Source organism: Streptomyces sp. NPDC035033 (assembly GCF_040636735.1).
In the GTDB taxonomy this organism is placed as follows: Bacteria; Actinomycetota; Actinomycetes; order Streptomycetales; family Streptomycetaceae; genus Streptomyces.
In genome coordinates, this window is sequence record NZ_JBEZUZ010000016.1 from 1 (window position 1) to 57,671 (window position 57,671).

Sequence of the window (57,671 nt, forward strand, 5' to 3'; positions counted from 1 at the left end):
CGCGGACGCGGGCGGTGAGGAAATGGAGATACGCGCTGGACAGGTCCGGTCCGGACGGGTGGACAAGCACGTCGAGCCTCTGGCGACGCGGGTGCCCTGCGGGAGCGCTCGGCCCTCTCCGTGCGGACCACGGCGTCGGGCCTCACCGCCGTCCTCCCGCCCGGCACGCGCGGCACGGCGGTCGTCGCCGCCCCCGCGATCGCCGGCTGGACCTGTCAGGGCCGGGAGCCGGAGTCGTACGCGGGCCTGCTCGCCGTCCCCGTCACCGGCCCGGCCGTGTCCTGCTCCTTCCGCCCGCCGGGCCTGACCGCCGGCCTGGCCGCCGGGGCCGCGGCCCTGCTCTGCCTCGCGTCGCGCCCGTGGTGGGGGCGGCCGCGCCGCCGGTCATGAGCCGCCGGCGGCCGGGACGCGGAGGTCCTGGACCGGGGGGACCGTCCAGCGGGTGGGGTCGGGGATCCGGTGGGCGGCGCCGGAGGCGGAGAGGAGGCCCCAGACGGGGGCCACGGCGGCCAGCAGGCCGAGCCAGGCGCTCGCCGCGCCGGAGACCAGGCCGAGGAGGAGCGGGACGAGGGCCGCCGCCGCCACCGCGAGGCCCGCGTACAGGCGCCCGTGGACGGGCGCGTGGAAGCGGGGGCGGGGGCGGAGCGGGCGGGCCGCCAGGCCGGGGACGGTGGGGCGCAGGTTCGACCGGTCGGTGAGGTAGCGGTCGGTGTACTCGATCGCCGCGTTGCCCCAGACCATCTCGCCGGTCTCGGAGACCACGGCCACGGGGTACGCGTACGGGTGCTGCCGGCGGGCGACCGCGAGGACCGGCTCCCAGCGCTCCGGCCACAGGACCCAGACGTGCTCGCCCTTGAACCTCGCGGCGAAGCGGGAGAGCCGGCCGACGGGGCTCCGGCCGTAGAGGCCGGGGAGCAGGCCCTGGGGACCGTAGTACGCGCCGTGCTCGTCGCGGAGCCTGAGGGCCCGGACGTGCTCGGGATCGGGGTCGAGGACCTTCCGGTTGTCCTCGTCGATGATCCGTATCCATTCGCCGGTCTCCAGCGTGAAGCGGACGGCGACGACCCGGCCGGCCCGCGCGTCCCGGGCGAGGAGCCGGTGGAACTCGGGGAGCGGGCGGGTCAGCGCCTTCCACAGCGCCGGGAGGAGGGCCAGGGCCAGGAGCACCAGCGGGAAGGCGCCGAGTCCGAGGTACCGGTCGGCCACCTCGCCCCGGGCGCCGAAGCGGAAGGCCGCGAAGGGCGCCACCGTCACGAGCAGCAGGCCCGCGACGCCGTACCAGTCCACCGGGTCCCGGGGCAGGACGGACGGCAGCCCCTCGAACTCCCGCGGGGCGGGCGGCGGGACGGCCTCCCGGCGGGTCGCGAGGGCCCACGCCCCGGCGCACGCCGCGCCGGCGGCGAGGGCGGCCAGGGCGTCCCAGCGGGGCCCGTCGGCCCGGTCGTGGACCAGGCAGAGGACGACGACGAGGGCGGCGCAGCCCAGCGCGGCGGCGCGCAGGGCTTCGGTGACGGTACGGCTCACGGGGCGGGTCTCCGGTCGGTCCGGCGGGGCGGGCGGGGCGGGTACGGCGAACGGGATCGTACGGCCGTCCGGCATGCCGGACCCGCGCCGTGACCGGAAGGTTGTACGGGCTCCGGGACACGGGCTCCGGGGCGCCGGTCCCGCGTCCGGGCGGTCAGCCGCTCAGGCCGAGTTGGCGGCGGTGGTCGAGGGCGCGGCGCAGTTCCGCCGTCAGGGGGTGGTAGGGGCCGTAGAGGCGCTCCGCGTCGAGGAGGAGCCGGTCGAGTTCGGCCCTGCCCTCCTCGTGGCGGCCGGTCGCGGTCAGCAGCAGGGCGGCGCGGCGGCGGATGTCGAAGGCCCGGCCGGGGTCCCGCGCGGGGCCCTGCTCGAAGGCGGGGAGGGCGGCGCGGAACTCCGCGAGGGCCTCGGCCGTCTCGCCGAGCTGCTCCAGGCAGAGCGCGATGTCGTAGCGGAACTGGGCGTTGCCGGGGTCGTCGGCCGCGAGCCGGCGCAGCTCGGGCAGGGCGCGCCGGTACCGGCCGTCGTCCATCAGCGTGGAGGCGTACTGCTTGCGCAGGATCCGGACCACCGGGGAGTCCTCGCCGTGTTCGGCGGCGGCGGTCGGCAGGATCCCGCCGAGCATGTCCACGGCCTGGGTGAGGGCGCCCTCGCCGAGGAGCCGCTTCACCTCCTCCACCGTGCCCGCCACGTCCGCGCCCCGGGGGGCGGGTGCGGGTGCGGGCGCGGGGGGCTGGGCGGGGACGGCGATCCGGGGGTCCGCGACGGCCGGGCGGTCGGCCGGGGCCGGGATCGGGGCCGGGGCCGGGGCGGCCGGCCGGGGCGTGGCCGGCCAGGGGGCGTGCGGGCGCAGGAACGGGCGGGTGGGGTCCAGGGGGCCCGCCGGGGCGCCGCGCGCGGGCAGCAGCGGCAGCAGCGCCTCGTACACCTCGTGCGCGCCGGAGGGGCGGGCGGCCGGGTCCTTGGCGAGGAGGCGCAGCACGAGGGACTCCAGGGCCTCGGGGACCTCGGGGCGCACCTGGCGGAGCGGGAGGGGCGGCTCGTAGAGGTGGCGGTGGAGGACGCCGAGGGCGGTGGAGCCGGCGAACGGCACGTTCCCGGAGAGGAGTTCGTGGAGGAGGACGCCGAGCGCGTACAGGTCGGTCCGCGGGCCGACGGCGCCGCCCATGGCCTGTTCGGGCGCCATGTAGGCGGGGCTTCCGATGGGTTCGCCGGTGTGGGTGAGGCGGGTGGTGTCGGAGTCGAGGACGGAGGCGACGCCGAGGTCGAGGACGGTGACGGTGCCGTCGGGGCGGACCATCACGTTCCGCGGTTTGAGGTCGCGGTGGACGATCGGCACCGCGTGGACGGCGGCGAGCACCGCGCACAGCTGGGCGGCGACGCAGACCGCCCACTTCCAGGGGTACGGGTCGTGCTCGGCGAGGTGGTCGGCGAGGTCGGCGCCGTCGACGTACTGCATGACCAGGTACAGGTCGTCGCCGTCGCTGCCGGCGTCGTGGACGGTGACCAGGCCGGGGTGGTCGACGTGGGCGGTGACCCGGCACTCGCGGACGAAGCGGCGGCGCAGTTCCTCGGCGGCGGTGGCGGGGCCGGTGAGGGCGGCGGGGCTGAGGAGCTTCACGGCGACCCGGCGGTCGAGCCGGGTGTCGTACGCGGTCCACACCTGGCCCATGCCGCCCTGGCCGATGACGGTGGCGAGCTCGTACCGCCCGCCGACGACCCGGCCGTTCACTTCTCGCCCTCCTTGCGGAGGAGGTCGCTCAGCTCGTCCAGTTCGGCGCGGACCTGGTCGATCCGGGGGGACGGCGGGGGCGCGGGGACGGCGGCGGGGGGCACGGGCGCGTACGGGCGCGGATCCGGGTGCGGGGGCTGCTGCGCGTACGGGTTCGGGACGGTGACCGCGGTCGCCGGATGCGCGGGCGGGTACCCGTACGCGGGCGCGTGCGGGGGCGGCGGGGCCGGGAGGAGGACCGGGGCGGGCGTGTGGTGGTGGCGGGTGTCGACGATGAGGTAGTAGCAGACCACCGCGACCATCTGGACGAGCAGCACGATCATGCCCGCGGTGTTCATCCAGGTGTCGGCGAAGCGCTGTTCCAGCGGCACCACGCACCCGATGTTCAGGGCGAGGTGGGCCCAGAAGACGGCCCAGTCGCGGCCGGTCCTGCGCATGATCGCGATCCGGAGCGTCGCGACCCAGGCGAGCAGGCCGAGGGAGACGACGACGAGGACGGTGAGGAGCACGCGGACGGCGACGGCCCCGGCGGACGATCCGCCCGGTCTCGGCGCGGGAGCGGGCGTCGGTCCGTACATGCGTGTCCCCCCGGGAAGCTGATCAGGCTTCGAGGGTAACGGCCCGGCGGGGGGCCGTCACTCGGCCCGCACGCTCCCGTCGGCGAGGCCGTCGTACAGGCCCTGGACGAGCTGTTCGCCCAGGCGCGCGGCGAGCCGCAGGGCCTCCTCGAACTCGGCGAGGGAGCGGTACTGGTCGCCGTGCCGCCGCTGGTCCGCGAGCGGGAGCCGGGGCAGCTGGAGGCGGCGGACGTCGAGCCGGGTGGCGGTCGAGGCGAAGCTGCTGGCCTGCCGGTTGTTGGCGGTGCCGCGCAGGAAGCCGGCGAGGAACCAGGGGTCGAGGGCGGCCGGGTCGGGGCGCAGCAGCTGGAGGTTGCGGCCCAGGGCGGCGCCGGCGGTGGCGGCGTCGACGACCCGGGCGGACGGTCCGCCGCCGAGGACGGGCACGACGACGTCGCCCTCGGCGACGAGGACGGGCTCCTCGGGGTGGCCGTCGGCGGCCTCGGGGAGGGTGCCGGAGGGCGCGGCGCCGGCGAGCACGTCGTGCTCGGTGAGGACGGGGACCTCGCGGCCGGCGGGGGCGGTGCCCTGGCCGCCGGTGCGGAGCTGGAGGGCGCCGGTGCGGGCCAGTTCGCCGACGGTGGTGAGGGGGCGGGGCGCGGGGCGGGCGGGGACGGGCCGGGGCGCGGCGCCCAGGGTGCGGCGCAGGGTCTCGTCGAGCCGGTCGCGGACGGCGGCGAGTTCGGGGGCGGAGCCGCCCGCGTCGGGGGCGGCGAGGTAGCGGGCGGGGGCCAGGTCGACCTCGTCGTCGAGGAGGTCGATGACGGGGACGGCGCGGGCGACGGACTCGTCGGCGGCGCGGCCCGCCCAGGCGTCGAGCACCGTGTTCTGCAGGGCGGTCCAGGGCAGCTTGTCGCGGCCCGCGTCGGGGACGAGCCCGGCGGTGTCGACGAAGAGGGCCTCGGCCGGGGGGCGGCGGTCGGCGGCGGGGCGGACCAGGACCCACAGGTGGAGCGGGATGCCGTACGGGGGCGCGGCGCCGGCCGGGAGGGCGATGACGGCCCGCAGGGCGCCCCGGCGGAGCAGGTCGGCGCGGACGCGGCGGCCGGAGCGGCGGGAGGCGACGGCCGGGGGCATGAGGAGGACGGCGGTGCCGCCGTCGCGGAGCCGGGCGAGGGCGTGCTGGACCCAGGCGAGCTCGGACTCGGTGCGGGCCGGGAAGCCGTACTCCCAGCGGGGGTCGTAGGCGAGTTCGTCGTGGCCCCAGGCGCGTTCGTTGAACGGCGGGTGGGTGAGGACGGTGTCGGCGCGGAGGTCGGGGAAGGCGTCGGCGCGGAGGGTGTCGCCGGCGGCGGAGCGGACGGCGGCGTCGCCGTGGAGGGCGAGGCGGAGCGCGGAGAGCGCGGCGAGCTCGGGGTCGGCGTCCTGGACGGCGAGTTCGGCCGGGTGGGCGGCGGCGCGGAGCAGGCCGCCGGTGCCGGAGGCCGGGTCGAGGAGGACGGTCGCGGGCGGGTCGCCGGCGCTCGCGGTCGCGGCGGCGGCGAGGGCGGCCATGAGTTCGGCGAGCGGCGGCGGGGTGAGCGTGTACTGGCGGGGGTTGGCGTCCAGGTGGCGGCCGAGGAGGAACTCGAAGCCCTGGCGGGGGCCGCCCAGTTCGCCGGCGAGTTCGACGGCGGCGCGCAGCAGCGGCACGGCGGGGGCGAGGTCGCCGGCGGTGGGGGTGGGGACGGCCCGGGGGATGCCGAAGCGGACGGTGAGGACCTCTTCGAGGGCGCCGGGCAGGGCCTCGGCGAGGCGCGCGTCGGGCAGCGCCGTCAGGGCGGCGAGGGCGGGGCCGCGCTCGCGCAGGAGCAGCAGGACGCAGCCGGTCTGGACGAGGCCCGCGACGGTGCCGGCGGGGTGTCCGGAGAGCTGCTGCCAGACGCGCTCGCGGAGCGGGACCTCGGCGAGCTTGCCCTGGTCGCGGAGCCAGCGTTCGACCTCGTCGAGGGAGAAGGAGGGGCTGGTGTCGGTGCCGCCCACCGGCTTGGGGAAGTCGGCGTGCCGGCGGCGCCAGTTGCTGACGGCGGCCCGGCCGACGCCCGCGAGCCGGGCGATGCCGGCGGCGGTGACCTCTGTAGCGCTGTCCTCGGGCACCTGCACCCTCCGTCTCCCTGCGTCCGCGTGTGAACACCGAGCATACCGACGAACCCGGTTCACGGCGTGAGTCGAGGCAAAACTTGTGAACTCGGTTGACTCGGTTCACAAGCTCTGCTGTGATTACGCCATCGAAACACGGAGTCCCGAACGATCCACCGACACCCGGAAGGTGTTCACAGCCATGTCGAAGTCCTCGCAGTCCTCGTCCCAGCGCTCCTGGTTCGCCCGCCACAAGCTCCTCACCGCCGCCGGCGCGGTCGTGGTCGTCGTCGCCGTCGGCGCGGCCCTGGGCGGAGGCGGCGAGGAGGGCGCGAAGACCCCCGAGGCGAAGTCCTCCGCGCCGGCCGCCTCCGGCGACAAGGCCCCGGAGTCCAAGGCCCCGGAGAAGCCGAAGGCGGCCACCGTCGGCGGCGACGGCGACTTCGAGGTCGGCTCCGACGTGAAGCCCGGCCTCTACCGCTCGACGGGCAACAAGGACGCCGAGTGCTACTGGGAGCGCGCCAAGGACGCGACCGGCGAGGTCGACTCGATCCTGGCCAACGACAACGTGACGGGCACCGCCTACGTCGAGATCAAGGCGTCCGACAAGCTCTTCACGTCCACGAGCTGCGGCACCTGGGAGGCCGTCGACCCCAAGGCGGCCGGCACCCCCTCCGGCACCACCCTCAAGGGCTCCGGCGGCATGTTCAAGGTCGGCGTCGACGTGGCCCCCGGCACCTACAAGTCCACCGGCAACCAGGACGCCGAGTGCTACTGGGAGCGCACGAAGGACGCGAGCCACAGCACGGACTCGATCCTCGCCAACGACAACGTGACGGGCACGGCCGTCGTCAAGATCACCGCGAAGGACGGCTACTTCAAGACGGCGGGCTGCGGCGACTGGGTGAAGACGGGCTGACGCGCCACGGCGCCGCCGGACGGACCGGGAACGACGACGGGCGGGCGGGAACGGCACCACGCCGTCCCGCCCGCCCGTCCGTCGGCCCGTCGAACCCTAGGCGGAGGCCCGGAGCCAGCGCTTCAGCGCGTTGCGGTACTCCATGGACGACTCGCCCGCGGCGAACCGCACGTCGTATGAGCCTGCGGCGGACAGGTCCGCGTCCGCGGCCAGCAGACGGGCGGCGAGCTCCGACTGCCCCCCGCACTCGAACGCGACCCAGCTGGTCCACTCCTCGGGCGGCTCGACCCCGTGCCGGTCGAACTGGAGGGCGACGTCGATCGCCGCCGCCATGACGTCCGCGATCCCCGCCTCTCCCGACTCGTGCCAGGAGGCCAGCCCCGCGGCGGCCCGGACCGCCGCCCCGACCGCCGGAGCGGCCGGGTGCGCCACCGACGAGACCTTCTGCCGCACGGCCTCCACCAGCGGCACGGATTCGAGCTGGAATTCCCGCTCGTCCCCCGCCCCGCTCTCCTCGCGCCAGCCGGACTCCACCATCTGCGTGACGGTGAAGGATTCCTCCTGGGCGCCGAATTTCTCGCAGAAGGGCGAGACGACCGAACTCACCCGGGTCGCCACCGCCAGGGCGAGCCGGCGCTCTCCCCGGCGCCCGGGCCCCGCCCCTACTTCTTCAGACATCGCGAGCAAGCCTCTCGAAGACAGAGAAAGACGGGGGTGCACCGCAAAGGCGCACCCCCGTCCCGATGACAAGACTACCGAGAATCTACTTCCACTTGGCCATTCTCGGGCTCACGATCTTACCACCCGTTCTTTCGATCAACGGGGCGCAGAATTCATCGCAGAAGTCATTGCTGGCGATGAGGAGTTTCGGAGTGACTCCGAGATTTATCGCCTCTGTCAGCAACTTGCCCTCCGCGTGGTTCCGTCCCACGGTGAGCGGATCCTTGGTCTTGGACGGCAGCCTCGGATAGACCCGGAACGCCTCGTCGAGGTCATCCATGTCACCCATCTGTCGCCCGGTGATCTCACTGCGCGCGCCCACGGCGAACAGGTCGAGACCGCCGCCCTCCGGCACGTGCAGACCGCCGACGGTCTTCCAGCGCACACCGGCCCCGAGCCGCTTCGTCATGGCGTCGACCCGGGCCTGGAGATGGGCCGGGTCGGCGACGGACGAGCCGTTGCAGTTGTGCACCAGCACCGCGTCACCGGGATCGGCCGCACGGACCTGGTCGCCCGCGAGGACGAAGTAGGTGTGCAGGCCCTCGACGCTCAGGTCGTACGTGGTCCGCTGGGCCTCGTAGGACGTGACCCCGACGATCGCCGTGGGGGCGCCCTCGCCGTTCTGGAGCTTCTGGCCGACCCGGAGGTCGCCCGCCTGCGTCCAGGAGTCGCGGGTGGACTCGTAGAACTGGTGGTGCTCGGTGGTCTGGATCGTCTTCCGGCCGGCCTTCGTCTCGATGGTGACGTCGACGTAGTGGCGGTCGGTCTTGGTGACGATCACCTGCTTGACCTCGTGGACCTCCTTGGTCTTCTTGCCGGGCTCGGCCGTGAGGACCTTGTCCCCGGCCTTGACCTTGGAGATCTCCTTGGTCGTGCCGTCCGCCATCAGCACCGGCGTCTTGCCCGTGAAGCTGTGCGGAGTGCCGCCGCGGCGGATCGGGCAGCCGGGGGCGCCCCCGCCGTCCGGGTCCGGGGACGACTTCGCCTTCGGGCCGTTGCCCTTGCCCGTCGCACCGAAGGCGCCGCCCATGACCGCGCCGATCGTCGCCGCCTTCGCGGCTCCGGCGACCGAGCAGCCCTCCTCGCTGTTCACACAGGAGGTGCCGTACTCGACCGCACCGGTCGCGGCCTCCTCGCCGGCGTTCCCGGCGACGTTCGACACGACCTTGCCGGCCGTGCCGGAGAGCAGCTTGCCCGCGGCGCCCGCCGCGAGACGGCCGCCGACGCCGCCGGCCGCACCGGTCACGGCGCCGATGGCGACCGCGCCGAGGAAGCCGCCGACCGACTTCGGACCGTCGCTCATCATGTAGCCGACGCCGTTGGCCGCCGCGCCCGCGAGGGCGGCGCAGCCGACGGCGCCCACACCGGCCGTGATCGCGGTGCAGCCCGCGAAGACGGCGATGCCGGTGGCCACCGAGGCGATGGTCGAGGCGTGCTGCTTGACGAAGTTGGCTGTCGCCTTCGCCGCCTTCTTGACGGCCCGGCCGACCTTCCTGGCTGCCTTCACCACCTTCTTGGCGACGTGCTTGACGGCCCTCGCGACCTTGCGGACGGCCTTCTTGACGTGCTTGACGACCTTGTGGGCGACACGCTTCACGCGCTTGTAGACGCGTTTGACGTATCTCTTGACCTTTCTGACGCTGTCGGCGACGTACCGGACCGCCTTCCTGACGGCCCTCTTCGCCCGCTTCACCGCCTTCTTGACGGCGCGCTTGACCTTCTTGGCGGCCTTCTTGACGACCTTGGCGACCTTCTTGACCGCCTTCTTCGCCTTCTTGTAGACCGACTTGGCGGCCTTCTTGACCTTCTTGGTGACCTTCTTGAAGGCCTTCTTGATGGAGTCGAACCAGTGGCCCGTCGGGTCGACACCCGTCATCGGGTTGCCGTTCGCGTACGCGTACCGGTTGGCGTTCACCGAGTCGGGCAGCGGCGAGTTGCTCACCGTGTCCCGGCTGTTGAACTGGCCGGTCTGCGGCGAGTACCAGCGGGCGGCCATGTTGACCTTGGCCGTGGCCGGGTCGGTCCACCCCGACTGGTAGCCCAGCGCGCCGAGCATCGTCGAGGACTGGACCACCTTGCCGAACGGCGAGTACGTCGTCGACCCGGTCAGCGCCTCACCGGTCGCGGTGAACTGCGCCACCACGTCCGTGTGCAGGTCCGTCAGGGCCAGCACCGCCGTGGCGCCCGCCTTGACGCCGACGAGCGAGCCGTCCGCGTCGCGGCTGTACGCCGACACGCCGTCCGAGGCGACGTCGTTGCCGATGCCGCTGTACTGGAAGGAGTGGATCGACGCGCCGTCCTCCTGGGCGCCCAGCACCCGGTCGAGACCGTCGTAGGCGTAGGTGCGGTCGCCCTCCTGGATCACCCGGTTGAAGGCGTCCGCCTTCATCGTCGTGACGAGGCTGGCCTCGTCCGTCACCGAGCTCAGCGTGCCGCGCGCGGTGTACGTGTACGTGCTGTGGCCGTCCGACGTCAGGCGGTTCCGGGCGTCGTAGGTGTAGGTGTCGCCACCCACCCGGGTCCGGTTGCCGGACGCGTCGTAGCCGTAGACCTCCGTCGTCGTCCCGTTGTTCCAGGACGACAGGCGGTCGGCCCAGTCGTACGTGTACGTGTTGACGGAGGCGCCGGTGACGCCCGTGGTCGTCTTCGACGTCATGTTGTCGTTCTCGTCCCACCCGTAGGTGAAGGACGCGAGCGTCTTGCCCGTCGGGGACGTCAGCGTGTCGCTGGTGAGGCGCTGCAGCTTGTCGTATCCGAAGGAACGCTTCGCCTTGCCCGTCCCGTAGTCGACCGACCGGACGTTGTTGTTGACGTCGTAGTCGTACGTCGCCGTCGTGCCGGTGAGACCGTCGGTGGTCGTCTTCAGACGGCCGGCGGTGTCGTAGCCGAAGGTCGACGTGCCCGAGGCGTCCGTCCGCCGGGTCATCGCCCCGTCGCCGTTCCAGGCGAAGGACGAGGAGCCCGAGGGGCCGGTCGCGGACAGCAGCAGACCGCGGTCGTCGTAGGAGAAGGTGTTCTTCTCCGTGCCGAGGCCCGCGACCGCCGTGATCCGGTCGTCGGCGTCGTAGTCGTAGGTGTGGTCGACCGTGGCGGCCTCCGCACCCGTGCCCGACTGGCGCACCAGACGGCTCTTCACGTCGTACTCGTAGGAGACGGTCACGCCACCCGGCGAGCGCGCCTCCTTCAGCCGTCCGGCCTGGTCGTAGACCGCGGTGAACGTGCGGTCGGCCAGGCTCGGGTGCGTGGGCGTCGACGGCTCGATCGACGACTCCGGCAGACCCCAGGTGTTGTACGTGGTGATGAAGGGGTTGCCGCGGCCGTCGGTGAACCGCGTCTGGTTGCCCGCCGCGTCGTAGCCGAAGGTCGAGGTGATCGACTCGGTCGCGGAGACCGGCTCGACCGCCTTCGTGATCAGGCCCGAGGCGTCGTACGTGAAGGTCTTCGTGTGCTGACGGTAGTCCGTCACGGAGACCGGGTTGCCCATGCGGTCGTACGAGGTGCGGGCCGTCCGGAGCACGGCGCCCGTCGCGTCCAGGTCCTCCGTCTTCACCAGCTGGCCGAAGCCGTCGTACGTGTTGCGGGTGCTGGTGCCGTCGGGGTCGGTGGACAGCAGCGGCCGGCCGTCCATGTCGTACGTGAAGCGGGAGACGTTCCCGGCGGCGTCGGTGACCTCCGTCATCTCGCCCAGCGCGTTGTACTTGTACGACTCGGTCACGCCGTTCGGCGAGACCACGCGGGACAGCTCGCCGCCCGGCGCGTCGTACTCGTTGATCGCGGTGTAGGCGCGCTCCGTGGGCTGGCGCACGATGTCCGTGCTGGTCAGCTCACGGCCGAGGTAGTCGTAGGTGCTCTCCTGCCGGGCGCCGTTCGGCCGGGTGGCCGAGAGCTGGTCGCCGTTGGTGTCGTAGGTGTACTTGGTGGTGCCGCCGCCGGGCTCGGTGACCGAGGCCAGGTCGCCCAGCTGCGTGTAGGTGTACGTGGTGCGGTTGCCGAGCGGGTCGACCTCGGCGGTGACCTGCCCGAGCTCGTTGTACTCGTTGTAGGACGTGGCCCTGACCGGCGTCGTGGCGCCCGGCGCCAGGTACTCCGGCGTGGTGACCGAGGCCTCCTGGCCCTCGGCGTCGTACGCCGTCGTCGTGACGTTGCCGAGCGGGTCCGCCACCTCGGTGGCCTCGCCGAAGGTGTTGTACCCGGTCATCGTGACGGGCCGGACGGAGACCGGGGTCCCGCCGTTCTGCTCCGTCATCACGGCCGGCTCGGTGATCGACGTCTGCTGGCCGATCTCGTCGTACCCGTAGTCGGTGACGTTGCCCGCGGTGTCCGTCTGGGACACCGGCAGACCGCGCTGGTCCAGCTTCCAGGACGTCGTGCGGACGCTGCTGCCCGCGGCCGGGAGCGTGCCGCCCTTGACCGCGGCGACCTGGGCCGCCGTGAGCGCCTCGGAGTAGACCTGGACGTCGTCCAGGCCGCCGAGGTGGTTCTCCGCGTAGGCGCCCTTGTACCAGCGGCGGCCGAGCTGGAGCGGGCCGGTGGCCTCCCACGGCGTGCCGAAGGTGGCGGCCGTGCCGCTCTCGGTGCCGTTCACGTACAGGCGCAGCTTGGCGGTCGCCTGGTCGTACACGCCGACCAGGTGCGTCCACGTGTTGACCGCGACCGCGGCCGTGCCCGAGGACACCCGCACGATCGCCGGGTCGTACGTGTCGGTCGCGTGCCGGTTGAACGTCCAGCCGTAGGCCGTCGAGTAGTACAGCTGGAAGCCGGAGGCCTCCTCGCCGTCCTGCGCGACGAAGGTCCGGTTGGCCGCCGTCGACGACAGCTTGACCCAGGCGGAGACGGTGAAGCTGCCCGCGGTGTTCACCACGGGGCCGGTCGTCTGCGCCCACGAATTGGCGTCACCGTCGAAGGCGGCGCTGCCGCTCCGGTCGGTGTTCCAGTGCATGCCGGTGCCGTGGCTGCCGGTGTTGTTCGCGCCGGAGGAGTCCGCGAGGCCGTAGCCCGTGGTCTCGTCCAGCTTGTAACGGGCCACCGGGGCCGTGGTGCCGTCGTGCGTGGTGCTGCCCGTGATGTTGCCCAGGGCGTCGTACCGGGTGTCCGTGGTGGACACGTCGCCCGTCGCCGGGTCCCGGTCCGTCTCCGTCACCACGTTGTCGTCGGGGTCGTAGGAGACCGTCGTCGTCCGGCCGAGGCCGTTCGGGTCGAGGATCTCCGAGACCGTGCGGTCGGCCGCGTCCACCGTGAAGGCGGTGCGCGTCTGGCCGTCGTTGGTGACCTGCTCGATCAGGTTGCCGGCGGCGTCGTAGGTGTTCGCCTGCTCCGTGAAGGACGCGCCGGTCTTCGGGTCCTTGCGGACCACGGTGGCCGACAGGCCGTCGTCGGTGTAGGTGTACGCCGTCTGCCAGCCCATCGAGTCGGTGATCGACGCGAGGCGGCCGGCCGGGTCGTAGGCCCGGGACTCCTGGACGAGGGTCGTCGGGGCCGACGGGGCGAACGGGTCGCCGGTGTGGTTCAGCAGGCTGGTGACGAGGGGCCGGCCCTCGCCGTCGAAGGTGTAGGTGTTGACGTTCCCCGCGGGGTCGGTCTCCTTCACCTTGTTGCCGTAGGCGTCGTACTCGAACGACGTGGTGTCGCCGCCCGGGTCCGTCCTGGTCGCCAGCAGGTTGTTCGCGTTGTACGTCATGGACGTGACGCGGGCCGTGTCGCCGCCGGTGAGGTCGGTGACCGTCTGGGACAGGATGTTGCCGTCCGGGTCGTACGCCGTGGTGGTCTTCGCCTGGTGCTTCGCGCCCGTCACCCGGTTGGTGACGGCCGGCGTCGTCTCGGTGAGGACCTGGTCGTTCTTGTCGTACGTCTGGGTCGTGACGAGACCGGCCGGGTTGGCGTCCGAGATCTCCTTCCTGCTGATCTCACGACCGAGGTTGTCGTACGTGTACTGCACCTTGGCGCCGTTGGCGTCGGTGACCTGGGCCAGGTCGCCGTTGGCGTAGTAGTGGTACGAGGTCTTCCGGCCGCCCGGCGTGGTGACCGTGGCCACCAGGCCCGCCGGCGTCACCGCCGTGCCGCCCTCGAACGCCGGGGTGGTGGCGGTCGTGTACGTCGTGGTCGCCGTCCGGCCGTTCGGGTGACCGGCCACCGGGGGCGTGGTCACCGACAGCAGGTTGCCGGCCGTGTCGTACGCGTAGCTCGTCAGGTACGCGTTGTCCGCCGGGCCCGAGGAACGGCCGTCGCGCTCGGTGAGCAGCAGGTCGTTGCGCAGGTCCATCGGCGGGAACGCCGTGGTCGCGTCCGGGTAGTACGTGAAGTACTCCGTCGAGCACTTGCCGGCGGCCGTGTTCTGGCAGGTGGTCTGGGAGACCGCGTTGCCGCGCACGTCGTGGCCGGTGATCGAGCGGTTGCCGTTGGCGTCCGTGATGGTGTGCAGGAAGCCGCCGGTGTCGTACCCGTAGGTGGTGCGGGCGCCCTCGGTGTCGATCGCGGCGAGCAGGCGGTTGCCCATCTCCGCGTCGTACACGTAGGTGAGGGTGCGGTCCGTCGGGTCGGTCAGCTTCACCGTCTTGACCGGGGCGATGCCGGAGGACGCCTTGTAGGCCGACCAGTGCGCCGCCACGTCCGCCTCGGTCAGGCCCTTGGAGTGGACCGCGACCTCGGCGAGGGAGCCGGTGAAGTAGGAGACGTCGCCCGGGGAGCTGTACCACTTGGAGAAGCCCGCGCCGAGGAACGTCCGGGACGTCGTCTGGTCGTTCGGGGCGCCGGTGCAGGTGCCCTGCTTCACTCCGTCCAGGTACAGCGTCTGCGTGGTGCCGGTGGCCGACAGGACGGCGTGGTGCCACGTGTCGTCCGTCACCGTGCCGGTGGAGCCGAGCGTGGCGGTGCCGTTGCAGGTGCTGCTCCACCAGTGGCCGTGCAGCTTGTTGTCGGCGCCGACGTAGAGCAGGTCGCTCCAGCTTCCGGTGACGCCGCCGGGGTTGTTCGGGGCGACGCTCTGGTCGCTCATGATCACGCCCGGCTCGGCCGTCTTGAACCACAGCTCGACCGAGCGGTCGGGCTTGGCGTGCAACGGGCCGTACGGGATCTCCACGAAGGAGGTGGACCCGTCGAAGGTCGCCGCGCTCACGTCGTCCGGGCCGAAGGGGCCCTCGGTGCCCTGGACGACGTTGTTGTACGTGCCGAAGCCCGTGTTGACCTGGTTCGCGGCCTGCGCCGCGCCCTGGGTGTCGTCCAGCCGCCAGTAGCCGGCCGGGGCGGAGCCCATGACGGCGGAGCGGTAGACCTGGGACGAGCCGGTGATGGTCGGCGGGTTCAGCTTCCAGGTGCCGCCGTTGCCGTCGGTGGCCTGGAGGACGCGGTCGTCGGTGGTGTCGTAGACGACCGACGCCTGGGTCTTCAGCCCCGGCGTGGTGATCTTGTTCAGCAGTCCGGCGGACCGCTTGGCGGTGTCGTACTGGTTCTTGATCACGTCGGCCGCGAGCGGCTCGGAGTAGATCGCGACCTCGGCCATCTGGCCGTTGAAGTGCCCGAGCTGGTCGTTCGGGTTCATCGCCGGCCAGCCCTGCGTGTTCACGCCGGCGCCGAGGGAGATGTACGGCTGCGCCCAGTCGTTGATGGTGCCCGACAGGGAGCCGACGGCGGCGCCGTCGAGGTACAGCGTCTGGCTGTTGGCGACACCGGTCAGGACGGCGTTGTGCCACTGCCCGTCGGTGACGGTCGGGGTGGACGTGATCGTCGTCATGCAGCCGGGCGACATCGCCAGGCAGCCGCGCAGCTTGCCGTCCGTGCCGACGTAGACCGCGGGGGTGTTCTTCTTCGTGTTGGCGACCGGGTTCGGGTCGCTGAGCGGCTTGTCGCCGTAGTAGAAGAGGACGCCGCCGGCGGTGGTCGTCCTGAACCACAGGGAGACGGTCGTGTACGAGGGCGTGGCGCCCGGCGCGGCCGGCATCTCGACGTACGAGGTGGTGCCGTTGAACGTGGCCGCCTTCTGGGTGGAGCCGGCGAGGGGGCCCGTGCCGCCGAGCGTCACGTTCTTGTACGTGCCGTTGTACTGGCCCTGGTTGGCGTCGATGGCGTCCTTCGCCACCGTGCCGGAGGTCTCGCCGAGCCGCCAGTACGCGAACGGGTCGGCGTCCAGGACCGTGGTGCGGTAATGGTTGCCGGTCGCGTAGGTGTACGTGGTGCACTTCGACCAGTCGGCCGGCGGGCACACCTTGGCCAGCTGGTCGCCGGTGTAGGTGTACTGCCAGGTCTGGACCGTGTTCGGGTCCCCGGCGGTGGCCGGGTCGGTGAAGACGGTCTGGACGTGCCAGGCGGAGGCGGTGGCGGGCTGGTACCAGGTGAAGCCCAGGTTCCGCTTGGACGTGACGTTGGTGATCCTCGTCAGACGCTTGTTGGCGTCGTAGGTGAAGGTCTCCGTCCGGCCGGCGTAGTCCTTGATGGCGGTCAGCGCGTAGGTGCCGGCCTTCGTGGTCGCCTGCTTGAAGGCGTACTCCGTGAAGTCCTTGTCCGTGAGCGTGTATCCGCCGGTGACGGCGGCCAGGCGCGCGTAACGGCCCAGCGGGGGCACGAAGGTGCCGTCCGTGTTGCGGCCGAAGGCGACCTGCTCGCCACCCGGATAGGTGATGATCACGCTGGTGACGGTGCCGGCGGCGTCCTTGACCTCGACGGCCTTCATGTCGACGATCGTCGACCAGCCGGCGCCGAACGCGGAGTCCACGCGCGGGTCGAGGCTGTTGTAGGACCGGTCGATCTCCAGGGACGGGCCGATGACCGGCACGTCGGCGTCGGTGTCCTCGGTGGTGTAGTTGCCGTCCGAGGGGTCGAACTCGTGGCCGTCGGTGTTCATCGACAGGCCGGAGGTGACGGGCGGCTGCGGCACGGCCGTGGTGAAGCCGCTGCTCTCCACGACGGCGGAGGTGCCGTCGCTCGCCTCCACGTACCAGGTGTAGTTCTCCGACCACTTCAGCTTGCCCGCGGGCACCTTCCAGCTGCCCTTGGTGAGGGCCGCGGAGGCGGCCACCAGGGCGTTGGTGTCGGCGTCGTAGACCTCGAAGGTGTACGAGAGCGGGTTCGGGCCGTTGTCGGCGTCGCTCGCGTAGGCGAGGAGCTCCGGCTGGAGGGTGTTGGCCTGGAAGTTCTGCGGCGGGTACTGGGCGTTGATCTGCGGCGCCGTGTTCGGCGTGTAGGTCAGCACCAGGGCCGGGCGGTAGCCGGCGGTCGCCGAGTTGTCCGAGTGGAACTTCTTCCAGTGCAGGTTGTCACCGGTCGGCGCGGTGAGGGCGAGGCCGTGGTTGGCCGCGCCGGCGGCGACGTTGTTGAACCACGTCGTGCCGAGCGTGACCGGCATCTTGACGCCGACGCTCGCCGAGCCGGAGCTGTTCGAGCAGGAGGCGCCGGGGGCCGGGGAGGCCGAGCCGATCGCCGCGCCGAAGGCCGGGCCGGGGTAGGAGGTGACGCCGGAGGGCGTCCACGCCTGGGTGACCGGGTGGACCGAGAACGACTGCGCCGAGCAGGTCGAGGACCACAGGGCGTAGACGTTCAGGGTGGCGGCCGTGACCCGCTGCCCGGCGAGCGCGGTGCCCAGCGAGCTGAACTGCAGGAACGAGTTGGTCTTGTTGGTGCCCGCGTCGTACGAGCCGACCTTGATCTGCGTCTCGGTGGAGTGGTCCCCGCCGATGGTGTTCTGCGTGTACGTCGAGTTCGACGCGGTGACGGTCGGGTCGACGGTCACCGGGTAGACGCGGGCCGGGTCGTCGAGCCAGGCGCGGTCGGCGGTCATCCGCAGGGCGGGCTCGCCGTCGACGGTGACGAGCTCGTAGGAGACGTTCCGCGACTGGGCGGCGTCACCGGAGCGCGGGTCGACCTTGGAGTCCTCCATGTACGCGTGCGGGATGGTCGCGGCGACCTTCCCGTCGGCGTCGGTGAACTCGACGTCGCCGTCCGCGGCGATCCGGGGGGTGAGCCCCTTCACGGCCAGGGGGAAGGTCCAGGAGTTCGCGGCCCGCGGGGAGCGCAGGACGACGTTCTCCTTGAAGCCCTCGGCGAGCGGGACGAGCTGGACGTCGGTCTCGGGCAGCACGCCCGCGTAGGTGACGGTGCCGTTCGCGTCGACGACCGGCTCCGTCCCGGCCGCGCCGAGCAGGGCGTAGGCCAGGGAGCGGCCCTTGCCGAAGTCGACGGAGGCGAGCGCCTCGTCGGCGGCGGTCGGCGCGAACTCGACGTCGAGGGAGTTGGCCGTCTGCTGGAGGCGTCCGTCCTTGTCCTCGGTCAGGCGCGTGTCGATCGGCTTCCAGGTGCCGTCGGCCGCCTTGTAGTTGGTCCGGCCGGTGTAGTGGCGGACGCTGATGGAGCCGTCGGCGTTGACGTAGTGGTCGGAGGTCGCCGTGGACTTCTTCGCGTCGCGCTTGCTGGTGCGCTCGTCGAAGCTCTTGGCGTTGCCCGGCGCCTTGCCGGTGCGGACCTCCTCCGGGGTGACGGTCTTCCGTGCGAAGGGCGCGAGTTCGCCCTTGCCCTTGCCCGGCTTGCGGCCGGCGCCGCCCTCGGCGCTGGTGGCCTCGGCGCTCGCCTTGTGGCTCTTGCCGCGGGCGGTTCCGCCCTGCTGGTCGGGGGTGTCGAGGGGATCGTCGCTCTTCAGCCACTTCCACAGGCCCGAGAGGGACATCTCGGGCATGCGGACCGGTTCGAGGACGGCTCCGGTGGCCATCGCCGTCTCGGTGGTGAGCATCAGGAAGAACGCGATGAGTGTGGAAAGAGCCGTAGCCCTCAGCCTGCGTCTACCGGTTTTGCCCGGTGGGAAGAGGCGAGGGCTACGGACCCGGCGTATCTGCATGGGTCAGCCTTTGCTTATGCGTCGCTTACGAAGCTCCGCGAGCTTTCCCGATGACCGTTCGCCCGTTCGCACCAGGGGTGGTGTTTTTACTTTTCCTTTAGAAACCGGAGGGAACCCGTCCGGCAACGGGCGCCTCTGTCGGCATCCGCGGCTTCCCTGCCCGGACGGGCGATACGTCCTGGCGCCCCGTCAGTCCTCCCGCGCGAACCGCTCCACGGCGGCCGCGACCTCGTCACCGGCCTTCGCCCCGGCCGCGATCCGCGTCACGTTCTCCGGCGCGTCACCGGAACCGGAACCGGAACCCGGGCCGCCGTCCCCGACGACCACGAACCGGACGTCGGGGTGCCGCGGGGCGGCCTCCGCCGCCACGGCCGCCTGGGCCGGGCCGGAGGCCACGACGACCTCGCAGTCGCGCTGCACCAGGCCGTTGAGGAACGGCCGCGCGTTCGCCGCCGTCTGCTCCCCCGTCACCGGCACGTACGTCACCCGCGTCCGCCCGTCCCCGGAGGCGCGCTGCATGCCCTCCCACAGGGGCGCGGCGGGCGCGCCCGACACGATGCCCTTCTCGTCCGTCAGGAGGCAGGCGTCCCGGTCCTCGTAGATCCGGGCCCGGGCGTCCGGCGGCGTGCCCTTCTCCCCGCCGGTGCCGGCGAACAGCCAGGCGGCGAGGAGGCCGACCGCCACGACCAGCACCGAGCCGACCGCCCAGCCGGCCCGGCCGCGCAGCGCCCCGGCCGCCGCCGCGAGCACGTCGGGCACGGTGGAGCGGGGCGCGGTCTTCCGGGCGCGGGTGCGCCACGTACGCCTGGTCTTCACTCGCCCCGCCCCTTCCCGGCGCCGCGCGCGAGCAGGACGTGCCCGGCCGCGCCGACCGTGGAGAGGGCGAGGAGCGTCAGGTCCAGGAGGAAGGCGCCGCCGGTGGTCTCGACCGGGGTCAGCGCGATCTGGAAGCACCAGGCGACCGAGACGGCGGTGAGGAGGAGCGCCGCCAGCCAGTCCGCGCGGGTCCCCCGGTACAGGGCGAGCACCAGCGCCGGCACGCAGCCGAGGACGCCGAGGCTGAGCACCGGCACGGCGGCCAGCAGCATCCGGGCGGGCAGCCGGGGCACCCCTTCGCGGCGCGGGACGGCGCCCTTCTCCAGGACGACGGACTGGTTCACGGTCGGGGCCTTTCGGGGTGACGGGTGCGACCGGGGTTGCACATGCGTACGACAGGGGACGCCGTACGGTACAGCCCCCGGCCCGAAGATCGCCCCGCGGGTCCGCGGAACCGCGGCCCGGACCGGCCGGCGCCCGGTCAGGAGACCCGGTGGCGCACCCACACGTTGGGCTCGACGTACACCGCGTACCCGCGCGCGGCCTCGCAGTGGACGGGCACCAGGGCGCCGGGGACCTCGACCGCCCCGTCGGCGTCGAAGGGCAGCCCGGTCCACCGCCGCCACTGCTCCAGGGAGCCGGAGACCGTCATCGACGCGGGTGCGACCCGCTCGATCCGGCCGCCCGCGCGGACGTGCACGCGCAGCCACGGGTCGTGCGGCAGCCCGTCGGACTCCCGGGTCCGGAAGGCGTACTCGTGGATGGAGGCGCCGGCCTCCAGGTGCTTGCCGTTGGGGCGGACCGGGGCGACGAGCTCGGAGAAGCCGAGCCGGCGGACGTTCTCCCGCATCGCGGCGAGCATCCGGTGCGAGACGCCCCGGCCGAGGAAGCCGGTGTCGACGGTGATCTCGATGGCGCTGACCGTGTCGGGCGTCCTGCCGTGCCGCAGGTCCGAGAAGGCCCACAGCAGCACCTCGTCCCAGCCCCGGTCGGGCAGCTCCCGCCGTCCCTCCGCGTCCCGCAGGAAGGGCACGGAGAAGCCGCGGGCGACGACCGTGCCGTCCGGGTCGGTGGCGACGAGGACGTACTCGGGGAAGTCCCGCACGATCCGGCCCATGTGCGACCAGCCGACGGGGTCGTACATCATGAACTCCGGCCAGAGGTCCTTCATGGACCACATCGGCCCTTCGAGTGCGGGCCGCTCGGCGAGCGTGGTGATCGTCAGTTCCTGGTCCATGCCCGCAGGCTAGGGTGCCGCCCACCGCCCGCCAACCGATTATCCGACCGCCTCAGCCGCACTGCCGGAGCATCGCCTCCTTGTCCGCGGGGGTGACGGGCAGCGCGTACTTCCTCGCCACCTGGGCGAAGCGGACCGCGTAGGCGCAGCGGACGTCCTTCGCGGGCGGCAGCCAGGTCGCCGGACCGGAGTCGCCCTTGGCGGAGTTGGCCCGGCCCTGGACCGGGAGCAGGTTCAGCGGGTCGTTGGCGAGCTGCTGGCGCTTGCTCCGCGACCAGCGCGAGGAGCCCATCTGCCAGCTGTACGAGAGCGGGACGACGTGGTCGATCTGGATCTCGGCGGCCTTCTTCTTGCTCCAGTCGATGGTGGTGCCCGTGTACGGGTCGGACAGCCGCATCGAGGCCACCACGCAGTTCGAACCGGGCCGGTACTGGAGGTCGTGGCCGTCGCGGCGGAGCAGGTCGTTGCGGGTGTCGCAGCCGTTGCGGGCGAACGGCACGCCGTCGGCCTTGTCCATCCAGGCGTAGCCGAACGCGTCCCGGTCGTACCCGGTCTTCGTCCCGCGCCCCTTGGTGGCGAGCCCGTCGATCAGCGCCCGCGCCCGCGCCCGCTCGTCCTCCGTCACCGGGCCGAGGCCGGCCCGGACGCCGTTCGGGTTGTCCAGGGGGCTCGTGCCGGGGACGGAGGGGGCGCCGGAGGAGCATCCGGAGAGGACCGGGAGGAGGGCGAAGCCGGCGAGCGCGGCGGCGGAGAGCAGCTTCCGAGGTATCGACACGGAGGAATCGTAGGCACAAAAGCCCTGATAATGATCGTTTCTGCGGCCGGTGGGGCGAGGGTGTCAGACCTTCCCGATCCCCAGGGTGTTGTCGGCGGGCAGCAGGCCCGAGCCGATCGCGGCGAGCCAGGGCCCGCCGAGCAGGTCGGCGAGCCGGGCGGTGGCCCCGTCGCCGAGGGCGGCCCAGGGCGCGGCGGCGAGTTCGTCCGTCCGCCGCTCGATCCCGGCGCGCAGCTCCCGCCCGGCCGGGGTGGCGGCGCCGCCGGCGTCCACCAGCCCCCGCCCGGCCAGCCGTTCCCGTCCGGCGGCCCACTCCTCCGCCGTCCACCCCCGGCTCGCGAAGACCGCCTCGGGCGCGGCCCCGACCGCCGCGAACGACACCAGCGCCTCGACCGGGTCGAGTCCGGCGGCGAGCAGCGCGGCGACGTGCCCGTCCCCCCGGTGCTCGCGCAGCAGGGTCGCGGCCTGCCAGAGGACGAGGTGCGGCTCGTCGGCCCAGGGCAGTTCGGCGTGGGCGGCGGCGAGCGGCCGGCCGGCCGTGCCGGCGGCCTCGGCGGCGCGCCGCGCGAGCCCGGCGGCCTCCCGGACCCCGGTCACGTCGAACAGCCCCCGGTACGTCCGGTCCACCGCGCGCAGCCGCGCCGCGAGCACCTCGGCGGGCGCGGCGACCTCCCAGGCGGCGGGGACGTGCCGGCCGACCATGGCGGGGCTGAAGCTGTAGAAGGCGGAGGCGACCCGGGCGGCGCCCACGGCGCCGAGCGGCGCGGCCCGCCAGGCGAAGTAGGAGGGCCAGCGCTCCTCGGTGCCGTACCCGAGCGCGGCGGCCTCCGCGAAGGACTCGGGGGCGTAGTAGTGCAGGGCGTGGAGCGGTTCGAGCAGGTGCCACATCTGTCGTGTGCGAGCGGTGTCCACGGGGGCCTCCCGGCGGCGGGCGCGAATCTGTCCACTGACAAGATTGCGCGCGCGCCGGGAGACTTGTCAATGACTAGACGCTGGCTAGGCTGCCCCCATGACGACCGGGAGAACGAAGCGGAGCTCGTACCACCACGGCGACCTGCGGCAGGCGGTCCTGTCGGCGGCCCTGGAGGCGATCGCGGCGGACGGCCCCGGCGCGCTGAGCCTGCGCGACCTGGCCCGCCGCGCCGGCGTCTCCCACGCGGCCCCCGCCCACCACTTCGGCGACCGCGCCGGCCTCCTGACCGCCATCGCCGCCCAGGGCTTCGGCCTGCTCGCCGACGCCCTGGCGGGCGGCACCACCCTGGCGGACCGGGGCCGGCGCTACGTCCGCTTCGCGGCGGACCACCCGGCCCACTTCGCGGTCATGTTCGCCCCGGACCTGCTGCGCCCCGACGACCCGGAGCTGACGGCGGCCCGCGCCCGCGCCTCCGCCGAACTCCGCGCGGGCGTCGCCGGCCTCCCCGGCCGCGACCCCCGCGCCACCGGCATCGCCGCCTGGTCCCTGGCCCACGGCTTCGCCACCCTGTACCTCACGCACAACGTGGACGAAGCCGTCGGCGGCGCCTCGCCGGAGGAGTACTTCGACCGCCTGACCGGCTTCCTCGCGGACTCCGGGGACTGACCCTCAGTCCAGGATCGTCGTCAGGAACTCCCCGGTCCACGCCAGCAGTTCCCGCCCGACGAGCGGCTTCCCGCCGATCGGACGGGTCGCCGGGCGCGGCACCAGGATCTGGTGGACGGCCGGCTTGATCACCGACTTGGGGTGGAGGCGCTTGAGCCGCAGCTCCTGCGACTCGCGCAACTCCACCGGCGCGAAGCGGATGTTGGGCCCCTGGAGGACGATCTCGGCCACCCCGCAGGCTCGGGCCAGCATCCGCAGGCCCGCCACCAGGAGCAGGTTCTCCACCGGCTCCGGCAGCTTGCCGTAGCGGTCGGTGAGCTCCTCCCGCACCGCCTTGACGTCCTCCTCCGAGTTCGCGGAGGCGATCGCGCGGTACGCCTGGAGCCGCAGCCGCTCGCCGGGCGCGTAGTCGTGCGGGACGTGCGCGTCGACCGGCAGCTCGATCTTGACCTCCAGCGGCGGCTCCTCCTCCGCGCCGCCGGACTCCAGCGCCTTGCGGTAGTCCGCCACCGCCTCGCCCACCATCCGGACGTACAGGTCGAAGCCGACGCCCGCGATGTGACCGGACTGCTCGCCGCCGAGCAGGTTGCCCGCGCCGCGGATCTCCAGGTCCTTCATCGCCACGTACATGCCCGCGCCCATCTCGGTGTGCTGGGCGATCGTCGCGAGCCGCTCGTGCGCGGTCTCCGTGAGCGGCTTCTCCGGCGGGTAGAGGAAGTACGCGTAGCCGCGCTCGCGGCCCCGGCCGACCCGGCCCCGCAGCTGGTGGAGCTGGCTGAGACCGAAGTTGTCGCCGCGCTCGACGATGAGGGTGTTGGCGTTGGAGATGTCGATGCCGGACTCGACGATCGTCGTCGAGACGAGCACGTCGAACTTCTTCTCCCAGAAGTCGACGACCACCTGCTCCAGCGCGGACTCCGACATCTGCCCGTGCGCCGTCGCGATCCGCGCCTCGGGCACGATCTCCCGCAGCCGCGCCGCCGCCCGGTCGATCGAGTCCACCCGGTTGTGGATGTAGAAGACCTGGCCCTCGCGCAGCAGTTCGCGGCGGATCGCCGCCCCGATCTGCTTCTCCTCGTAGGGGCCGACGAAGGTGAGGACCGGGTGCCGCTCCTCCGGCGGGGTGGTGATCGTGGACATCTCGCGGATGCCGGTGACCGCCATCTCCAGGGTGCGCGGGATGGGGGTCGCGGACATCGTCAGGACGTCGACGTTGGCGCGGAGCTTCTTCAGCTGCTCCTTGTGCTCGACGCCGAAGCGCTGCTCCTCGTCGACGATGACCAGGCCCAGGTCCTTGAACTTCGTCTCGGACGAGAAGAGGCGGTGGGTGCCGATGACGACGTCGACCGAGCCCTCCTTGAGCCCCTCCAGGGTCGCCTTCGCCTCCGTGTCCGTCTGGAAGCGGGAGAGCGCGCGGACCTTCACCGGGAACTGCGCGTACCGCTCGGAGAAGGTGCCGTAGTGCTGCTGGACGAGGAGCGTCGTCGGCACCAGGACCGCGACCTGCTTGCCGTCCTGCACCGCCTTGAAGGCGGCCCGGACCGCGATCTCCGTCTTGCCGTAGCCGACGTCGCCGCAGATCAGCCGGTCCATCGGGACCGTCTTCTCCATGTCCTCCTTGACCTCGGCGATCGTGGACAGCTGGTCGGGGGTCTCCGCGTACGGGAAGGCATCCTCCAGCTCCCGCTGCCACGGGGTGTCCGGGCCGAAGGCGTGACCGGGGGCCGCCATCCGGGCCGAGTACAGCTTGATCAGGTCGGCGGCGATCTCCTTGACCGCCTTCTTCGCCCGCTGCTTCGTCTTCGTCCAGTCCGCGCCGCCCAGCCGGTGCAGGGTGGGCGCCTCGCCGCCGACGTACTTGGTGACCTGCTCCAGCTGGTCGGTGGGGATGTAGAGGCGGTCGCCGGGCTGGCCGCGCTTGGCGGGGGCGTACTCGACGAGCAGGTACTCGCGGGTCGCGCCCTGCACCGTGCGCTGCACCATCTCCAGGTAGCGGCCCACGCCGTGCTGCTCGTGCACGATGTAGTCGCCCGCCTCCAGGGTGAGCGGGTCGATCGTCTTGCGCCGCTTGGCGGGCATCCGCTGCCCGTCCTTGCCCGCCGCCTTCTGGCCGGACAGGTCGGTCTCGGTCAGCACCGCGAGCTTCAGCGCCGGGTCCACGAAGCCGTGGTCGATCGCGCCGCACGCCACGTGCACGAGGGCCGGGTCAACGTCCGCCAGGTCGGCCGTCAGCCGGGCCGGGACGCCCTCGCCGCCCAGCACCTCGACCGTGCGGGAGGCGGGGCCGTGCGCCTCCGTCACGTACACCGTCCGCCAGCCGTCGGCCAGCCAGCCCTTGGTGTCGGCGAGCGCGCGGGCCGTGTCGCCGCGGTACGCCTCCGGGGCGTGCATGCCCAGCACGAGCGTGTCGCCGTCCGCGTCGGACTCGGCGCCGGCCGCGAAGGGCGACACCGACCACCACATCATCCCGAGCTCCCGCGCCCGGTCCCGCACGTCCGCGATCCCCCACAGGGAGGCGGCGCCGACGTCGATCGGCGCCTCGCCGCCGCCGGCCGTCGCCGCCCACGAGGCCTGGAGGAACTCCTGGCTGGTGGCGACGAGGTCGGCGGCCCGGGTCCGGACCCGCTCGGGGTCGCAGACGACGGCCATCGACCCGGCCGGCAGGACGTCGAGCAGCAGCTCCATGTCGTCGACGAGGACCGGCGCCAGGGACTCCATGCCCTCGACGGCGATCCCCTCGGCGATCCTGTTCAGCATCTCGCCGAGCTCCGGGTGCTCCTCGGCGAGGGCCGCGGCCCTCCCCCGCACCTCGTCCGTCAGCAGCAGCTCGCGGCAGGGCGGCGCCCACAGGCCGTGCTCGGCCACCTCCAGGGAGCGCTGGTCGGCGACCTTGAAGTAGCGGATCTCCTCGACCTCGTCGCCCCAGAACTCGATCCGGAGCGGATGCTCCTCGGTCGGCGGGAAGACGTCCAGGATGCCGCCGCGGACCGCGAACTCGCCGCGCTTCTCCACCAGTTCCACCCGGGAGTACGCGGCGGCCGCGAGCCCCTCGACGACCTCCCCCAGGTCCGCCGTCCGCCCGCTGCGCAGGGCCACCGGCTCCAGGTCCCCCAACCCCTTCACCTGCGGCTGGAGGACGGAACGGACCGGGGCGACGACGACGGAGACCGGCCCGGCGGCCGGGTCGTCCGCGCTGGGGTGCGCGAGCCGGCGCAGCACGGCCAGGCGGCGGCCCACGGTGTCGGAGCGCGGCGAGAGCCGCTCGTGCGGCAGGGTCTCCCAGGAGGGGTACTCGACGACGGAGTCCGGGTCGAGCAGGGAGCGCAGCGCCGCCGCCAGGTCCTCGGCCTCCCGGCCGGTCGCCGTCACCGCGAGCACCGGCCGCCCCGAGTCCCGGGCCAGCGCGGCCACGGCGAAGGGGCGGGCGGCGGCGGGCCCGACCAGGTCCACGTGCGGGCGGTGCCCGTCGGAGGCGGCCGTCACCGCCTCCGCGAGGGCCGCGTCCTTGACGACGAGGTCGAGCAGACCGTGCAGGCTCATCGGAGCTTCCATTCCGGTACGTACGAGGGTGAACGAACAAAGCGGACAACGCGAACGGCCCGACACGTCGCACGGGCCGGGGCCTCCACCCTACGACGCCGGGCCGACACCGGCGCGGGGGATCGCCCTCACCCTCCCGGGTGACCGGGCCACCCGGGAGGGTGAGGGAGGTGGCGGCCGATCGGGCGACCCCGATACCCTTAGTCCGGCGCTTAGTCCACTTAGCCGTGAGAGGCCGCGATGGAAGCAGCCCGGCAGTACAACGTCCACGACGCGAAGACCCACTTCTCCAAGATCCTGGAGGCGGTGGCCACCGGCGAGGAGGTGATCATCAGCAAGGCCGGCGAGCCGGTCGCGAAGGTGGTCCCCCTCAGGGGGAAGGTCCGGCGCACCGCGCGGGGCTCCCTCACGGAGCCCGTCGTCCTCCACGACGACTTCGACGACATCTCCGACGACCCCGGCTTCGCCGAGGCGTTCGGGCTCGGCGGCACGGAGGACGACCCCGAGTGAAACTGCTCGTCGACACGCACGTCGCCCTCTGGTGGCTGCTGGACTCCCCGCGGCTGACCGGCGAGATCAAGGACCTCCTCGACACCGAGGAGCACGCCTACCTCAGCGCGGTCACCCCGTGGGAGATCGCCGTCAAGCAGGCCCTGGGCAAGCTCGAAGGCCCGGCCGACCTCCCGGAGCGGGCGGCGAACTCCCAGCTCCGGAACCTGCCCGTGACCGGACGGCACGGCATCGCCGCCGGTCGGCTCCCCCACCACCACCGCGACCCCTTCGACCGCATACTGATCGCCCAGGCGCGCGCCGAAGGGCTGACGCTCGTCACCCGGGACAAGAACATCCCCCTCTACGACGTGCCGGTGCTGTCCGTCTGAGCAGCCGTACGGCCCCGGCGCGCACCCCCGCGCCGGGGCCGTACCCGTACCACCGCTCCCGCTACTCGCTCGCGATCGCGTTCAGGACGTTCATCCGTCCCGCGCGGAACGCGGGGACCAGCGCCGCGAAGAGGCCCACGAAGGCCGAACCGGCGAAGACCGCGAGGATCGTCGGCCAGGGGATCTCCAGGACGCCCAGGCCCTCCAGGGCGAGGAGCTTCTGGGCGGCCGTGCCCCAGCCCATGCCGAGGCCGAGGCCCAGCAGGGCGCCGAAGAGCGCGATGACCACCGACTCCAGGCGGATCATGCGGCGCAGCTGGCGGCGCGAGAGGCCGATCGCCCGCATGAGGCCGATCTCGCGGGTGCGCTCGACCACCGACAGGGCCAGGGTGTTCACCACGCCGAGGACCGCGACGACGATCGCCAGCGCCAGCAGGCCGTACACGATGTTCAGGAGCTGGCTCACCTGGTCCTGGAGGGCCTTCTTGTAGTCGGCCTGGTCGGCCACCTTGTACTGCGGGTACGGGGCGAGGGCCGTCTTGAGGGCCTCGTACGCCGCGTCCTCCTGCCCGTCCTCCGCGCTCGCGAGCAGCAGCGAGCTGGCCGGCATCCGGTCGGCGGGCACGTGGGCGCGGGCGGTGGAGACGTTCGTGTACATGGCGCCGTTGTCGACGTTCCCGGTGTCCGCCGTGATCGCCGCGACCCTCAGCTTCGCCGTCGAGCCGCCCTCGAAGGCGACCGCGAGGGTGTCGCCGACCTTCACGCCGTGCGCCGTCGCGTAGTCGCTGCCGACGGACATCGCGCCGGGGGCGTAGGCGCCCGCCAGGTCACCGGCGGTGACCTCGCGCTTCAGGTCCCGCTGGTAGGACGGCTCGGTGGCCGCCACCCACTCCTTCGAGACGGCGCCGCTCGGGTCGGTGATCCGCGCGTCGACGGGGCGGTACTCGGTGACGTGGTCGAGGCCCGCGGTCTTCTCCACGGCGGCCTGCGCCTGCGGCACGATCGGGGCGCCCATCGGGTTCTGCACGATGAAGTCGGCGCCGACGGACCTGTCGAGCTCCTCGGTGGCCGAGGCGACCATGGAGGAGCCGACGACGGAGAGGCAGGCGACGAGCGCGAGGCCGATCATCAGGGCGGCGCCGGTCGCGCCGGTGCGGCGCGGGTTGCGGAGCGCGTTCCGCTCGGCCATCCGGCCGACGGGCCCGAAGACCCGCAGGACGACGAGGCCCAGGGCGCGGACGACCCCGCCCGCGAGGAGCGGGCCGACGACGACGAAGCCGAGCAGCGACAGGACGATCCCGGCGCCGAGCCACAGCGAGCCCGTGCCCGCCTTCTCGGCCTGGGTCGCGGCCCACAGGGCGGCGCCGCCGGCGAGCGTGAGGAGCAGTCCGGCCGCGCCGCGGACCCGTCCGGCGCGCCCGTCGGCCGGGGTGCCGGCGTCGCGGAGGGCGGCCATCGGGGAGACCTTCCCGGCCCGGCGGGCCGGGACCCAGGCGGCGAGGACGGTGACGAGGACGCCGAGGGCGAGGCCGACGACGGGCGTCGTCCAGGCGACGGTGAGGTCCCGGGTGGACAGCTCCATGCCCATGGCCGACATGAGCTCCATCAGCCCGACGGCGAGGCCCACGCCGGCGGCGACGCCGGCGACCGAGCCGATCAGGCCGAGGAGGACGGCCTCGACGAGCACGGAGCGGTTGATCTGCTTCCGGCTCGACCCGATGGCCCGCAGCAGGCCGATCTCGCGGGTGCGCTGGGCGACCAGCATGGAGAAGGTGTTGACGATGAGGAAGACGCCGACGAGGAAGGCGATCCCGGCGAAGCCGAGCATCGCGTACTTCATGACGTCGAGGAAGCCGGCGACGTCCTCGCGGCCCGCGTCGGCGGCCTCGGCGGAGGTCTGGAGCGCGTACCCGTCCCCGAGGGCGGCGGCGACGTCCGCCTTCAGCGCCTCGTCGGTGACGCCCGGCTCCCCGTCCACCATCACCTGCGTGAACAGGCCCTCCTTTCCGAGGAGTCGGCGCTGTGCGGTGGCGGTGTCGAAGTAGACGACGGTGGCGCCCGGGTTGGTGACCTTGAACTCGACGACGCCGGAGATCCGGGCGGTGAAGTCGCCGGCGGCGGAGATCGTCCGCAGCGGGTCGCCGAGCTTCAGGCCGTGCTTGTCGGCGGTGCCCCGGTCCACGACGACGTCGGCGGGGCCGCGCGGCTCGCGGCCCTCGGCGAGCTCGACCGAACGGAGCTCGTACGGGCTCCAGTTGACGGCGATCGTCGGGGCGCCGCTGGTCGGTCCGACGTTCTTGTCGTTCCCGTCGACGACGGTGACGCCCAGCGAGGTGACGGAGCCCTGCGCCTCGGCGACGCCCTTCGCCTTCCGCACCTCGGCGACGACGGAGGCGGGGAGGGACTCGGGGCGGCCGGTGTCCGGGGTCTCGTCCGCCGGGTCGGCCCCCTTCGGGGAGACGGTGACGTCGGAGGCGGTGACGGCGAAGAGCTTGTCGAAGGTCGTGTTCATCGTGTCGGTGAAGACCAGGGTCCCGGACACGAACGCGACGGAGAGGAGCACGGCGACGGCGGAGAGCGCCATCCGCCCCTTGTGCGCGAGGAGGTTTCTCAGCGAGGTCCTGAAGACGGTCACGACGTCCGCCCGCGCGCGTCGAAGTCGGGGGTCTGGGGGTGTCCCCCGGAAAAGAGGAGCATGCGGTCGAGGACGGCCTCGGCGGTCGGCCGTTCCATCTCGTCGACGATCCGCCCGTCCGCCAGGTACACCACCCGGTCCGCGTAGGAGGCGGCGACCGGGTCGTGGGTGACCATCACGATCGTCTGCCCCAGCTCGTCCACCGACTGCCGCAGGAAGCCGAGGACCTCGGCGCCGGCCCGCGAGTCGAGGTTGCCGGTCGGCTCGTCCCCGAAGATGATCTCCGGCCGGGCGGCGAGCGCCCGCGCGACGGCGACCCGCTGCTGCTGGCCGCCGGACAGCTCGGCCGGCCGGTGCTTCAGCCGCCCGGCGAGCCCGACGGTGTCCACGACCCGGTCCAGCCACGCCGGATCGGGCCGGCGGCCCGCGATGTCCATCGGCAGCGTGATGTTCTCCAGCGCGCTGAGCGTCGGCAGCAGGTTGAACGCCTGGAAGACGAAGCCGACGCGGTCCCGGCGCAGCCGGGTGAGCTTCTTGTCCTTGAGGCCGGTGATCTCGGTCTCGTCGAGGAAGATCTGCCCGCTGGTGACGGTGTCGAGCCCGGCGAGGCAGTGCATCAGGGTCGACTTGCCGGACCCCGAGGGGCCCATGATCGCGGTGAACCGGCCGCGGGCGATGTCCACGTCGACGTGGTCCAGCGCGACGACCCTGGTCTCCCCGCTCCCGTACGCCTTGACGACCTGCCGCGCCCGCGCGGCGACGGCCGCCTTTCCTTCGGTGCCCCCGTGCCTGGGGACGGTCACAGCCGACGTCACGGTCTTCTCCTCAGCAGCGAACGACGTGTAGGAACAAGCTAAGGACCGCGCCCGCCGCTTCTCGTCCTCCACCGGGACGACCGTTCCCTGGCTCACATGGGGGAGGGACCCCTAGGGGTTCCTCCGTCCCGGGTCGGAGTGAGACCCTGTGCCCGCACATTTAGGTGTACGAAGAAAGAGAAGGGCAGCAGGGTGACGGACGGCAGGACGGTCTCGACGCACACCACCTCCGGGGCCCCGCCGGCGGACCGCCGCGGCGCCGTCGTCGCCGCCCTCATGCTCTGCATGGCGCTCGCCGCCCTCGACGGCACGATCGTCGCCACCGCCGTCCCCCAGATCGTCGGCGACCTCGGCGGCCTCTCCGTCTTCTCCTGGCTCTTCTCCGGCTACCTCCTCGCCGTCACCGTCACCCTCCCCGTCTACGGCAAGCTCAGCGACACCTTCGGCCGCAAACCGGTCCTCGTCGCCGGAACGATCCTCTTCCTCGTCGGTTCGCTGCTCTGCGCCGCCGCCTGGAACATGGCCGCCCTCATCGCCTTCCGCGTCGTCCAGGGCCTCGGCGGCGGCGCCCTCCAGGGCACCGTCCAGACGATCGCCGCCGACCTGTACCCGCTCAAGGAACGCCCCCGCATCCAGGCGAGGCTCTCCTCGGTGTGGGCCACCTCGGCGGTGGCGGGCCCGGCGGTCGGCGGCCTCCTCGCCGGGTACGCGGACTGGCGCTGGATCTTCCTCGTCAACCTCCCGGTCGGCGGCCTCGCCCTCTGGCTGATCGTCCGCCACCTCACGGAACCCGCCCGGGCCCCCCGCACGACCCCGGTGCGCATCGACTGGCCGGGCGCGCTCGGCGTCTTCGCGACCGGCGCGCTCCTGCTGACCGCCCTCGTGCAGGGCGGCGTCGCCTGGCCCTGGCTCTCGGCCCCGTCCCTGGGCCTGCTGGGCGGCGCGGCGCTCCTCGCCGCCGCGACCGTGGCCGTCGAACGGCGCGCGGCCGAACCGGTCATCCCCGGCTGGGTGTGGCGCCGCCGCACGATCGCCGCGGTGAACCTGGCCCTGGGCGCCCTCGGGCTCGTCATGGTCGCGCCGGCCGTCTTCCTGCCGACGTACGCGCAGTCGGTGCTCGGCCTCGGCCCGATCGCGGCGGGGTTCGTCCTCTCCGCGTGGACGCTGAGCTGGCCGATCACCGCCGCGCTCTCCAGCCGCGTCTACACCCGCATCGGCTTCCGCCTCACCGCCGTCCTCGGCATCTCCGGCGCCCTCGCCTGCCTCCTCGCCTTCCCCTTCCTCCCCTACCCCGGCGAACCCTGGCAGCCCGCCCTCCTGATGCTGCTCCTCGGCGGCTGCCTCGGCTTCTTCCAGCTCCCGCTGATCGTCGGCGTCCAGTCCACCGTCCCGTACGAGGAGCGCGGCACCACCACCGCGTCCGTCCTCTTCTGCCGCCAGGTCGGCCAGAGCGTCGGCGCGGCGGCCTTCGGGGCGATCGCCAACGGCGTCCTCGCCGCCCGCCTCGGCGCCGGCACCGACCTCGACTCGCTGGCCGGCTCGCTGACCGCCTCCGACGCCACCCGCCGCGCGGTGGACGCGGCCGTCGACCGGGTCTACCTCGGCGCGGCGGGCGCCGCCGCCCTCGCCCTCCTGGCCCTCGTGACGCTGGCGCCCCGCCGCTTCCCCGTCCTGAAGGACGAGGCCGGCGAGGACGGGGCATAGCGGAGCGCCGCCACCCGGGCCGGGTGACGGCGCCTCCCGGGCGCGGACAGCGGTCGTGCCACGAGGAGCACGGCCGCCCGCCGCGTCGTCAGAACAGCGTGTCGTACCGGGCCGAGCCGGTGACGTCGGTCTTCGCTCCGGCCTTGAGGGGCGCCTTCCAGTCCCCCGTACCGGCGTAGAAGGTGACCCCGGCCGTGGCGGGGGCGGCCATCAGGTCGGCGCGCCCGTCGCCGTTCGCGTCACCGACGCCGACGAGGTGGCGGAAGCCGCCCCAGCCGCCGCCGACGCGGGTGCGGGCGGCGAAGGTGCCGTCGCCCTTGCCGAGGTAGAGCCAGAGGACGCCGTCCTTGTCGCGGGCGAGGAGGTCACCGGCGGGACCGCCGGCGAGGTTCCCCACGGCGGCGACCTCGTTGTAGATCCCCCAGCCGCCGCCGACCCGCTTGCGCGCGGAGAAGGGCGCGGAGGCGTTGCCGGTGCCCGGGTAGAGCCAGAGCACGCCCGCCCTGTCGGTGGCGAGGAGGTCGGAGCGGCCGTCGCCGGTGACGTCGCCGCCGGCCGCGAGCCGGTCGTACGTCTGCCAGCCGCCGCCGATCCGCGTCCGGCCGGAGAGCGGCTTCGCGCGGTTCCCGGTGCCCTGGTAGAGCCAGAGGACCCCGGCGGTGTCCCGGGCGAGGACGTCGGGCGCGGTGGTGCCCGCGACGTTCCCGGCGGTCTCCAGCCGGTCGTACGCCTGCCAGCCGCCGCCGACCGGCACGGACTCCCCGCCGGCGACCGCGCCGCCCGCGAGCGGCCGGCTCCCGAAGAACCGCAGGAGCCCGCCGGGCTCCCGCCCGAGGAGGTCGGCGGTGCCGTCGCCGTCGAAGTCGTGGGGCGCGGGGGGACGGTTCACGGTGAACCGGCCGGTGGCGACGAGGTCGGGGCCGATGCCCTCGTCCGGCGCGGCCGTCAGCCGCCACTCGTACGTGCCGGCCCGCGCCGGGCCCGGCTTCTCGGACCCCGGGTCGGTGCCCTCCCAGTGCCAGGCGATCCTGCGGGCCCCCGTGCCGGCGGGCTCCCAGGAGCCGGAGCTCCGCGCGCCGCTGGGGAGGTGGGTGAGGGTCAGCTCCGCCCGGACGTCGCCGCGCGAGAGGTCCCACGCGAAGTCGAAGCCCTCCGCGACCTGGGCGCCGGTGAGCGCCGTGGGGACGGTGGAGCCGGTGAGGGTCACGGTGGTCGGCTCCCCGGTGGAGGCGACCAGCACGACGTCCGGCCGCCCGCCGTCGGCGCGGGGCGAGATCCGGTACAGGCCCTCGCCCTGCGCGGCGGAACCGCCGCGCACCAGGAGCGAGCCGCCGGGGCCGGGGACGGCCGAGGAGAACGCGGAGAGGACGGTGACCTTCTCGCCGGGGGACTCGACCGACTGGAGCGTGAACGGCCGGACCGCCGCCCGCCCGGCCTCGCCGGTCATGCCGAGGTGCGCCTGCTGCCCGGAGGCGATCCAGCCGCCGACCAGGTGGAGGGGGTCGGTCAGCGCGGCGTCCGACGGGATCCAGATCTCGCCGGACGGGGCGCCCCGCCGGTGGGCGACGATCCCATTGCCGCCGGGGACCCGGCCCTCCCGCCACGCCACGTGCGTGGCGGAGACCGAGCCGTCGAAGGCCCAGGCGTCCTGCCCGGGGGCGTACCAGGGGGTGTGGCCGGTGACGAGGTCGACGAAGATCTTGACGGGAACGCCGTCGACGTCGCAGTCGTAGAGCGCGCCGCCCGCGGCGGCCCAGCTGCCGTCGCCGTCGTCGCAGCCGATCTGGACGCCCCCCGCGACCTTCCGGAACACCGGGGTGCCCCCGGCGAGCACGGCGGCGTCGAGGGCGGTGGCGTACTGGATGCCCCTGCCGTCCTCGTCCCGCTCGACGAGCAGGGTGTCGCCGGTCAGGCCGGAGTAGGTGTAGCCGCCGAGCGCGTCGAGGTCGATCTCCACCGGCGCGGACGCGGGCCTCGCCATGTCGTGGACCTTCAGCACCGAACTGACGGTGAGCAGGCTCCGGTTGCCGGTGACCACGAGGTCCGTGCCGCCGGCGGCGGCGGAGGCACCCGGCAGCACGACCGACGCCCCGCCGTCGTACGGGGTCCACCGGAACTCCGGCGCGTCCCCCCGGGTCCGCGTCAGGAACCCGCTCGGCCCCGCGCCGACGACCTCCGCGTCGCGCGGGAACGCCACGACGCCCTGCTGCTCCTCCTCCTGCGCGGCTCCCGGCCCGGCGGCCGAGGCCGGGAGCGCGGTGAGCGCGCCGCCCGCCGCCGCGAGGGCGACGGTGACGGCGGCGGCCATGATCCTGCGACTGCGCGGACGCGCGTGGTTCATCTGCGGGTTCCCCTCCCCTTGAGATCAGGAGGGTATCTCCCGCCCGCCGCTCACCGGCGGCGGGGCTTCCGGGGCGAGACGCAGAAGGGGTGGCCGGCCGGGTCCAGGAGCACGCGCCACAGGTCGGGGCGCGGCTGGTCCGGCGGGACGGTCGCGCCGAGCGCGGTCAGTCCGGCCACCGCCTCGTCGAGGTCGTCGACCTCGAAGTCGAGGTGGAGCTGGGCCGGGACCGCGCCGGTGGGCCAGGTCGGCGGGCGGTGGTCCTCGGCCCGCTGGAAGCCGAGGACCGGGCCGTCCTCCCCGACCAGGCCCGCGAAGCCGTCGTCCGAACGCTCGTGCAGGGCCAGGCCGGTGGCCTGCGCGTAGAAGGCGGCGAGGGCGAGGGGGTCGGGGCAGTCCAGGTTCACGGCCGTCAGTCGCATGCGCATGGGCGCGAGCCTAGGAGCCGGCGCCGCCCTCCGGCGCGGGCTTTTCCGTCACCTCCGGCTCCTCCGCCTTCTCCGCCTTCTCCGCCTTCTCCGGCTCCTCCGGCTCCTCCGGCTCCTCAGGCTTCTCCGTCTTCTCGGCGGCCCCGTCGGGCCTTGGGCCCGTCACCCGGCCCGTCAGGGCGGCCAGCGAGGTGCGGATGTGCTCCATGTGCGCGTGGATCTCGTCGCGCGCCTCGTCGTGCTCGCGCAGCACGCGCTCCGTCTCGCGCTCGGTCCGCTCGGCCTTCAGCCGGGCCTCCGCCAGGATCTCCCCGGCCTTCGCGTCGGCGTCCTCCTGGCCGTGCCGCGCCTCCTCCTCGGTGCGGGCGAGGGCCCGGCGGGCCTCCTCCAGACGGGCCTCGGCCGCGGCGACCAGCTCGGCGTGCCGGGCGTCGAGCTCGGCGGCGGCCGTCTCGGCGGCGCGCTCGGCGTCGGCACGGGCGACGCGGTGCTCCTCGGCCTGGCGGGCCAGGAGCTCGGCCGCGCGGTGCCCGGTCTCCTCGTACGCCTCCGCCGCCGCGGCCCGGGCCCCCTCGGCGTCGCGGCGGGCGACGGTCTCCAGCTCCTCCGCCCGTCCACGGGCGGCCTCCAGAGTCGCCCGGGCCTGCGCCTCGGCCGCGGTCCGCACCCCCTCCGCGTAGGCGTCGGCCGCCTCGCGCGCCTCCCGCGCCGCCGCGTCCGCCGCCTCCGCGATCGCCTGGGCCTCCGCCTCGGCCGCCCGGACGAGCCGCTCGTCCTCCTGCTCCGCGAGCCTCAGGATCTGCTGCGCGGCCTCGCCCAGCTCCTCGTACCGCTGCGGCTTCAGCGCCGCCACGGCCTCCCGCAGCCGGGCCAGCTCGGCCTCCAGCTCCTCGGCGAGGACGGTGAGCCGCGCGGCCCGCTCCCACGCCTCGTCGCGGTCCTCCGACAGCGCGGCGAGATAGCGGTCGACCTGCTCCGGGCGGTACCCCCGACCCCGTCCGACGGCGAAACTCATCTGGCGTCCCTTCCCTCCGGTCCCCTCCAGGATGCGCCATAAGAACGGACAAAAGGCGCCCGACGTGATCACACATCGAGCGCCCTTCGTCACATTCCGCCTAAGGAGGCGTCAGGAGAGACGTCAGAGCAGACCGTCCCACATCTGCTCCAGCAGCACCGACCACCAGTTCTCCGGCGACGACAGCGCCGCCGGATCCAGCATCGCCAACTGCGCCTGGAAGTCCACCGTCCACCGGCCCGCCTGCTCCGGCGTCAGCCCGAACCGCAGCCGCCACATCCGCCCGAGCAGCGCCATGCACCGCACGAACTCCGGCAACCCCGTGTTCACGAACTGCGGCGGCACCGACGCCCCGCCCGGCCCGGCCTCCACCGGCACCGCCACGATGTGCGCGGTCCCGTACTGGACGCAGATCGCCCGCCCGAAGTCCGACCCGAGCACCAGGTACGAACTCGCGTCCGGCGCCGCCGCGACCTGCCGCTGCGCCGCCAGCTCCGCCAGCGTCGGCACCACCGGCACGGCCGGCTGCGCCCAGAAGAACGGCCCGAAGTCCGCCGGCAGCCCCGCCCACATGAGCGTCACCGCCACCAGCTCCGGCACCCCCTGCCGGGACACCGCCCGCTGGTCGAACCGCAGGATCCCCGGCCCGAACGCGCCCGCCAGCTCCTGCGCCACGCCCTCCGGCGGCACCGGCGGCGCCGGCTGCACCTGCGGCAGCGGGGCCCGTACCGGGGCCGGACGCGCCGGACCGTCCGCCACCTGATGCAACTCACCCTGATGTGTGAGGAGTTGACGCATGCCCTGCTGCCGGCCCGCGTGATCGCGACCGTACGGGGCGATGCTCGTGATCCGCGCCTGCGGCCACGTCTCACGGATCATCCGCGCGCAGTAACCACCGGGCAGCTCACAGGACTCCAGCTCCGTGTGCAGCTCCAGCACCTGCTGCGGCGGCACGCCGAGCCCGCGCAGCTCGTGCAGGATCTGCCACTCCGGATGCGGCGTGCCCGGCGCCGAACGCCGGATGATCTGCTGCTCCGAACCGTCCGGCGCCCGGTACCGCAGCACCGCCTGGTACCCCGGACCGACCGTCGGCACCCCGGCCGGCGGCTGCTGCGGATACCCGTACGCCGGAGCCGGCCCACCAGGACCCGGAACCGGCCCCGGACCGGGGACCGGCGCCGGACCGGGAGGCTGCGGGGCCGCCGGAGCGGGCCCCGGCGGAGGCGGCGGCGCCCCCACACCGGCACCCGGACCACCCGGACCCGGCTGGGCCAGCATCGTCGGCGCGTGCTCGATCCCGTGCGCCGGCGTCCCCGGACCCCCGGGAGCACCCGGCGGCGGAGGCGGAGGCGGCGGCGCCGCCGGACCGCCCCCGGGACCGGCCGGCCCCGGATGCGCCAGCATCGTCGCCGCGTGGTGCACCGGCTGCGGCGGCGTCACCGGACCCGGCGGCGCCGGCGGCGGAGGCGGACCCGGCTGCGCCGGCCCCGGAACGGGCGGCGGCGTCTGCGGAGTCAGCTGCGTCGGCACGTACGCCGGCGTCGGCGCCGGCCCGCCCGAGGAACCGCCCGGCACCCCCGGCGGAGGCGGCGGCGCGACCGGAGCCGCAGCCGCCTTCTTCGGCGGCAGCGTCGCCTTGCTCGTCGCCGCGTCCGCGATGTCCCCCGCACCCGGCACGACCGGCGGAGCCGCCGGAGGCGGCGGCGTGGCACCCGGCGGCGCGGGCGCGGCCGGATCCAGACGCGGCGCCACGGCCGTCTTCGGCAGCGCGCTGCCACCCTGCATCAGCGCCGTCGGCGCGTCCGCGCCCACCACCGGCGGCGGCGCGTCCTCGTCGTCGGCCCCCGACAGCGGCGGCGCGAACACCGTCGCCGGCAGCGGCACGCCCTCCACCCCGCCGGAACTCGCGTTGGCGTCCACCCACGGACTCCCCGGCGGCGTCACCGCAGGCGTCACCGACGGCGTCGCCGGAACCCCGTCCATCGCCGTCGGCTCGTACTCCGCGTCCGCCCCCTCGGACGACACGGAGGAAGAAGAAGAGGAAGAAGAGGCAGAAGAGGACGAAGAGGACGAAGAAACAGAAGAAGGGGAATCGGCGGGAAGCGGGATCGGCGACGCGGGCGTCTCGGACCCCGCCGACGACACCGACACCGGCTCCGCGTCCGCCCCGGAATCCGCCTCCGCCTCCGCCTCGGCCTCCCCCCGCTCCTCCTGCGAGGCGTTCGGCCGCTGCGGCAGACCGATCTTGTCCGCCGCGTCCTGCAACCACTCCGGCGGACTCAACAGGAACGACGTCTGGTTCAGGTCGATCCGCGCCGCCGGCGCCGCCGGAACCGGAGCCGCCTCCTCGGCACCCCCGTACTCCTCCTCGTACCGCCGGATCACCTCGCCCACCGGCAGCCCCGGCCACAGCGTGGCCTCACCCGAATCCCGCGCGATCACCAGCCGCTGCCGGCCCGCGTCCGACGTCGGACCGCCCTCGCGGTCCTCCGCCCACACCACGAAACCCAGCCCGAACTCCCGCACCCGCACCTCCTGGTGCTGGTACGGCGGCAGATCACCGTTGATCCACTCCTCGGCGCGCTCCTGCGCCTGCGCGAACGTCACCACAGCCGGCTCACCCTCCCACCGGGGCCACGGGCACGGCGCGCGCGAAGCCGCCGTCCACCATCAGGTTCGCGACCGTCTCCAACTCCGGCGGATTGCCCGCGAGACGCAGCAGAAACGCGTCGAAGTCCACACCACAGGGAAGCAACAACCGCTCCACCCGCTCGTTCACCGACCAGCCCGCGGCCTCCTCGCCGCCGTCCCGCGCGTCGTCGTACGCGCAGAACCACACCGAACCGGCCCCGGCACCCCGCACCTTCACCGCGATCAGACCACCCTGCACGAACGCCACCCCCAGGTAGTCCTTCGTCAGATGGTCCCGCAGGCACTTGTTCACGTAGACGAGGTCGTTGACCCCCGCCTCCTCGCGCACCGTGAAGAACGGCTGGTCCACCAGGAGCCCCAGCTCCGCGTCGAGCGCCGCGCCCACCGGAGCACAACCGCCCGCCGCCTTCAGGAACGAGCGGTACGCCCCCGGCAGCCGGTACCCCAGATCCTCCTCGACGCCCTGCAACTGCTGCTCCGACACCGCCACCCGGCCCTTCGGCAACCCGAAGTGCACCGGACGCGTCTCCTGCAACGGCCGCGTACCCCGCTTGGAATGGTCCACCGCCGCCGTCGCCACACCACCGTGGTGCCGCAGCAACGCCTTCACCTCGACCGGCACCAGCTCCAGCCGGCGCGACCCCACCACGTGGTGCCACGTCCAGCCGTGCGGCGTCGCCACCGCCGGAATCGTGTCCCACAACTCATGACCGGTCGCCGCCATCGCCGCGTTCGCCGACACGTAGTCCGTCAGCCGCAGCTCGTCGACACCGAAACCCTCCGGAGGCTCCGCGACCTCCGCCGCCGCACGCGCGTACGGCGAGAAATCCGGGTAACCCCGCTCGTCCACCCGCACCCCGCGCGGATGCCGCGAAGCACGCACCGGATCCGGGAAACGCACGACCTGCCCGGCATAGGCCGCGTTCGGTGGCGCGGTGGACTGCCCGAGCCGACCTGTCGTCATGGCGGTTGCTCCCTGCATGGCGTCACTGGCTGCTACTGCTTGCTACTGCTTGCTCCTCCGACCAGACACCACCGCGCACAGCGGCACCCGACCGGTCCCGCACAGCCTATGCGCTGCCACAAGACCACGAACCGGCCCGCGCCCCCGCCGCCCCACCCCACACACGCACCGTCACCAACCGTCACGAACCCATGACAGGCCGACCACGGCTCCGACACACCGGCACGTCGAAACCCCCACCCAGCTTCCCCATATGGCTCCCTATTTGGCAGGCTGTGCACCGCAACTCGGGGGATTGCAGGAGGGGAAGACCAGCACCATGTACGCCAGCACGACGCCCACGCAGGGTGACCCACGCCTCAACTGGAGCAGCGACACCGACACCGGTCGCGCCCCCTTACTGCTCCACCGGCGCGACGGCATCCTGCCCGCCGTCGGCGCCGCCCTGTCCGTCCGCGGCGAAACCCTCACCTGCACCGCCGGCCGCGGCGACACCCCGCCCGTCCTCCACGCCCTCGTGCAGGACTTCCTCGACACGCTCACCAGCGGCCAGCGGGAACGCTTCACCGGACGCTGCCCCGAAGCCATCCTGCTCTCCCGACACCTCACCGCCGCCGAGAACAACCGCTCCAAGCGCGCCCAGCGCAAGCCCCTCACCCACGGCGAGGCCCGCCGCAGCCTCAAGCACGCCAAGATCACCGCACGCCGCATCCGCGAGGACGGCGACCCCCTGCACGGCAGCTACTCCGCACCCTGCCGCTCCTGCGCCGCCCTCCTCGACCACTTCGGCGTCCGCAGCGTCGCCCCCGCCCCGCCCTCCGAGAACGGCTGACCCCGCCCCATGCCCGACCACCCGCACCCGCACCTCAGCACCACCCGCTTCCCCGTCAACGTCGACGCCGCCCTCCGCGACGCCGGCTGGCAGCCCGGACGCTGGGACATCAAACTCGCCGAGGAATGGGCCGACACCCTCCGCGCCCACGTCTCCCCCGCCGGCCACCGCCACAGCGTCTTCCCCGCCGTCGTCGAGGCCTGGGCCGAATTCGGCGGCCTCCACCTCACCGCCCCCGGCCACGGACGCCAGATAGCGCCCGCCACCCTCCGCTTCGACCCCCTCGCCGGCCTCCACCTCGCCCGCACCCTCGGCGACCTCGGCCGCGCCCTCGGCACCGAACTCGCCCCCCTCGGCGAAGAAGGCGACCACCAGGCCGTCCTCGCCATGGACACCGAAGGCCGCGTCTACAGCCTCGACCACACCGGCGACTGGTACCTCGGCCGCGACATCGACGCCGCCCTCGCCGCCCTCGTCACCGGCACCCGCCCCACCCGCCTCACCACCGGCTGACCCCGCCCGCACGCCAGACCCGGTCCGCGGACGGACCCCGCCCGGTCCCGCACGGCAGCCCCGGCCGCACGACAACCGGCCGCACGGCAGCCCCAGCCGCACGGCAGCCCCGGCCTAGGCCCGTACGGGAATCACCGCCGACACCTTGAAACCGCCCGCCTCCGTCGGCCCCGACACGAACACCCCGCCCAGCCGCACGACCCGCTCCCTCATCCCCACCAGACCGTTCCCCCCGCTCGGCAGACCCGCGTCCGCCGCACCCGCGTCCGACGGACCGTTCTCCACCTGCACCGCCACCTCCGACCCCCGGTGCCCCAGACGCACCACGACCTCCGCCCCCGGCGCGTGCTTGTGCACGTTCGTCAACGCCTCCTGCACCACCCGGTACGCCGTCCGCTCCACCTCCGGCGGACACTCCCCCGGCTCCCCCACCACCACCAGCTCCACCACGGCCCCCGCCAGCCGCGACTGCTCGCACAACCCCTCCACCGCGGCCAGCCCCGGCCCCTCCTCCGACGCCGCCGCCACCGCCGCGGCCGCCGCGGCCCGCCCCACCGCCGCCAACGGCACCGCCGCCGGAACCTCCGCCGGCGCCTCCTCCCGCAGCACCCCCAGCATCTCCCGCAGCTCCGTCAACGCCTGGCGCCCCATGTCACCCACCAGCGCCGCGTTCCGCACCGCCTTCTGCGGATCCTTCAACGCCACCGCCTGCAACGCCGCCGCGTGCACCACCATCAACGACACCCGGTGCGCCACCACGTCGTGCATCTCCCGCGCGATCCGCCGCCGCTCCTCCTGCCGCGCCCACTGCGCCCGCTGCTCCGCCCGGTCCGCCAGCAGCGACAACTCCTGCTCCAGCGAGTCCGCCCGCTCCCGCAGGCTCTCCATCAACCGCCGCCGCGCCCCTATGTAGAGCCCGAACAACAACGGCGGAGCATTCAGCCCCAGCGTCATGAAGAGCGCCATCACCGGCACGTACCAGGTGCTCGGATCGAAGTCGTCGGCCTGCGCGGCGATGTCCCGCCGCATCTCCACCGCCGTGACGACGAACACCGCCACCGTCGCCATCCCCGCCAGCACCGCCGTGTACCGCCGCGGCACCTCCGACGCCGCCAGCGTGTACAGCCCGACGACCCCCATCAGGAAGCCCATCTCCGCCGGCGCCACCGCGATCGACACCAGCACCACGGTGATCGGCCACCGCCGCCGCACCAGCAGCACGGAACCCACCAGGAACCCCAGCAGCGCCCCGACCGCCTCCGGCACCCCCGCCTTCCCGGAGAACGCCACCCCCTCGGCGGCGCACTCCACCGCCGACACCAGCGCCAGCCCTCCGTCGAGCACGACGCTCCGCCGCCGCGCCCACCACCACGTCCGCGCGCCCGGCGCGTCCCGATCTGCCCCCGTTGCGGTCATGCCCCCACCCTAAGGTCGCCCCCCGACGAAATCCGCAGGACGTCAACCTCCCGCACACCAGTCCCTCGAACTGTTGAATCGCCGAAGTTTTCGACACGGGCGTCCGCATACCGGACGAAGCTCGTCACATGACCACGGAACTCAGCCGTTACGCCGACTTCGAGAACCTGCGCGCCCAGGCGGTCGCCCTCCGCCGCGAGGGCCTCAGCCTCCGCCAGATCCGCGACCGCCTGAAGATCTTCAACAACGACCTCCTCCAGCGCCTGGTCCAGGGCGAACCCCCTCCGGAATGGACGAAGCGCCCCCGCGCGAAGGACGACCTCCGCGACCGCGCCCGCGAGCTCCGCCTCCAGGGCATGACCTACGACCAGATCCAGGTCGAACTGGGCTGCTCGAAGAGCTCGATCTCCCTGTGGGTGAGGGACCTGCCGAAACCGGAGCGGAAACGGTCCCGGGAGGAGGCTTCCGAGATCGCCCGGCGCGGGTGGGAGCCGACGATGCTCCGGCGCGAGGAGCAACGGCGAGCGACCAAGCTCGCTGCGGCCGAGGAGATCGGCGCCATGTCGGACCGGGAACTCTTCATCCTCGGCGTGGGGCTCTACTGGGCCGAGGGCACGAAGGACAAACCGCACGCGCGGCGCGAACGCGTCACCTTCGTCAACAGCGACCCCGGAATGGTGCGGGTTTTCAGCGCCTGGCTCGACCTCCTGGGCATCGAGCCCGAACGCCGGACCTACAGCCTCATGATCCACGAGACTGCCGATGTGGCCGAGGCCGAGCGCTACTGGGCAGAACTCGTCGGCGCCGATCCATCCCGCTTCAACAAGACGACCCTCAAGCGCCACAATCCGAAGACGGTCCGCAAGAACGTCGGGGCGGAGTACCGGGGATGCCTCGTCATGCGCGTTCTGGGCAGCGCCGACTTGTACCGTCGCATTGAGGGCGCCTGGTACGGCATAGTAGGGGCCGCAGCCGGTCCGGATCAGCAGAAACGGACATAAGGCCCATCCCGGGTCGTCTAAGGGCAAGACGGGAGATTTTGGCTCTCCATATGGGGGTTCGAGTCCTCCCCCGGGAGCTCGCTGGGTTCGGGCCCTGACCTCCCAGGTCAGGGCCCTTGCTCATGTCCGCCCCCCGACCCCCCGGTATCCTTCGTGCGTCCACCACCCAAAGCCGAAGGGCATATCCGTGAGCGCCAACCGCCCGGCAGCCGTCGTCGTCCTCGCAGCGGGTGAGGGCACCCGCATGAAGTCCAAGACCCCGAAGGTCCTGCACGAGATCGCCGGGCGTTCGCTCGTCGGGCACGTCGTGTCGGCCGCGCGCGAGCTGGAGCCCGAGCACCTCGTGGTGGTCGTGGGGCACGCGCGGGAGCGGGTGCGGGGGCACCTGGAGGAGGCGTACCCGGGGACCCGTACCGCCGTGCAGGAGGAGCAGAACGGCACCGGGCACGCGGTGCGGATGGCGCTGGAGGAGCTGGGGGCGGCGCCCGAGGGGACCGTGGTCGTGGTCTGCGGCGACACCCCGCTGCTGTCCGGCGCGACGCTGCGGGCGCTCGCGGGGACGCACGCCGCCGACGGGAACGCGGTGACCGTGCTGACGGCCGAGGTGCCGGACTCCACGGGTTACGGGCGGATCGTGCGGGACCCGGAGAGCGGGGCCGTGACGGCGATCGTCGAGCACAAGGACGCCTCGCCGGCGCAGCTCGCGATCCGGGAGATCAACTCGGGCGTGTTCGCCTTCGACGGCGCGCTGCTCGCCGAGGCGATCAAGCAGCTGCGGACGGACAACAGCCAGGGCGAGGAGTACCTCACCGACGTGCTGTCGATCCTGCGGGAGGCGGGGCACCGGGTGGGCGCGTCCGTGGCGGCCGATCACCGGGAGATCCTGGGGATCAACAACCGGGTGCAGCTGGCGGAGGCGCGGGCGCTGCTGAACCGGCGGCTGGTCGAGGCCGCGATGACGGCGGGCGTGACCGTGGTGGACCCGGCGTCGGTGGTGCTGGACGTGACGGTGACGTTCGAGCCGGACGCGGTGATCCACCCGGGGACGCAGCTGCTGGGTGCCACGCACATCGGCGAGGACGCGGAGGTCGGTCCGAACACGCGGCTGACGGACACCACGGTGGGCCGGGGCGCGCGGGTGGACAACGCGGTGGCGGTGTCGGCCGTGATCGGCGAGGGCGCTTCCGTGGGTCCGTTCGCCTATCTGCGTCCGGGTTCGAAGCTGGGTGCGAAGGCGAAGGCCGGTACGTACGTCGAGATGAAGAACGCGACGCTGGGCGAGGGCACGAAGGTCCCCCACCTGTCGTACGTGGGCGACGCGACCATCGGTGAGTACTCGAACATCGGCGCGGCGAGCGTGTTCGTGAACTACGACGGCGTGGCGAAGCACCACACCACGATCGGGTCCCACTGCCGGACCGGGTCGGACAACATGTTTGTGGCTCCTGTCACGGTCGGGGACGGCGCTTACACCGCTGCCGGGTCCGTGATCACGAAGGACGTGCCGGCCGGTGCGCTGGCCGTGGCCCGGGGCCAGCAGCGGAATATCGAGGGTTGGGTCGCGCGGAAGCGGCCCGGCAGCGCGGCCGCGCAGGCGGCCGAGGCGGCCTCGGAGGGGGCGGGCGGCGAAAGCTGACCGGAAACGGGTACGTCGAAGTCGGCGTACCGTGATACGTGCACACAAATTCGGCTGGTTCGCACACGCGCACGGGAGCGCGGGGTCTTGCGGCCAGAGAACAGTCTGAGGAGACAGTGCTGTGACCGGGATCAAGACGACCGGCGAGAAGAAGCTGATGCTCTTCTCCGGCCGCGCCCACCCCGAGCTGGCCGAGGAGGTCGCACACCAGCTGGGTGTCGGTCTCGTTCCGACCAAGGCGTTCGACTTCGCCAACGGTGAGATCTACGTCCGCTTCCAGGAGTCGGCGCGTGGCGCGGACTGCTTCCTGATCCAGAGCCACACGGCTCCGATCAACAAGTGGATCATGGAGCAGCTGATCATGATCGATGCTCTGAAGCGGGCCTCGGCCCGGAGCATCACCGTGATCGTCCCGTCGTACGGCTACGCCCGTCAGGACAAGAAGCACCGTGGTCGTGAGCCGATCTCGGCCCGTCTGGTGGCGGACCTGATGAAGACGGCCGGCGCGGACCGGATCCTGACGGTGGACCTGCACACGGACCAGATCCAGGGCTTCTTCGACGGTCCGGTGGACCACCTGTCGGCGCTGCCGGTGCTGGCGGACTACGTGGGCGGCAAGGTCGACCGTTCGAAGCTGACGATCGTCTCCCCGGACGCGGGCCGTGTGCGGGTCGCCGACCGCTGGTGCGACCGGCTGGACGCGCCGCTGGCGATCGTGCACAAGCGCCGTGACAAGGACGTCGCCAACCAGGTGACCGTCCACGAGGTCGTCGGTGACGTGAAGGGCCGTGTGTGCGTCCTGGTGGACGACATGGTCGACACGGGCGGCACGATCTGCGCGGCGGCCGAGGCGCTGTTCGCGCACGGTGCCGAGGACGTGATCGTGACGGCGACGCACGGCATCCTGTCGGGTCCGGCGGCGGACCGGCTGAAGAACTCGAAGGTGAGCGAGTTCGTGTTCACGGACACGCTGCCGGTGCCGGGTTCGCTGGAGCTGGACAAGATCACGGTGCTGTCGATCGCGCCGACGATCGCGCGTGCGGTGCGCGAGGTGTTCGAGGACGGTTCGGTGACGAGCCTGTTCGAGGAGCACTGAGCCTCGAAGTCTGTGTGGAGGGCCGTCTTCCCCGTTCGGGGGAGGCGGCCCTCCGGCGTCGTGCGGTCCGTGATCCATTTGGGGGGCGGGGGGCGTGCGGTTAGACTGCTGAGGTTGCTCGGCGAGGGAGGCCGTACCCGTTCTCGGGTCGGCGACTCCGTTATCGACGCGCTCTTCGTAGCAGGCCATCGCCAGTCGGCGGCCGGGTGACAGTCACAGTCGTCACCACCATTACGAGGAGTGCACATGTCCGAGGTGAAGCTCGCCGCCGCCGTCCGCACCGAGTTCGGCAAGGGCGCCGCCCGCAAGATCCGTCGTTCCGGCAACGTCCCCGCGGTCGTCTACGGCCACGGCTCGGAGCCGGTCCACATCACGCTGCCGACCCACGACACCGTCATGGCGCTGCGTACCCCGAACGTCCTGCTCTCCCTGGACATCGAGGGCCGCAACGAGCTGGCGATCCCGAAGGCCGCCCAGCGCGACCCGCTGAAGGGCTTCCTGGAGCACGTCGACCTGCTCATCGTGAAGCGCGGCGAGAAGGTCACCGTCGAGGTTCCGGTCGTCGCCGAGGGCGAGCTGGCCGCCGGCGGCAACCTGCTGGAGCACGTGCTGAACACCCTCTCGGTCGAGGCCGAGGCCACCCACCTGCCGGAGTCCGTGACGGTCTCCGTCGAGGGCCTGGAGGCCGGCGCGTCCGTGACCGCCGCCGACATCACCCTGCCGAAGGGCGTCACCCTGGTGACCGAGGCCGACGCCGTGGTCCTCCAGGTCCTGGCCGCCCAGGCCGAGGAGCCGGCCGCCGAGGCCGAGGGCGACGAGGCCGCCGAGGCCTGAGCCGTAGGCTCTTGTCCGACGTGACGGGGTGACGGGCCGTGCGGCCCGTCACCCCGTTTCTTTCTGTGGTGCTACGGATGGGGAGTTTCCGATGACCGACGACGTGAACGCGCCCTGGCTGATCGTCGGCCTCGGCAATCCGGGGCCGGAGTACGCGGGGAACCGGCACAACATCGGCTTCATGGTGGTGGATCTGCTGGCGGAGCGGATCGGCGGGAAGTTCAAGCGGGCGCAGAAGGCGCAGGCGCAGGTCGTGGAGGGCCGGCTGGGTCCGGTGGGTCCGGCGAACCGGCGGGTGGTGCTGGCGAAGCCGATGTCGTACATGAACCTGTCGGGCGGTCCGGTGACGGCGCTGCGGGACTTCTACAAGGTGCCGACGGCGCATGTGGTGGCGGTGCACGACGAGTTGGACATCGACTACGCGACGCTGCGGTTGAAGCTGGGCGGCGGGGACAACGGGCACAACGGTCTGAAGTCGATGACGAAGGCGATGGGTCCGGACTACCACCGGGTGCGGTGCGGGATCGGGCGTCCGCCGGGCCGGATGCAGGTGGCGGACTTCGTGCTGAAGGACTTCTCGTCGACGGAGCGCAAGGAGCTGGACTGGTTCGTGGACCGGTCGGCGGACGCGGTGGAGTGCCTGGTGACGGAGGGGCTGGAGCGGGCGCAGTCGGCGTACAACTCCTGAGGCGGGTCGCGGGGTTTCCCGTGACCGTCGATTTTCGGCCGTACGGTTGTACGATCGCGGGTCATGACGCACGTCCGTAACGCCGCCATGGTCCTCATAGCCGTTCTGCTCGTCGTGGCGGGGGTGTGGGCGTCGTGGGGTTCGGCGCAGCACGTCCTGCTGTCGAAGGGGCGGGAGCACGGGACGCTGACGGTGACGGGGTGCACGGACGACACGTGCAGCGGGACGTACGTGCCGGAGGACGCGGGTTCGCCGCGGCGGACGCTGACGATCGCGCGGTCGGTGGCGGCGGGGCCGGACGCGGTGCTGCCGGTGGTGGTGAAGCCGGGGACGGACGAGGGCGTGCGGACCGGCTGGGGCGGTCGGCTGCACGCGTGGCTGCCGCTGGGCGGGGCGCTGGTGCTGGCGGCGCCGCTGGTGGCGGGGGGTCTGCGGATGCCGCGGACGGCGTGGGGTGTGGCGGGTGCGGGCGGGGCGGTGCTGGTGGCGACGTTCCTGGTGCTGTGACGTACCGGTGGGTCCGACCGGATTCAACCAGTTTCTGGCGCGATCGTTATGCGCCTCTGGGTTAAGCGTGACTTAAGGCGACGGATAGGCTGCCTCCGCCACCTCCCACGGCATCCCTCATCCACAGATGGACGACTGCACATGCGACGTTCCCTCATACCTGCCGCCACGTTTGTCGCGGCCATGGCGGGCTCCCTGATCCTCGCGCCGACGGCCTCCGCGACCGGTGGCGAGTACGAGCTCAAGCTCCACCAGCCGACCCCGATCAAGGCCGCCAAGTTCGAGCAGGGCAAGTGCCCCACGGTGCCGGCCGACAAGGACGGGTGGCACTTCGTCATCCCCGGCGGCGGCACGGACTTCGTCAAGCTGACGGTCACGTTCGACAACGGTGCCCCGATCGAGATCACCTCCTTCGGTCCGCCGAAGGACGACCACGCGTACGTGGCCTCGGAGCCCGGCGCCGAGCTGACCTCCGCCGTCGCGATCGTGAAGGGCGGGGAGGAGAAGTTCTTCAACCTGTCCCACACCTGCGCGGCCACCGGTGGCACCACCGGTGAGACGACGACCGGTGGGACCAGCACGGGCGAGACCACGACCGGCGAGACCACCACGGGTGAGACCACCACGGGTGAGACGACGACCGGCGAGACCACCACGGGTGAGACCACCACGGGTGAGACGACGACCGGCGAGACCACCACCGGTGAGACCACCACGGGTGAGACCACCACCGGTGAGACCACGACCGGCGAGACCACGACGGGTGAGACCACCACGGGTGGGGCGACCGGTGAGTCCACCGCCACGGGCGGGACCGCCGCGACCGGTGGTTCCGCCACCGGCGAGACCACGGCCACCGGCGGCGACGCCGCCACGGGCGAGGTCAAGGGCGAGACCGACACCAAGGGCGGCTCCGAGGAGGGCAACCTCGCGGAGACCGGCTCCAGCGCGCCGATCGGCGTCCTGGCCGGCGTCGCCGCCGCGCTCGCGGCCGCCGGCGCGTTCCTGGTGATGCGCCGCCGCAAGGCCGCGCAGGGCTGACGCGCCCCGCGTACGCGAAGTGCCCCCGCGGGTTTCCCGTGGGGGCACTTCCCTTGCTCCGGCGGGCCGGGGTCAGCCGGTGTTGCGGAGGCCCGCGGCCACGCCGTTGACGGTGAGGAGGAGGGCCCGGGCGAGCAGCGGGTCCGGCTCCTCGCCGGCCGCGACGGCGGCGCGCTGGCGGGCCAGGAGGGCGACCTGGAGGTAGGAGATCGGGTCCAGGTAGGCGTCGCGGATGGCGAAGGTCTGCTGGAGGACCGGGTTGGAGTCGAGGAGCTTCTCGCCGCCGGTGACCTTGAGGACCTCCTCGACCGTGAGCGCGTGCTCGGCCTCGATCGTGTCGAAGACGTGCTTGAGCTCGTCCGGGACGAGGGTGTCGACGTAGTGGCGGGCGATCCGCAGGTCGGTCTTGGCGAGCGTCATCTCCACGTTGGAGAGGAAGTTGCGGAAGAAGTGCCACTGCTCGTGCATCTCGCCGAGGACGGCGTCGAGGCCGGCCTCGCGCAGGGCCTTGAGGCCGGAGCCGACGCCGAACCAGCCGGGGACGATCTGGCGGGACTGGGTCCAGCCGAAGACCCACGGGATGGCGCGCAGGCCGTCGAGCGAGACGCCGGAGCCGGGGCGGCGGGAGGGCCGCGAGCCCAGGTGCAGGTCGGCGAGCTGGTCGACCGGCGTGGAGGCGAGGAAGTACGTCGGGAGGTCGGGGTCCTCGACGAAGGCGCGGTAGGCGGCGTGGGCGGCTTCGGAGACGACGTCCATCGCCGCGTCCCAGCGGGCGAGGGCCTCGTCGGACTGGCGGGGGGCGGTGTGCAGGGCGGAGGCCTGGAGGGTGGCGGCGACGGTCAGTTCCAGGTTCTCGCGGGCCAGCGAGGGGATGAGGTACTTGTCGGAGATGACCTCGCCCTGCTCGGTGACCTTGATCTCGCCCTCCAGGGTGCCCCAGGGCTGGGCGAGGATCGCGTCGTGCGAGGGGCCGCCGCCGCGGCCGACGGTGCCGCCGCGGCCGTGGAAGAGGCGGAGGCGGACGCCGTAGCGGTGGGCGACGTCGCGGAGCCTGCGCTGGGCGCGGTGGATCTCCCACTGGCTGGTGGTGATGCCGCCGAACTTGGAGGAGTCGGAGTAGCCGAGCATGACCTCCTGGACGTCGCCGCGCAGGGCGACGAGGCGCCGGTAGGAGGGGTCGGCGAGCATGTCGTTGAGGATGACGTCGGCGGCGCGGAGCTCCTCGGTGGTCTCCAGGAGCGGCACGATGCCGATCTTGGCCCAGCCGGCGTGGAGGTCGATGAGGCCGGCCTCGCGGGCGAGGACGGTGGCGGCGAAGACGTCGTCGGCGCCCTGGCACATCGAGATGATGTAGGACTCGATGACCTCGGGGCCGAAGCGCTCGAAGGCTTCCTTGACGGTGTGGAAGACGCCGAGGGTCTTCTGGCCGGCGGCGTCGAGCGGGGCCGGAGTGGGGGCGAGCGGGCGGCGGGAGCGGAGCTCCTTGGCGAGGAGGCGCTGCCGGTAGTCGCGGGGCATGTCGGCGTAGCGCCAGGACTCCTCGCCGAGGCGGTCGAAGAGCTGGCCGAGGGCGTGGTGGTGGGCGTCGGCGTGTTCGCGGACGTCCATGGTGGCGAGCTGGAGGCCGAACGCCGACAGGGTGCGGATGGTGCGGTCCATGCGGCCGTCGGCGAAGAGGCCGCCGCGGTGCTCGCGCAGGGAGGTCTGGATGAGGGTGAGGTCGCGGATGAGTTCGGCGGTGCCGAGGTAGTCGCGGCCTTCCTGGTGGGGGGTGCCGGCGGCGAGGCGTTCGCGGGTGTTGAGGAGCTTCTGGCGGACGCAGGTGGCCTTGAGGCGGTAGGGCTCCTCGGCGTTGAGGCGCTTGTAGCGGGGGCTGATCTCGGGGAGGAGGTCGAGGTCGCGCTGGAGGGAGTCCAGGAGTTCCTGGGTGGCTCCGGTGTAGCGGATGGAGTTGGAGAGCAGGCCGCGGAGGTAGTCGACGAGTTCGAGGGCGTCGGTGATGCCGTGCTCGTGCTGGAGGATCAGGATGTCGCGGGTGACCTGGGGGGTGACGTTGGGGTTGCCGTCGCGGTCGCCGCCGATCCAGGTGCCGAAGGTGAGGGGGCGGGTGCCGGCGGGGAGCTCGTAGCCGACGCGCTCCAGTTCGGCGGCGAGGTCCTCCAGGACGTCGCCGACGGCGCCCGCGTGCAGCTCGTCGAGGTAGTAGATGGCGTTGCGGGCCTCGTCGGCGGGCTCCGGGCGGACGACGCGGAGTTCGTCGGTCTGCCAGATGAGGTCGATGTTCTCGGCGAGGCGGAGGTCGTGGCGGCGCCGGTCGGAGTCGATGACCGGGGTCTCCAGGAGGGCGCCGATGCGGCGGAGCTTGTTGAGGACGGAGCGGCGGGCGGCCTCGGTGGGGTGCGCGGTGAAGACGGGGCGCACGTTGAGGTTCTTGACCGTCTCGCGGACGTGGGCGGGGTCGCCGTCCTTGAGCATGTCGGCGGTGCGGGCCAGGAGGCCGCCCTCGGCGGCGCGCTTCTCCCGGAGCTCGCGGCCGCGGTGGACCTGCTCGGTGACGTTCGCCAGGTGGAAGTAGGTGGAGAAGGCGCGGACGAGCTTGGCGGCCGTCTCCAGTTCGACGCCGCGGAGGAGCTCGGCGGCGGCGTCGCCGTCCTCACGGGTGAGGCGGCGGACCTTCTCGACGAGGTCGAGGAGCTCGTGGCCCTCCTGGCGTACGAGGGTCTCGCCGAGGAGGTCGCCCAGTCGGCGGATGTCGGCACGCAGCTCGGCGTTGGTGGTGGGAGTCTGGTCGGCACTGCTCACAGGTGCGGCTCCTTGCAGTGTTCAAGCACGTCTGGAGGGTTCTGGAGGCTTGCGGACCGCGCTGTCCGACGCTCCCAGGATAGGTGTCCATTCCCTGGACGTCGGCGAGGGTCCCGCTTGTGCCCTCTTGCCGCGTGCCGCCGCGCTGCCATACTTACGTCGCCGTAGGTTACGGAGCCGTAGCCTCGGTCCGATCTTTCCGCACCCACCCCACCCTCACCCCCAGGGACACGTATGACCACCAGCCCCGAGGTGACCTCGGCGTCCGAGGCGACCGATCAGGCCCAGGCCCTCCCCTCCGCCACGCTCGGCGGGGACAGCAAGCGTTCCATCGAGCAGATCACCCTGCTGCTGTTCATCACGGTGCCGTTCGCGGCGCTGGTGGCTGCGGTGCCGCTGGCCTGGGGCTGGGGGGTGAGCTGGCTGGACCTGGGGCTGATGACGGCGATGTACTACATCGGCTGTCACGGCATCACGATCGGCTTCCACCGGTACTTCACGCACGGTTCGTTCAAGGCGAAGCGGCCGCTGCGGATCGCGCTGGCGATCATGGGGTCGCTGGCGGTGGAGGGTCCGCTGGTGCGGTGGGTGGCGGACCACCGCAAGCACCACAAGTTCTCGGACGCGGAGGGCGACCCGCACTCGCCGTGGCGGTTCGGGGAGACGGTCCCGGCGCTGATGAAGGGCCTGTGGTGGGCGCACATCGGCTGGATGTTCGACGAGGAGCAGACGCCGCAGCACAAGTACGCGCCGGATCTGATCAAGGACCCGGCGATCCGGCGGATCTCGCGCCAGTTCGTGCTGTGGACGATCGTGTCGCTGGCGATCCCGCCGGTGGTGGGCGGTCTGGTGACCTGGTCGTGGTGGGGCGCGTTCACGGCGTTCTTCTGGGGTTCGCTGGTGCGGGTCGCGCTGCTGCACCACGTGACGTGGTCGATCAACTCGATCTGTCACGCGGTGGGCAAGCGTCCGTTCAAGTCGCGGGACCGTTCGGGGAACGTGTGGTGGCTGGCGGTCCTCTCCTGCGGCGAGTCGTGGCACAACCTGCACCACGCGGACCCGACGTCGGCCCGGCACGGGGTGCTGAAGGGGCAGGTGGACTCCAGCGCGCGGCTGATCCGCTGGTTCGAGCTGGCGGGCTGGGCGACGGACGTGCGGTGGCCCGCGCGGTCCCGTATCGACGCCCGGCGGCAGGCCGCGCCCTCCGACGCGGCATGATGGACGACGTGGCGATCGACGGCAGTTCCAGCAGCAGCGGCGAGCAGAAGCCCCGGCGTGGCCGGCGGGTGAGGATGACCGGCGCCGAGCGCCGGGAGCAGCTTCTGGACATCGGCCGGACGCTCTTCGCCGAGAAGGGGTTCGAGGGCACGTCGGTGGAGGAGATCGCGGCGAAGGCCGGGGTCTCGAAGCCGGTGGTGTACGAGCACTTCGGCGGCAAGGAGGGGCTGTACGCGGTCGTGGTCGACCGGGAGATGCGGCAGCTGCTCGACGGGGTGACGGGGGCGCTGACCGCCGGGCACCCGCGCGAGCTGCTGGAGCAGGCGGCGTTCGCCCTCCTCGACTACATCGAGAACTACACGGACGGGTTCCGGATCCTGGTCCGTGATTCGCCGGTGGCGCAGTCGACGGGCACGTTCGCGTCGCTGATCAGTGACATCGCGACCCAGGTCGAGGACATCCTGGGTCTGGAGTTCAAGGCCCGCGGCTTCGATCCGAAGCTGGCGCCGCTGTACGCGCAGGCGCTGGTGGGGAGCGTGGCGCTGACCGGCCAGTGGTGGCTGGACGTCCGCAAGCCGAAGAAGGCCGAGGTGGCGGCGCACCTGGTGAACCTGGCGTGGCACGGTCTGGACGGTCTGGAGCAGAAGCCGCGGTTGATAGGGCACCGGAAGAACTGAGGGGGCCCCGGCCGGGGCGCCGACCTGACGGATGACGAGGAGCTTCGTCGCCGTCCCGACGGTCAGGGCTATGATCCCCCCACATCCGGGGGGGTGTCCGCCCTCCGCACGTGCCCGTCCGCCGTGTGGAGGCGCCGCGGAGCCCTGCCCTGGAGGCCTGTTCTCACATCCCCAGGGGGGGATCACCTTTGCGTACCGCTTTCTCCCTGCGCGGCCGCCGTGTCGCCGCGTGCACCGCGCTCGCCCTCTCCGCCGGCATGCTGCTGGCGGCGCCGGCGTCGGCCGACGTCCCGGCGCCGCTTCCGGCGGTCGAGCGGCCGTCGGTCCCGGTCGAGCTGCCCCGCCGGTCCTTCACCGTCCCGTCCGCCGACCGGGCGGGCGCCGCCGCGGTCACGGGTGACGCCCAGCCGCTCGCGGACCTGAACAGCGACGGCTGGGAGGACGTCGTCTTCCGCGCCATGGACGGCAAGCTGTACTCGGTCCTGTCCGACAACGGCGGCGCGGAGTTCCTTCCCCACCGTTCCGAGGTCGCGAAGGACGTCATCCCGATCGGCAACCAGGGCGGGAACAACATCCGCCCCGAGGTGCTCGTGCTCTCCACCACGGGCACCCTGACGATGTATCAGGACGCCCACCGGGACAGCTTCGACTACGAGTGGACCGTCGGCACCGGCTGGCAGATCTACAACAAGGTCTTCTCCCCGGGCGACCTGAACGGCGACAAGCGCGCCGACGTCCTCGCCCGCACCCACGCCGGTGAGCTGTACGTGTACCTGGGCACCGGCCACATGACCGGTCCGCTCTCCACCCGGAAGCGGATCGGCGGCGGCTGGGGGGTCTACGACCAGCTCGTCGGCGTCGGCGACGCCACCGGTGACGGCAGGGGCGACCTGTACGCCCGGGACACCGCCGGCCGCCTGTGGTTCTACGCCGCGACCGGCGACCTGAGCCGTCCGTTCGCCCCCCGGCGGGCCATCGGCCAGGGCTGGAACACGTACAACCAGCTGCTGTGGGCGGGCAGCGGTGCCCTCGCCGCCCGTGACGACACCGGCACGATGTACCTGTACGACCCCCGGGGCGGCGGGTTCCTGGCGCCGCGCCGCAAGGTGAGCGACACCGGCGGCTGGGCGGGGGTCGCGCAGTTCGCGAACTCCGGCAGCCTCCCGCACACGGGCAAGGGGGGCGTCTACGCCCGCACCCGCGCCGGCAACCTGTACTGGTACGGGGTCACCACCCGGGGCGTCCTGGGCTCCCGGGCGCAGCTGACCGAGGACGGCGGGTGGAACGACGTCGTCCTCTTCCACCCCTCCTCGCTCGACGCGGACAACCACGCCGAGTTCGGCTGGGTCCACGAGGGCCGTCTGGGGATCGGCGGCAACGTCATCGGCTCGGGCTGGGGCGTCTACGACGCCCTAGTCGGCCCCGGTGACCTGAGCGGCGACGGCAAGGGCGACCTGCTGGCCCGGGACCGCTCGGGCGTCCTGTACCTGTACCGGGGCAACGGTCACGCCACCGGGTTCGCGTCCCGGGTCCGGGTCGGCGACGGGTGGAGCGCGTACGACCGGCTCGTCGGCGCCGGTGACTACACCGGTGACGGCCGGGCGGACCTGCTGGCCCGTTCGAAGGCCGGCGACCTGTACGTGTACGCCGGTACGGGCAGGGCGAGCGCACCGTTCAAGGGGCGGGTGAAGATCGGCGGCGGCTGGGGCGCGTACAAGCACCTCACGGCCCCCGGTGACCTGAACGCCGACGGCAAGGCGGACGTGCTGGGCATCACCCACGGCGGCGCGCTCTACCGCCACCTGGGCTCCGCGCCCGGCAAGTTCGCCGCGCGGAAGCAGCTCGCCACGGGCTTCGACATCTACAACTCCTTCTCCTGACGCCCGGGGCCCGCGGGCCCCGGACCTCCGGACAGCCGCGTCCCGCACCGGTGCTCCCGGTGCGGGACGCGTTGTTCGAAATCCGTTGGCCGCGATGTCGGCGGCGGGGGCTACACTCACGCTCATATCCGGGTGGATGTTCGCCACTCGCACACCACGACGTGTGCGGAGGCGTCGCGAACCTGCCCGGGTCCCTTTCTTTTCTTCGTTCCCCAGGGGGGGATTTTGCGCTCCATGTTCTCCGGGCGTGGCCGCCGTGTCGCCGCGTGCACCGCTCTCGCCCTCTCCGCCGGCATGCTGCTGGCGACCCCGGCCTCGGCCGACGACTCCGACGCGGCCGCGCGCCTCTTCGCCGAGAAGCGGCCGGCCGCCACCGACGGCCCGAAGAAGAGCCTGCCGCAGGCGGGCTCGGCCCGCGCCGGCGCCTTCGCCGCCGAGGCCGTCTCCCCGCTCCTGTCCGACCTGGACGGCGACGGCTCCGAGGACGTCATCTACCGCGACGCGGACGGCTTTCTGAACGCGGTCGTCGGCGACATCACGTGGCCGTTCGGCGACTGGAGCAACCCGGTCGCCGCGCTGGACGTCATCCCGATCGGCAACCAGGGCGGCACCACCCTGCCCGAGGTGCTCACCGTCTCCACGGACGGCACGCTCACCCTGTACAAGGACAACAGCGAGACGGGCAGCGTCGACGCGGCCGGCGAGCCCCGCCCCGGCGTCCGCGTGGGCGGCGGCTGGCAGATCTACAACAAGATCGCCTCCCCCGGCGACGTCAACAACGACGGCCGCGCCGACGTGATCGCCCGCACCCCGGCCGGTCAGCTGTACCTGTACCTGGCCACCGGCGACCTGGCCAAGCCGCTCGGCGCCCGCGTCCTCGTCGGCTCCGGCTGGGGCGCGTACGACCAGCTCGTGGGCCTCGGCGACGGCAACGGCGACGGCCGCGCCGACCTGTACGCCCGTGACACCGCCGGCACCCTGTGGTTCTACTCCGGCACCGGCGTCACCTCCAGCCCGTTCGCCTCCCGCAAGTCCATCGGCGGCGGCTGGAACGTCTACACCCAGCTCGTGGCCGGCGGCGACGGCAGCCTGATGGGCCGTGACCTCGGCGGCACGCTCTACGGCTACGCGCCGAACGGCAACGGCACCCTCGCCCCCCGCGTGAAGGTGGGCGAGACGGGCGCCTGGGCGGACGCCGCCCAGATCGCCAACTCGGGCACCATGCCGTACCTGGGCCGTGACGGCGTGCACGCGCTGACCCCGGGCGGTTCCTGGTACTGGTACCAGAACACCACCACGGGCAAGCTGGCTCCGCGCCTCACCATCGACGACGAGAACTCGTTCCCGGACGACAACCTGTTCGGCGTGGCCTCGATGAACAACGACGGCATGTCCGACCTCGGTCACATCGTCTACGGCTACTTCTTCATCGACGCCGCGGAGATCGGCTCCGGCTGGAGCATCTACAACTCCGTGGTCGGCCCCGGTGACCTGACCGGCGACGGCAAGGGCGACATCATCGCCCGGGACAAGAGCGGCGTCCTGTACCTCTACAAGGGCAACGGCCTGGGCACCGCCCTCGCCACCCGCGTGAAGATCGGCACCGGCTGGCAGATCTACAACAAGATCGTCGGCGCGGGCGACTACACCGGTGACGGCCGCACGGACATCGTGGCCCGCACCACCGGCGGCGACCTGTACGTCTACCCGGGCACCGGCAGCGCCACCGCCCCGTTCAAGACCCGCGTGAAGGTCGGCTCCGGCT

Annotated in this window: 40 protein-coding genes and 1 tRNA gene (1 of these 41 running past the window's edge); 20 read left to right on the forward strand and 21 right to left on the reverse strand. The window is 72.9% G+C overall.

The genetic code is table 11. From position 1 onward, the window contains the following. The first annotated feature begins 120 nt into the window (after window positions 1-120). Window positions 121-390, forward strand: a complete 270-nt coding sequence (locus tag AB0E83_RS09640) for a hypothetical protein (protein ID WP_362108371.1) — start codon at window positions 121-123, stop codon at window positions 388-390. On the opposite strand, the gene AB0E83_RS09645 is transcribed toward AB0E83_RS09640, so the two are convergent. The 4 genes from AB0E83_RS09645 to AB0E83_RS09660 all read right to left on the reverse strand — a co-directional run bounded on the left by AB0E83_RS09645 (window position 385) and on the right by AB0E83_RS09660 (window position 5,946). Next, window positions 385-1,524 carry a hypothetical protein gene (locus AB0E83_RS09645; protein ID WP_362108373.1) on the reverse strand — a complete coding sequence of 380 codons (1,140 nt, stop codon included), beginning with the start codon at window positions 1,522-1,524 and terminating at the stop codon, window positions 385-387. The two genes, AB0E83_RS09640 and AB0E83_RS09645, sit on opposite strands and share 6 nt — an antisense overlap. Window positions 1,525-1,678: 154 nt before the next feature. Beyond that, a complete protein-coding gene (locus AB0E83_RS09650; protein WP_362108375.1) occupies window positions 1,679-3,253 on the reverse strand; it encodes a protein kinase in 1,575 nt (524 codons plus the stop codon). Next, complete coding sequence (locus AB0E83_RS09655; protein WP_362108377.1) at window positions 3,250-3,831, reverse strand: hypothetical protein; 582 nt, start codon at window positions 3,829-3,831, stop codon at window positions 3,250-3,252. Before AB0E83_RS09655 ends, AB0E83_RS09650 begins: the two co-directional genes overlap by 4 nt. Window positions 3,832-3,888: 57 nt before the next feature. Beyond that, window positions 3,889-5,946: an N-6 DNA methylase gene (locus tag AB0E83_RS09660; RefSeq protein ID WP_362108515.1), complete on the reverse strand. Its 2,058-nt coding sequence runs from the start codon at window positions 5,944-5,946 to the stop codon at window positions 3,889-3,891. Between the two features lie 184 nt (window positions 5,947-6,130). Between AB0E83_RS09660 and AB0E83_RS09665 the strand changes: the two genes are divergently transcribed. Continuing rightward, window positions 6,131-6,847, forward strand: coding sequence for a hypothetical protein (locus AB0E83_RS09665; RefSeq protein ID WP_362108379.1), 717 nt, complete (start codon window positions 6,131-6,133; stop codon window positions 6,845-6,847). A 96-nt stretch (window positions 6,848-6,943) separates the two neighbouring features. On the opposite strand, the gene AB0E83_RS09670 is transcribed toward AB0E83_RS09665, so the two are convergent. The 7 genes from AB0E83_RS09670 to AB0E83_RS09700 all read right to left on the reverse strand — a co-directional run bounded on the left by AB0E83_RS09670 (window position 6,944) and on the right by AB0E83_RS09700 (window position 22,099). Then, complete coding sequence (locus AB0E83_RS09670) at window positions 6,944-7,525, reverse strand: hypothetical protein (RefSeq protein ID WP_362108381.1); 582 nt, start codon at window positions 7,523-7,525, stop codon at window positions 6,944-6,946. An 85-nt stretch (window positions 7,526-7,610) separates the two neighbouring features. Then, window positions 7,611-18,278: a LamG-like jellyroll fold domain-containing protein gene (locus AB0E83_RS09675; RefSeq protein ID WP_362108383.1), complete on the reverse strand. Its 10,668-nt coding sequence runs from the start codon at window positions 18,276-18,278 to the stop codon at window positions 7,611-7,613. A 294-nt stretch (window positions 18,279-18,572) separates the two neighbouring features. Continuing rightward, window positions 18,573-19,199, reverse strand: coding sequence for a BMP family ABC transporter substrate-binding protein (locus AB0E83_RS09680; protein WP_362108385.1), 627 nt, complete (start codon window positions 19,197-19,199; stop codon window positions 18,573-18,575). Further along, the gene (locus AB0E83_RS09685) at window positions 19,196-19,543 is read right to left on the reverse strand and encodes a hypothetical protein (protein WP_362108387.1); all 348 of its coding nucleotides are present in this window, start codon (window positions 19,541-19,543) and stop codon (window positions 19,196-19,198) included. The genes AB0E83_RS09680 and AB0E83_RS09685 overlap by 4 nt, the downstream gene beginning before the upstream one ends. Before the next feature lie 137 nt (window positions 19,544-19,680). Further along, window positions 19,681-20,436, reverse strand: a complete 756-nt coding sequence (locus tag AB0E83_RS09690; protein WP_362108389.1) for an N-acetyltransferase — start codon at window positions 20,434-20,436, stop codon at window positions 19,681-19,683. A 52-nt stretch (window positions 20,437-20,488) separates the two neighbouring features. Further along, a complete protein-coding gene (locus tag AB0E83_RS09695) occupies window positions 20,489-21,100 on the reverse strand; it encodes an HNH endonuclease family protein (protein WP_362108517.1) in 612 nt (203 codons plus the stop codon). Between the two features lie 174 nt (window positions 21,101-21,274). Beyond that, a complete protein-coding gene (locus AB0E83_RS09700; RefSeq protein WP_362108519.1) occupies window positions 21,275-22,099 on the reverse strand; it encodes a hypothetical protein in 825 nt (274 codons plus the stop codon). Window positions 22,100-22,220: 121 nt separating this feature from the next. On the opposite strand from AB0E83_RS09700, the gene AB0E83_RS09705 reads away from it, so the two are divergent. After that, window positions 22,221-22,790, forward strand: a complete 570-nt coding sequence (locus AB0E83_RS09705; RefSeq protein ID WP_362108391.1) for a TetR/AcrR family transcriptional regulator — start codon at window positions 22,221-22,223, stop codon at window positions 22,788-22,790. Between the two features lie 3 nt (window positions 22,791-22,793). Here AB0E83_RS09705 and mfd read toward each other — a convergent pair whose 3' ends face one another. Further along, the gene (gene mfd, locus AB0E83_RS09710) at window positions 22,794-26,330 is read right to left on the reverse strand and encodes a transcription-repair coupling factor (protein ID WP_362108393.1); all 3,537 of its coding nucleotides are present in this window, start codon (window positions 26,328-26,330) and stop codon (window positions 22,794-22,796) included. Window positions 26,331-26,570: 240 nt separating this feature from the next. Here mfd and AB0E83_RS09715 point away from each other — a divergent pair, with 240 nt between their 5' ends. Together AB0E83_RS09715 and AB0E83_RS09720 are read left to right on the forward strand one after the other, a co-directional pair. Beyond that, a complete protein-coding gene (locus AB0E83_RS09715; protein ID WP_362108395.1) occupies window positions 26,571-26,840 on the forward strand; it encodes a type II toxin-antitoxin system prevent-host-death family antitoxin in 270 nt (89 codons plus the stop codon). Next, window positions 26,837-27,211, forward strand: coding sequence for a type II toxin-antitoxin system VapC family toxin (locus AB0E83_RS09720; RefSeq protein ID WP_362108397.1), 375 nt, complete (start codon window positions 26,837-26,839; stop codon window positions 27,209-27,211). Before AB0E83_RS09715 ends, AB0E83_RS09720 begins: the two co-directional genes overlap by 4 nt. 61 nt (window positions 27,212-27,272) lie before the next feature. On the opposite strand, the gene AB0E83_RS09725 is transcribed toward AB0E83_RS09720, so the two are convergent. Together AB0E83_RS09725 and AB0E83_RS09730 are read right to left on the reverse strand one after the other, a co-directional pair. Next, window positions 27,273-29,846 carry an FtsX-like permease family protein gene (locus tag AB0E83_RS09725; RefSeq protein ID WP_362108399.1) on the reverse strand — a complete coding sequence of 858 codons (2,574 nt, stop codon included), beginning with the start codon at window positions 29,844-29,846 and terminating at the stop codon, window positions 27,273-27,275. Continuing rightward, entirely contained in the window at window positions 29,843-30,661 is an 819-nt protein-coding gene (locus tag AB0E83_RS09730) for an ABC transporter ATP-binding protein (protein ID WP_362108401.1), read from the reverse strand. The genes AB0E83_RS09725 and AB0E83_RS09730 overlap by 4 nt, the downstream gene beginning before the upstream one ends. 192 nt (window positions 30,662-30,853) lie before the next feature. Here AB0E83_RS09730 and AB0E83_RS09735 point away from each other — a divergent pair, with 192 nt between their 5' ends. Beyond that, on the forward strand, window positions 30,854-32,365 hold the full coding sequence (locus AB0E83_RS09735) for an MFS transporter (RefSeq protein WP_362108403.1): 1,512 nt from the start codon (window positions 30,854-30,856) through the stop codon (window positions 32,363-32,365). 88 nt (window positions 32,366-32,453) lie between these two features. On the opposite strand, the gene AB0E83_RS09740 is transcribed toward AB0E83_RS09735, so the two are convergent. The 5 genes from AB0E83_RS09740 to AB0E83_RS09760 all read right to left on the reverse strand — a co-directional run bounded on the left by AB0E83_RS09740 (window position 32,454) and on the right by AB0E83_RS09760 (window position 39,765). Continuing rightward, window positions 32,454-34,706, reverse strand: coding sequence for a VCBS repeat-containing protein (locus AB0E83_RS09740; protein WP_362108405.1), 2,253 nt, complete (start codon window positions 34,704-34,706; stop codon window positions 32,454-32,456). 50 nt (window positions 34,707-34,756) lie between these two features. Continuing rightward, window positions 34,757-35,134 (reverse strand): VOC family protein, encoded by a 378-nt coding sequence (locus AB0E83_RS09745; protein WP_362108407.1) that lies wholly within the window; start codon window positions 35,132-35,134, stop codon window positions 34,757-34,759. 10 nt (window positions 35,135-35,144) lie between these two features. Then, the gene (locus AB0E83_RS09750; protein WP_362108409.1) at window positions 35,145-36,149 is read right to left on the reverse strand and encodes a cellulose-binding protein; all 1,005 of its coding nucleotides are present in this window, start codon (window positions 36,147-36,149) and stop codon (window positions 35,145-35,147) included. Window positions 36,150-36,272: 123 nt separating this feature from the next. Continuing rightward, on the reverse strand, window positions 36,273-38,759 hold the full coding sequence (locus tag AB0E83_RS09755; RefSeq protein WP_362108411.1) for an SUKH-4 family immunity protein: 2,487 nt from the start codon (window positions 38,757-38,759) through the stop codon (window positions 36,273-36,275). A 7-nt stretch (window positions 38,760-38,766) separates the two neighbouring features. Further along, window positions 38,767-39,765 carry an SMI1/KNR4 family protein gene (locus AB0E83_RS09760; RefSeq protein WP_362108413.1) on the reverse strand — a complete coding sequence of 333 codons (999 nt, stop codon included), beginning with the start codon at window positions 39,763-39,765 and terminating at the stop codon, window positions 38,767-38,769. 319 nt (window positions 39,766-40,084) lie between these two features. On the opposite strand from AB0E83_RS09760, the gene AB0E83_RS09765 reads away from it, so the two are divergent. Both AB0E83_RS09765 and AB0E83_RS09770 read left to right on the forward strand, forming a co-directional pair. Next, entirely contained in the window at window positions 40,085-40,597 is a 513-nt protein-coding gene (locus AB0E83_RS09765; protein WP_362108415.1) for a YwqJ-related putative deaminase, read from the forward strand. A 9-nt stretch (window positions 40,598-40,606) separates the two neighbouring features. Continuing rightward, window positions 40,607-41,110 (forward strand): SUKH-3 domain-containing protein, encoded by a 504-nt coding sequence (locus AB0E83_RS09770; protein WP_362108417.1) that lies wholly within the window; start codon window positions 40,607-40,609, stop codon window positions 41,108-41,110. A 114-nt stretch (window positions 41,111-41,224) separates the two neighbouring features. Here AB0E83_RS09770 and AB0E83_RS09775 read toward each other — a convergent pair whose 3' ends face one another. Then, window positions 41,225-42,526 (reverse strand): histidine kinase, encoded by a 1,302-nt coding sequence (locus tag AB0E83_RS09775; protein ID WP_362108419.1) that lies wholly within the window; start codon window positions 42,524-42,526, stop codon window positions 41,225-41,227. 128 nt (window positions 42,527-42,654) lie between these two features. Here AB0E83_RS09775 and AB0E83_RS09780 point away from each other — a divergent pair, with 128 nt between their 5' ends. The 8 genes from AB0E83_RS09780 to AB0E83_RS09815 all read left to right on the forward strand — a co-directional run bounded on the left by AB0E83_RS09780 (window position 42,655) and on the right by AB0E83_RS09815 (window position 49,329). Next, window positions 42,655-43,527, forward strand: a complete 873-nt coding sequence (locus AB0E83_RS09780) for a hypothetical protein (protein WP_362108421.1) — start codon at window positions 42,655-42,657, stop codon at window positions 43,525-43,527. 6 nt (window positions 43,528-43,533) lie between these two features. Further along, a tRNA-Gln gene (locus AB0E83_RS09785) sits at window positions 43,534-43,604 on the forward strand. Between the two features lie 110 nt (window positions 43,605-43,714). Beyond that, complete coding sequence (gene glmU, locus AB0E83_RS09790; RefSeq protein ID WP_362108423.1) at window positions 43,715-45,163, forward strand: bifunctional UDP-N-acetylglucosamine diphosphorylase/glucosamine-1-phosphate N-acetyltransferase GlmU; 1,449 nt, start codon at window positions 43,715-43,717, stop codon at window positions 45,161-45,163. Window positions 45,164-45,284: 121 nt separating this feature from the next. Continuing rightward, window positions 45,285-46,259 (forward strand): ribose-phosphate diphosphokinase, encoded by a 975-nt coding sequence (locus AB0E83_RS09795; RefSeq protein WP_030494695.1) that lies wholly within the window; start codon window positions 45,285-45,287, stop codon window positions 46,257-46,259. Window positions 46,260-46,505: 246 nt separating this feature from the next. Then, the gene (locus tag AB0E83_RS09800; RefSeq protein WP_362108425.1) at window positions 46,506-47,093 is read left to right on the forward strand and encodes a 50S ribosomal protein L25/general stress protein Ctc; all 588 of its coding nucleotides are present in this window, start codon (window positions 46,506-46,508) and stop codon (window positions 47,091-47,093) included. 91 nt (window positions 47,094-47,184) lie between these two features. Continuing rightward, the gene (gene pth, locus AB0E83_RS09805; protein WP_362108427.1) at window positions 47,185-47,781 is read left to right on the forward strand and encodes an aminoacyl-tRNA hydrolase; all 597 of its coding nucleotides are present in this window, start codon (window positions 47,185-47,187) and stop codon (window positions 47,779-47,781) included. Between the two features lie 63 nt (window positions 47,782-47,844). Beyond that, window positions 47,845-48,288, forward strand: a complete 444-nt coding sequence (locus tag AB0E83_RS09810) for a hypothetical protein (RefSeq protein ID WP_362108429.1) — start codon at window positions 47,845-47,847, stop codon at window positions 48,286-48,288. 183 nt (window positions 48,289-48,471) lie between these two features. After that, window positions 48,472-49,329 carry an LPXTG cell wall anchor domain-containing protein gene (locus tag AB0E83_RS09815; RefSeq protein ID WP_362108431.1) on the forward strand — a complete coding sequence of 286 codons (858 nt, stop codon included), beginning with the start codon at window positions 48,472-48,474 and terminating at the stop codon, window positions 49,327-49,329. 72 nt (window positions 49,330-49,401) lie between these two features. On the opposite strand, the gene ppc is transcribed toward AB0E83_RS09815, so the two are convergent. Then, entirely contained in the window at window positions 49,402-52,131 is a 2,730-nt protein-coding gene (ppc, locus tag AB0E83_RS09820; RefSeq protein ID WP_362108433.1) for a phosphoenolpyruvate carboxylase, read from the reverse strand. 234 nt (window positions 52,132-52,365) lie between these two features. Between ppc and AB0E83_RS09825 the strand changes: the two genes are divergently transcribed. The 4 genes from AB0E83_RS09825 to AB0E83_RS09840 form a co-directional block, all read left to right on the forward strand. Beyond that, on the forward strand, window positions 52,366-53,349 hold the full coding sequence (locus AB0E83_RS09825) for a fatty acid desaturase (protein WP_362108435.1): 984 nt from the start codon (window positions 52,366-52,368) through the stop codon (window positions 53,347-53,349). Continuing rightward, window positions 53,346-54,026, forward strand: coding sequence for a TetR/AcrR family transcriptional regulator (locus AB0E83_RS09830; RefSeq protein WP_362108437.1), 681 nt, complete (start codon window positions 53,346-53,348; stop codon window positions 54,024-54,026). Before AB0E83_RS09825 ends, AB0E83_RS09830 begins: the two co-directional genes overlap by 4 nt. A 188-nt stretch (window positions 54,027-54,214) precedes the next feature. Beyond that, window positions 54,215-55,906: an FG-GAP-like repeat-containing protein gene (locus tag AB0E83_RS09835; protein WP_362108439.1), complete on the forward strand. Its 1,692-nt coding sequence runs from the start codon at window positions 54,215-54,217 to the stop codon at window positions 55,904-55,906. Window positions 55,907-56,140: 234 nt separating this feature from the next. Next, window positions 56,141-57,671, forward strand: partial view of a VCBS repeat-containing protein gene (locus tag AB0E83_RS09840; protein ID WP_362108441.1) — the 5' portion only. Its footprint extends 176 nt past the window's final position; the window shows 1,531 of its 1,707 coding nt (coding positions 1-1,531); it begins with the start codon at window positions 56,141-56,143; its stop codon lies off the right edge, out of view.

Coding starts and splice junctions, on each gene's coding strand:
- AB0E83_RS09655 (WP_362108377.1), bottom strand. CDS start 3,831: ATGTACGGACCGACGCCCGCTCCCGCGCCGAGACCGGGCGGATCGTCC.
- AB0E83_RS09665 (WP_362108379.1), top strand. CDS start 6,131: ATGTCGAAGTCCTCGCAGTCCTCGTCCCAGCGCTCCTGGTTCGCCCGC.
- AB0E83_RS09670 (WP_362108381.1), bottom strand. CDS start 7,525: ATGTCTGAAGAAGTAGGGGCGGGGCCCGGGCGCCGGGGAGAGCGCCGG.
- AB0E83_RS09675 (WP_362108383.1), bottom strand. CDS start 18,278: ATGCTCACCACCGAGACGGCGATGGCCACCGGAGCCGTCCTCGAACCG.
- AB0E83_RS09690 (WP_362108389.1), bottom strand. CDS start 20,436: ATGGACCAGGAACTGACGATCACCACGCTCGCCGAGCGGCCCGCACTC.
- AB0E83_RS09700 (WP_362108519.1), bottom strand. CDS start 22,099: ATGTGGCACCTGCTCGAACCGCTCCACGCCCTGCACTACTACGCCCCC.
- AB0E83_RS09705 (WP_362108391.1), top strand. CDS start 22,221: ATGACGACCGGGAGAACGAAGCGGAGCTCGTACCACCACGGCGACCTG.
- mfd (WP_362108393.1), bottom strand. CDS start 26,330: ATGAGCCTGCACGGTCTGCTCGACCTCGTCGTCAAGGACGCGGCCCTC.
- AB0E83_RS09715 (WP_362108395.1), top strand. CDS start 26,571: ATGGAAGCAGCCCGGCAGTACAACGTCCACGACGCGAAGACCCACTTC.
- AB0E83_RS09740 (WP_362108405.1), bottom strand. CDS start 34,706: ATGAACCACGCGCGTCCGCGCAGTCGCAGGATCATGGCCGCCGCCGTC.
- AB0E83_RS09745 (WP_362108407.1), bottom strand. CDS start 35,134: ATGCGCATGCGACTGACGGCCGTGAACCTGGACTGCCCCGACCCCCTC.
- AB0E83_RS09750 (WP_362108409.1), bottom strand. CDS start 36,149: ATGAGTTTCGCCGTCGGACGGGGTCGGGGGTACCGCCCGGAGCAGGTC.
- AB0E83_RS09760 (WP_362108413.1), bottom strand. CDS start 39,765: ATGACGACAGGTCGGCTCGGGCAGTCCACCGCGCCACCGAACGCGGCC.
- AB0E83_RS09765 (WP_362108415.1), top strand. CDS start 40,085: ATGTACGCCAGCACGACGCCCACGCAGGGTGACCCACGCCTCAACTGG.
- AB0E83_RS09770 (WP_362108417.1), top strand. CDS start 40,607: ATGCCCGACCACCCGCACCCGCACCTCAGCACCACCCGCTTCCCCGTC.
- AB0E83_RS09775 (WP_362108419.1), bottom strand. CDS start 42,526: ATGACCGCAACGGGGGCAGATCGGGACGCGCCGGGCGCGCGGACGTGG.
- AB0E83_RS09780 (WP_362108421.1), top strand. CDS start 42,655: ATGACCACGGAACTCAGCCGTTACGCCGACTTCGAGAACCTGCGCGCC.
- AB0E83_RS09800 (WP_362108425.1), top strand. CDS start 46,506: ATGTCCGAGGTGAAGCTCGCCGCCGCCGTCCGCACCGAGTTCGGCAAG.
- pth (WP_362108427.1), top strand. CDS start 47,185: ATGACCGACGACGTGAACGCGCCCTGGCTGATCGTCGGCCTCGGCAAT.
- AB0E83_RS09810 (WP_362108429.1), top strand. CDS start 47,845: ATGACGCACGTCCGTAACGCCGCCATGGTCCTCATAGCCGTTCTGCTC.
- AB0E83_RS09815 (WP_362108431.1), top strand. CDS start 48,472: ATGGCGGGCTCCCTGATCCTCGCGCCGACGGCCTCCGCGACCGGTGGC.
- AB0E83_RS09825 (WP_362108435.1), top strand. CDS start 52,366: ATGACCACCAGCCCCGAGGTGACCTCGGCGTCCGAGGCGACCGATCAG.
- AB0E83_RS09830 (WP_362108437.1), top strand. CDS start 53,346: ATGATGGACGACGTGGCGATCGACGGCAGTTCCAGCAGCAGCGGCGAG.